Source organism: Pantoea sp. CFCC18179 (genome assembly GCF_059412405.1).
Genome location: NZ_JBNBPM010000012.1, coordinates 56,739 through 113,450, shown reverse-complemented (window position 1 = coordinate 113,450; position 56,712 = coordinate 56,739). Strand labels below are relative to the sequence as shown.

54 protein-coding genes (2 of these 54 running past the window's edge) are annotated in these 56,712 nt (G+C 54.4%); 21 read left to right on the top strand and 33 right to left on the bottom strand.

Features of this window, described 5'->3' with window-relative positions:
* Together ACPUC7_RS19540 and ACPUC7_RS19535 are read left to right on the top strand one after the other, a co-directional pair.
* A protein-coding gene (locus ACPUC7_RS19540) for an EAL domain-containing protein (protein WP_494924143.1) crosses the window boundary here: on the top strand, positions 1-1,537 show its 3' portion. The gene continues 68 nt to the left of window position 1, outside the view; the window shows 1,537 of its 1,605 coding nt (coding positions 69-1,605); its start codon lies off the left edge, out of view; its stop codon occupies positions 1,535-1,537.
* Positions 1,512-2,471: a D-2-hydroxyacid dehydrogenase family protein gene (locus tag ACPUC7_RS19535; protein WP_494924142.1), complete on the top strand. Its 960-nt coding sequence runs from the start codon at positions 1,512-1,514 to the stop codon at positions 2,469-2,471. Before ACPUC7_RS19540 ends, ACPUC7_RS19535 begins: the two co-directional genes overlap by 26 nt.
* On the opposite strand, the gene ACPUC7_RS19530 is transcribed toward ACPUC7_RS19535, so the two are convergent.
* From ACPUC7_RS19530 to ACPUC7_RS19520, 3 genes are all read right to left on the bottom strand, one after another.
* On the bottom strand, positions 2,460-2,942 hold the full coding sequence (locus tag ACPUC7_RS19530; protein ID WP_494924141.1) for a hypothetical protein: 483 nt from the start codon (positions 2,940-2,942) through the stop codon (positions 2,460-2,462). The two genes, ACPUC7_RS19535 and ACPUC7_RS19530, sit on opposite strands and share 12 nt — an antisense overlap.
* Before the next feature lie 111 nt (positions 2,943-3,053).
* A complete protein-coding gene (locus ACPUC7_RS19525) occupies positions 3,054-3,515 on the bottom strand; it encodes a hypothetical protein (protein ID WP_494924140.1) in 462 nt (153 codons plus the stop codon).
* A gap of 1 nt (position 3,516) precedes the next feature.
* Positions 3,517-4,335 (bottom strand): hypothetical protein, encoded by an 819-nt coding sequence (locus tag ACPUC7_RS19520; protein WP_494924139.1) that lies wholly within the window; start codon positions 4,333-4,335, stop codon positions 3,517-3,519.
* A gap of 358 nt (positions 4,336-4,693) precedes the next feature.
* On the opposite strand from ACPUC7_RS19520, the gene proP reads away from it, so the two are divergent.
* From proP to ACPUC7_RS19505, 3 genes are all read left to right on the top strand, one after another.
* Positions 4,694-6,199, top strand: coding sequence for a glycine betaine/L-proline transporter ProP (proP, locus tag ACPUC7_RS19515; protein WP_494924138.1), 1,506 nt, complete (start codon positions 4,694-4,696; stop codon positions 6,197-6,199).
* Positions 6,200-6,315: 116 nt separating this feature from the next.
* Positions 6,316-7,293, top strand: a complete 978-nt coding sequence (hemB, locus tag ACPUC7_RS19510; protein WP_494924137.1) for a porphobilinogen synthase — start codon at positions 6,316-6,318, stop codon at positions 7,291-7,293.
* Positions 7,294-7,403: 110 nt separating this feature from the next.
* Positions 7,404-8,375 (top strand): GGDEF domain-containing protein, encoded by a 972-nt coding sequence (locus ACPUC7_RS19505; protein ID WP_494924136.1) that lies wholly within the window; start codon positions 7,404-7,406, stop codon positions 8,373-8,375.
* 32 nt (positions 8,376-8,407) lie between these two features.
* Here ACPUC7_RS19505 and ACPUC7_RS19500 read toward each other — a convergent pair whose 3' ends face one another.
* Complete coding sequence (locus ACPUC7_RS19500; protein WP_494924135.1) at positions 8,408-9,430, bottom strand: alpha/beta fold hydrolase; 1,023 nt, start codon at positions 9,428-9,430, stop codon at positions 8,408-8,410.
* A 319-nt stretch (positions 9,431-9,749) separates the two neighbouring features.
* Here ACPUC7_RS19500 and ACPUC7_RS19495 point away from each other — a divergent pair, with 319 nt between their 5' ends.
* Positions 9,750-10,241: a helix-turn-helix domain-containing protein gene (locus tag ACPUC7_RS19495; RefSeq protein WP_494924134.1), complete on the top strand. Its 492-nt coding sequence runs from the start codon at positions 9,750-9,752 to the stop codon at positions 10,239-10,241.
* Between the two features lie 114 nt (positions 10,242-10,355).
* Here ACPUC7_RS19495 and yfaU read toward each other — a convergent pair whose 3' ends face one another.
* The 5 genes from yfaU to ACPUC7_RS19470 form a co-directional block, all read right to left on the bottom strand.
* The gene (gene yfaU, locus ACPUC7_RS19490) at positions 10,356-11,156 is read right to left on the bottom strand and encodes a 2-keto-3-deoxy-L-rhamnonate aldolase (protein ID WP_494924133.1); all 801 of its coding nucleotides are present in this window, start codon (positions 11,154-11,156) and stop codon (positions 10,356-10,358) included.
* A 13-nt stretch (positions 11,157-11,169) separates the two neighbouring features.
* Positions 11,170-12,456, bottom strand: coding sequence for an MFS transporter (locus ACPUC7_RS19485; protein WP_494924132.1), 1,287 nt, complete (start codon positions 12,454-12,456; stop codon positions 11,170-11,172).
* 49 nt (positions 12,457-12,505) lie between these two features.
* Positions 12,506-13,708, bottom strand: a complete 1,203-nt coding sequence (gene rhmD, locus ACPUC7_RS19480; RefSeq protein ID WP_494924131.1) for an L-rhamnonate dehydratase — start codon at positions 13,706-13,708, stop codon at positions 12,506-12,508.
* A gap of 12 nt (positions 13,709-13,720) precedes the next feature.
* On the bottom strand, positions 13,721-14,503 hold the full coding sequence (locus ACPUC7_RS19475) for an IclR family transcriptional regulator (RefSeq protein WP_494924130.1): 783 nt from the start codon (positions 14,501-14,503) through the stop codon (positions 13,721-13,723).
* Positions 14,504-14,698: 195 nt separating this feature from the next.
* On the bottom strand, positions 14,699-15,700 hold the full coding sequence (locus ACPUC7_RS19470; protein ID WP_494924129.1) for a GlxA family transcriptional regulator: 1,002 nt from the start codon (positions 15,698-15,700) through the stop codon (positions 14,699-14,701).
* A 99-nt stretch (positions 15,701-15,799) separates the two neighbouring features.
* On the opposite strand from ACPUC7_RS19470, the gene ACPUC7_RS19465 reads away from it, so the two are divergent.
* On the top strand, positions 15,800-16,432 hold the full coding sequence (locus tag ACPUC7_RS19465; RefSeq protein WP_494924128.1) for a cysteine hydrolase family protein: 633 nt from the start codon (positions 15,800-15,802) through the stop codon (positions 16,430-16,432).
* Here the strand turns inward: ACPUC7_RS19465 and ACPUC7_RS19460 are convergent, their stop codons facing one another.
* Entirely contained in the window at positions 16,433-16,780 is a 348-nt protein-coding gene (locus ACPUC7_RS19460; RefSeq protein ID WP_494924127.1) for a hypothetical protein, read from the bottom strand.
* 238 nt (positions 16,781-17,018) lie between these two features.
* Between ACPUC7_RS19460 and ACPUC7_RS19455 the strand changes: the two genes are divergently transcribed.
* Positions 17,019-18,341 (top strand): autotransporter outer membrane beta-barrel domain-containing protein, encoded by a 1,323-nt coding sequence (locus ACPUC7_RS19455; RefSeq protein WP_494924126.1) that lies wholly within the window; start codon positions 17,019-17,021, stop codon positions 18,339-18,341.
* A 13-nt stretch (positions 18,342-18,354) separates the two neighbouring features.
* On the opposite strand, the gene ACPUC7_RS19450 is transcribed toward ACPUC7_RS19455, so the two are convergent.
* Entirely contained in the window at positions 18,355-19,539 is a 1,185-nt protein-coding gene (locus ACPUC7_RS19450) for a BaiN/RdsA family NAD(P)/FAD-dependent oxidoreductase (protein ID WP_494924125.1), read from the bottom strand.
* 242 nt (positions 19,540-19,781) lie between these two features.
* Between ACPUC7_RS19450 and pitA the strand changes: the two genes are divergently transcribed.
* Positions 19,782-21,281, top strand: coding sequence for an inorganic phosphate transporter PitA (gene pitA, locus ACPUC7_RS19445; RefSeq protein ID WP_343551743.1), 1,500 nt, complete (start codon positions 19,782-19,784; stop codon positions 21,279-21,281).
* Positions 21,282-21,326: 45 nt separating this feature from the next.
* On the opposite strand, the gene uspB is transcribed toward pitA, so the two are convergent.
* The gene (gene uspB, locus ACPUC7_RS19440; RefSeq protein WP_343551650.1) at positions 21,327-21,662 is read right to left on the bottom strand and encodes a universal stress protein UspB; all 336 of its coding nucleotides are present in this window, start codon (positions 21,660-21,662) and stop codon (positions 21,327-21,329) included.
* A 419-nt stretch (positions 21,663-22,081) separates the two neighbouring features.
* On the opposite strand from uspB, the gene uspA reads away from it, so the two are divergent.
* On the top strand, positions 22,082-22,519 hold the full coding sequence (gene uspA, locus ACPUC7_RS19435; protein WP_343551652.1) for a universal stress protein UspA: 438 nt from the start codon (positions 22,082-22,084) through the stop codon (positions 22,517-22,519).
* A gap of 55 nt (positions 22,520-22,574) precedes the next feature.
* On the opposite strand, the gene rsmJ is transcribed toward uspA, so the two are convergent.
* From rsmJ to ACPUC7_RS19415, 4 genes are all read right to left on the bottom strand, one after another.
* The gene (gene rsmJ, locus ACPUC7_RS19430) at positions 22,575-23,324 is read right to left on the bottom strand and encodes a 16S rRNA (guanine(1516)-N(2))-methyltransferase RsmJ (RefSeq protein ID WP_494924124.1); all 750 of its coding nucleotides are present in this window, start codon (positions 23,322-23,324) and stop codon (positions 22,575-22,577) included.
* Between the two features lie 7 nt (positions 23,325-23,331).
* Complete coding sequence (prlC, locus tag ACPUC7_RS19425; protein WP_494924123.1) at positions 23,332-25,374, bottom strand: oligopeptidase A; 2,043 nt, start codon at positions 25,372-25,374, stop codon at positions 23,332-23,334.
* Between the two features lie 231 nt (positions 25,375-25,605).
* Positions 25,606-27,048, bottom strand: a complete 1,443-nt coding sequence (locus tag ACPUC7_RS19420) for a hypothetical protein (protein ID WP_494924122.1) — start codon at positions 27,046-27,048, stop codon at positions 25,606-25,608.
* A 124-nt stretch (positions 27,049-27,172) separates the two neighbouring features.
* Positions 27,173-27,622, bottom strand: coding sequence for a YuaE family lipoprotein (locus ACPUC7_RS19415; RefSeq protein ID WP_494924121.1), 450 nt, complete (start codon positions 27,620-27,622; stop codon positions 27,173-27,175).
* A gap of 333 nt (positions 27,623-27,955) precedes the next feature.
* Here ACPUC7_RS19415 and ACPUC7_RS19410 point away from each other — a divergent pair, with 333 nt between their 5' ends.
* Entirely contained in the window at positions 27,956-28,798 is an 843-nt protein-coding gene (locus ACPUC7_RS19410) for a 23S rRNA (adenine(2030)-N(6))-methyltransferase RlmJ (RefSeq protein ID WP_343551657.1), read from the top strand.
* A 39-nt stretch (positions 28,799-28,837) separates the two neighbouring features.
* A complete protein-coding gene (locus ACPUC7_RS19405) occupies positions 28,838-29,650 on the top strand; it encodes a CPBP family intramembrane glutamic endopeptidase (RefSeq protein ID WP_494924120.1) in 813 nt (270 codons plus the stop codon).
* Here ACPUC7_RS19405 and rnz read toward each other — a convergent pair.
* Positions 29,647-30,558 carry a ribonuclease Z gene (gene rnz / locus ACPUC7_RS19400; RefSeq protein ID WP_343551659.1) on the bottom strand — a complete coding sequence of 304 codons (912 nt, stop codon included), beginning with the start codon at positions 30,556-30,558 and terminating at the stop codon, positions 29,647-29,649. The genes ACPUC7_RS19405 and rnz overlap by 4 nt on opposite strands.
* A gap of 127 nt (positions 30,559-30,685) precedes the next feature.
* On the opposite strand from rnz, the gene gorA reads away from it, so the two are divergent.
* Entirely contained in the window at positions 30,686-32,038 is a 1,353-nt protein-coding gene (gene gorA / locus ACPUC7_RS19395; RefSeq protein WP_494924119.1) for a glutathione-disulfide reductase, read from the top strand.
* Between the two features lie 274 nt (positions 32,039-32,312).
* Positions 32,313-33,245, top strand: a complete 933-nt coding sequence (locus ACPUC7_RS19390) for a nucleoside recognition domain-containing protein (RefSeq protein WP_494924118.1) — start codon at positions 32,313-32,315, stop codon at positions 33,243-33,245.
* An 88-nt stretch (positions 33,246-33,333) separates the two neighbouring features.
* Here ACPUC7_RS19390 and ACPUC7_RS19385 read toward each other — a convergent pair whose 3' ends face one another.
* Positions 33,334-34,155 carry an SDR family oxidoreductase gene (locus tag ACPUC7_RS19385; RefSeq protein WP_494924117.1) on the bottom strand — a complete coding sequence of 274 codons (822 nt, stop codon included), beginning with the start codon at positions 34,153-34,155 and terminating at the stop codon, positions 33,334-33,336.
* Between the two features lie 95 nt (positions 34,156-34,250).
* Here ACPUC7_RS19385 and ACPUC7_RS19380 point away from each other — a divergent pair, with 95 nt between their 5' ends.
* Complete coding sequence (locus tag ACPUC7_RS19380; protein WP_494924116.1) at positions 34,251-35,153, top strand: LysR family transcriptional regulator; 903 nt, start codon at positions 34,251-34,253, stop codon at positions 35,151-35,153.
* A gap of 1 nt (position 35,154) precedes the next feature.
* Here the strand turns inward: ACPUC7_RS19380 and ACPUC7_RS19375 are convergent, their stop codons facing one another.
* Positions 35,155-35,796 carry a hydrolase gene (locus ACPUC7_RS19375; RefSeq protein WP_494924115.1) on the bottom strand — a complete coding sequence of 214 codons (642 nt, stop codon included), beginning with the start codon at positions 35,794-35,796 and terminating at the stop codon, positions 35,155-35,157.
* A gap of 252 nt (positions 35,797-36,048) precedes the next feature.
* Here ACPUC7_RS19375 and ACPUC7_RS19370 point away from each other — a divergent pair, with 252 nt between their 5' ends.
* Positions 36,049-36,966, top strand: a complete 918-nt coding sequence (locus tag ACPUC7_RS19370) for a bestrophin family protein (protein WP_494924114.1) — start codon at positions 36,049-36,051, stop codon at positions 36,964-36,966.
* Positions 36,967-37,037: 71 nt separating this feature from the next.
* Here ACPUC7_RS19370 and ACPUC7_RS19365 read toward each other — a convergent pair whose 3' ends face one another.
* The 4 genes from ACPUC7_RS19365 to ACPUC7_RS19350 all read right to left on the bottom strand — a co-directional run bounded on the left by ACPUC7_RS19365 (position 37,038) and on the right by ACPUC7_RS19350 (position 41,068).
* Positions 37,038-37,934: an alpha/beta hydrolase gene (locus ACPUC7_RS19365; RefSeq protein ID WP_494924113.1), complete on the bottom strand. Its 897-nt coding sequence runs from the start codon at positions 37,932-37,934 to the stop codon at positions 37,038-37,040.
* A 160-nt stretch (positions 37,935-38,094) separates the two neighbouring features.
* Complete coding sequence (locus ACPUC7_RS19360; RefSeq protein ID WP_494924112.1) at positions 38,095-38,442, bottom strand: hypothetical protein; 348 nt, start codon at positions 38,440-38,442, stop codon at positions 38,095-38,097.
* Positions 38,443-38,468: 26 nt separating this feature from the next.
* On the bottom strand, positions 38,469-39,809 hold the full coding sequence (locus ACPUC7_RS19355) for a cation:proton antiporter (RefSeq protein WP_494924111.1): 1,341 nt from the start codon (positions 39,807-39,809) through the stop codon (positions 38,469-38,471).
* Positions 39,810-39,862: 53 nt separating this feature from the next.
* A complete protein-coding gene (locus ACPUC7_RS19350; RefSeq protein ID WP_494924110.1) occupies positions 39,863-41,068 on the bottom strand; it encodes an MFS transporter in 1,206 nt (401 codons plus the stop codon).
* Between the two features lie 93 nt (positions 41,069-41,161).
* On the opposite strand from ACPUC7_RS19350, the gene ACPUC7_RS19345 reads away from it, so the two are divergent.
* Positions 41,162-42,094, top strand: coding sequence for a LysR family transcriptional regulator (locus ACPUC7_RS19345; RefSeq protein WP_494924109.1), 933 nt, complete (start codon positions 41,162-41,164; stop codon positions 42,092-42,094).
* 79 nt (positions 42,095-42,173) lie between these two features.
* Here ACPUC7_RS19345 and ACPUC7_RS19340 read toward each other — a convergent pair whose 3' ends face one another.
* From ACPUC7_RS19340 to ACPUC7_RS19310, 7 genes are all read right to left on the bottom strand, one after another.
* Complete coding sequence (locus ACPUC7_RS19340; protein ID WP_494924108.1) at positions 42,174-42,683, bottom strand: TIGR00645 family protein; 510 nt, start codon at positions 42,681-42,683, stop codon at positions 42,174-42,176.
* 54 nt (positions 42,684-42,737) lie between these two features.
* On the bottom strand, positions 42,738-45,410 hold the full coding sequence (kdpD, locus tag ACPUC7_RS19335; protein WP_494924107.1) for a two-component system sensor histidine kinase KdpD: 2,673 nt from the start codon (positions 45,408-45,410) through the stop codon (positions 42,738-42,740).
* 45 nt (positions 45,411-45,455) lie between these two features.
* Entirely contained in the window at positions 45,456-46,025 is a 570-nt protein-coding gene (gene kdpC, locus ACPUC7_RS19330; protein WP_494924106.1) for a potassium-transporting ATPase subunit KdpC, read from the bottom strand.
* 10 nt (positions 46,026-46,035) lie between these two features.
* Entirely contained in the window at positions 46,036-48,084 is a 2,049-nt protein-coding gene (gene kdpB / locus ACPUC7_RS19325) for a potassium-transporting ATPase subunit KdpB (protein ID WP_343551678.1), read from the bottom strand.
* A 7-nt stretch (positions 48,085-48,091) separates the two neighbouring features.
* Positions 48,092-49,771, bottom strand: a complete 1,680-nt coding sequence (kdpA, locus tag ACPUC7_RS19320) for a potassium-transporting ATPase subunit KdpA (protein ID WP_494924105.1) — start codon at positions 49,769-49,771, stop codon at positions 48,092-48,094.
* Positions 49,771-49,860, bottom strand: coding sequence for a K(+)-transporting ATPase subunit F (kdpF, locus tag ACPUC7_RS19315; RefSeq protein WP_100701897.1), 90 nt, complete (start codon positions 49,858-49,860; stop codon positions 49,771-49,773). Before kdpF ends, kdpA begins: the two co-directional genes overlap by 1 nt.
* A 108-nt stretch (positions 49,861-49,968) precedes the next feature.
* Positions 49,969-51,132 (bottom strand): HD-GYP domain-containing protein, encoded by a 1,164-nt coding sequence (locus ACPUC7_RS19310; RefSeq protein WP_494924104.1) that lies wholly within the window; start codon positions 51,130-51,132, stop codon positions 49,969-49,971.
* A 246-nt stretch (positions 51,133-51,378) separates the two neighbouring features.
* Between ACPUC7_RS19310 and ACPUC7_RS19305 the strand changes: the two genes are divergently transcribed.
* On the top strand, positions 51,379-51,687 hold the full coding sequence (locus tag ACPUC7_RS19305) for a type II toxin-antitoxin system RelE/ParE family toxin (RefSeq protein ID WP_494924103.1): 309 nt from the start codon (positions 51,379-51,381) through the stop codon (positions 51,685-51,687).
* A 30-nt stretch (positions 51,688-51,717) separates the two neighbouring features.
* Positions 51,718-52,050: a HigA family addiction module antitoxin gene (locus tag ACPUC7_RS19300; RefSeq protein ID WP_343551681.1), complete on the top strand. Its 333-nt coding sequence runs from the start codon at positions 51,718-51,720 to the stop codon at positions 52,048-52,050.
* A gap of 55 nt (positions 52,051-52,105) precedes the next feature.
* Here ACPUC7_RS19300 and ACPUC7_RS19295 read toward each other — a convergent pair whose 3' ends face one another.
* Together ACPUC7_RS19295 and ACPUC7_RS19290 are read right to left on the bottom strand one after the other, a co-directional pair.
* Entirely contained in the window at positions 52,106-53,065 is a 960-nt protein-coding gene (locus ACPUC7_RS19295) for a 2-hydroxyacid dehydrogenase (protein ID WP_494924102.1), read from the bottom strand.
* Positions 53,046-54,440 (bottom strand): MFS transporter, encoded by a 1,395-nt coding sequence (locus tag ACPUC7_RS19290; protein WP_494924101.1) that lies wholly within the window; start codon positions 54,438-54,440, stop codon positions 53,046-53,048. The genes ACPUC7_RS19295 and ACPUC7_RS19290 overlap by 20 nt, the downstream gene beginning before the upstream one ends.
* Before the next feature lie 419 nt (positions 54,441-54,859).
* On the opposite strand from ACPUC7_RS19290, the gene ACPUC7_RS19285 reads away from it, so the two are divergent.
* Positions 54,860-55,774, top strand: coding sequence for a sugar ABC transporter substrate-binding protein (locus tag ACPUC7_RS19285; protein ID WP_494924100.1), 915 nt, complete (start codon positions 54,860-54,862; stop codon positions 55,772-55,774).
* A gap of 122 nt (positions 55,775-55,896) precedes the next feature.
* Here the strand turns inward: ACPUC7_RS19285 and ACPUC7_RS19280 are convergent, their stop codons facing one another.
* Positions 55,897-56,391: a GNAT family N-acetyltransferase gene (locus tag ACPUC7_RS19280; protein ID WP_494924099.1), complete on the bottom strand. Its 495-nt coding sequence runs from the start codon at positions 56,389-56,391 to the stop codon at positions 55,897-55,899.
* A gap of 64 nt (positions 56,392-56,455) precedes the next feature.
* Here ACPUC7_RS19280 and ACPUC7_RS19275 point away from each other — a divergent pair, with 64 nt between their 5' ends.
* A protein-coding gene (locus ACPUC7_RS19275) for an ABC transporter ATP-binding protein (RefSeq protein ID WP_494924098.1) crosses the window boundary here: on the top strand, positions 56,456-56,712 show its start. It continues 1,576 nt past the right edge of the window; the window shows 257 of its 1,833 coding nt (coding positions 1-257); the start codon lies at positions 56,456-56,458; its stop codon lies off the right edge, out of view.

Below are 56,712 nucleotides of genomic sequence, written 5' to 3'. Positions count from 1 at the left end.
GGTACTCGGCATCCTTTGTACGGCTATTGAGGCGCGCCACACGGTGAGCCAACAGCAGATTTCCACCGCCAATACCTTGCTGACCCAGGCAGAAAAGATGAGTGATAACGCCTGGGATATGATCACCCAGCTGCGCCAATATCATTATCAGCCGTGCGCGCAGATTGAAGACCAGCTGCAACGCGCCGGTACGCTTAATCCCTATTTTCGCTCGATTGGCCTGCTGAAAGGCGAAGACATTAACTGCTCTTCGGCATTTGGCCTGACGCACGGCACCTTGAGCCAAATGATGATGCAGCCACCGCCCATCACAGGCAAAGCCTGGTGGAGCATTTCAGTGCGCGGCACCTACGGCGTACCGAACCGTCCGGCGGTGGTTTTTGTGCGCCAATTGCCAGATACCAGCGGTTTTTGGGCGGTGATTGACGGCCAATATTTGATGGACTTCATGAACGCGATTGGCGGATCACGCGGTTATCGCATGAGCCTACAATTTAGCGGCGGCGCGTTGATTGCCAGCGGCCCGGACGATATGCGCCCCAAGCTGTACATGAAAAGCGAATCTTATAAAGCGCAATCCAGCCGCTATCCGATTAGCGTTGATGTCACTGTTCCCTCTTCTGAGTTGCTCAAAGCGTGGCGTCAGGCGCTGTTTATCTTCCTGCCGATGGCGGCGATTTTCTCCATTCTGTTGATGGTGCTCACGGCGAATTGGTTGCGTCGCCGCATTTCCTGGCACGATGAAATTGCACGCGCCATTCGTAATCGTCAGTTCTCGGTGCATTATCAGCCGGTTTACAGCACCGAATTGCAAGCTTGTGCCGGCGCCGAAGCCTTGCTGCGCTGGACACGACCGAATGGTGAAATGATCCGCCCGGATATTTTTATCAGCGCGGCCGAAGCCGAAGGCATGATCGTGCCATTAACCCAACATTTGCTGGAGCTGATGGCGGAAGATATTCAAAGCTGGCAAGTGCAGCCGGGCTTCCATATCGGCTTGAATCTGGCGGCGGAACATCTGCAACATGCCGACTTTGTGCCGGATATTGAGCAGTTCGCAGCACGCATTAAAGACAAGCAAATGAGCATCACGCTGGAGCTGACCGAGCGCAGCCTGATTGATGATGGCGAAATGGTGGCTAGCAAGCTGCGTCATTTGCAGGCGCAAGGCATGAAAGTGGCGATTGATGATTTCGGCACCGGCCACTGTTCGCTCACTTATCTGCTGACCTTCCCGCTGGATTACCTGAAAATCGACCGTGGATTTATCAACGCGATTGAAGGGTTAGAGATTGAAACGCCGGTGCTGGATGCGATCATCAACCTTAGCCACAAGCTGAAGCTGAATGTGTTGGGCGAAGGCGTGGAAACCGCGCTGCAATTTGAGTATCTGCGTCAGCGTGGCGTGATCTTCATTCAGGGCTATTATTATGCCCGTCCGATGGATAATGACCAGTTGCAAACCTGGCTTAGCGAGCAGGGGCAGCAACCGCTTCTCGTTGAGGAACCTCATGAGCCTGAATTGCATCATTCTTGATGATTATCAGAACGTCGCCCTGTCGCTTGCCGATTGGGCGTCGCTCGAACCGCTGGTCCACACCACTTCCCTCACTGAACATCTCGCCGATCAGGATCAACTGGTCAAACACATCGCCCATGCCGACATTCTGGTGGTAATGCGCGAACGCACGCCGCTCAGTGCCGAACTGATTGGCCGCCTGCCGAATCTGAAAATGGTGGTGACTTCCGGCATGCGCAATGCCTCGATTGACTTGGACGCCTGCGCCGAGCGCTACATTGCGGTGTGTGGCACCGCCAGCGGCAGCGCGGCACCGATGGAACTGAGCTGGGGATTATTGCTGGGTTTAGCGCGCCATATCGTGCCGGAGAATCAGGCACTGCGCAGTAACGGACCGTGGCAGCACAGCTTGGGCATGAGTTTGCAGGGTAAAACGTTGGGATTGTTGGGATTGGGGAAAATTGGCGGTGAAATGGCGAAAGTGGCGCAGGCGTTTGGCATGCGCGTTTGCGCGTGGAGCCAGAATCTCAGCGTTGAACGTGCTGTGGCCTGCGGCGTTGAACATATGCCGACGCTCAACGCGCTGCTAAACATCAGCGATGTGTTGTCGATTCATTTGGTACTGAGCGAGCGCACACGCCATTTGATTGATGCCACCGCGCTGACGCAGATGAAACCCGGCGCGCTGCTGATTAACACTTCACGCGCGGGGATTGTCGACCAATCGGCGATGATTGCTGCCCTGCAATCGGGACAATTAGCCGGAGCCGGTTTGGATGTGTTTGAACAGGAGCCGCTGCCCGCCGATCATCCGCTGCGTCAGTTACCTAACGTGCTAGCGACGCCGCATCTTGGCTATGTGGCAGATACCAATTACCGCACCTACTTCATGCAGGCGGTGGAAGATATTCAGGGATGGTTGACAGGTGCGCCGCTGCGCTCACTGCTCTGAGCGTTCGGCGCGACGCTTTTCAGCGATGCGCAGCGCCACTTCGAGACTGTCTTCCGCTACGGCGCTGGCGGGCAGATCGCGCTGGGCATTCATACGCTGGGTGATGCGTTCCAGCGTGGGGGTTAATTGCCCCATTAATCGCTGATATTCATCAAGTTGGGTGATGGGTTGATTGCGCGCGATGCTGGTTTCCGCCAAACGTTGCAACTGACGAAAACTGTCTAACGCCTGGCTGGTGAGCAATCCGGCCTGACGCCAACTTTTCAGGCGCTGCATGAGTTCATCGGGTTGTTGCGCCAGCAGCGCCAGTTGCGCATCCGCGCGTTCACCACAATTGACCCAGGCAACGGATTCAGCCTCAACGGCAGCAGGACGCCGAGTATCAGGCACAAGATTGATAAGATTCCTTTCTACACTATCGATCATCGACAGCCATGGATTCTCAAAAAACGGCGCATTTTTCCTCGACATGCATACTCCAGCTCAGCAAGGCGGCAGAGTATTACTGAATGTCATACAGCTGGCAAGTAGAGCTTACCGCCTCGCTTAATGTTAAGTTTTCCTTATTTATTTGCGCAACAATCAGTGATGGCAATAAAGCCGCGGCATGCCAGAATAATTGATTATTTGATCACCATTCGACAGACGATACATCTGATAATAATCATTTTTTTCTTCACGAGATGAAGTGAAAAGAATTTGCTGCGCCAGCTTCGCAGGCAAGGTGTCATTGGGCATGATTTCCACTTTATGGGTATTTATCAGCATGAAATCACCTTGACGATACCAAGTCATATCAGAAACCCGGTGTAACTGATAATGCGCATTATTAAAGGTCACGGTGCCCATCAATATTGAACTGCCAACGCCACCATTTTTAAAATGATTGCGCACCGTGGCATCAATGATGCCTGCGGGTTGGCTCTCATTCTCAATTTGGTAGGGAACGAAGCACCATTCCGGTACCGGCTCGGCGGGTCGCACCAGCAGCACCCATGCCCAAGGCGTCATAAACGCAATAATGAACGCCAATGCCCACCACAACTTATTCATTAGGTGATTCCTGCTGAGATACCATCCACGCCATGCAATCATTTTGCCGTTGCAGGAATGGCTGAGCGCAAAGGAACGTACTGGTAAATACGCGGGTGCGGGTTCGATTGATATACATTAACGGCGGTATTGAGCCATCTTTCATATGCGGTTTCAATGCACGGAAACGTTGCAATGCGTCTATTACAACGAACGAATCAGCTGATAAACCTTCAGCCATGAAAACCTGGGTCTGCCCTTCCTGACGTAGAAAGGTGTAATTGGTACCTTGATGTTTAACCGGCGTAAATTCATTGCTCACTAACCATGCCGCGCCAATATTCAGCAATAAAACCGCCGCAACCACACCACGCAACCACCAGGATCTCTTTTTCACCACCGTAGCCTTCATTTCGGCAGAAGTGACGTGCGAGAGGGTTGAGGCACTGACTTCGGGTTCCACGTTCGTAGCCGCCGTTGGCTCAACATCGTTGCAGGTTTCAACATCCACTTGCTCAGCCAGTACACAACCAATCAGTGGAACCTGATGAATCAACGCGCTTAACGCACCTGCGGAGAGCGCTAAACGATTGATGTCGGAAATAGTGCTGGTTAAGCGATCGGCAAACGGAATCTCAGAACTTTCACGTTGAAACAGCAGGTGTAATGCCTGATTGCGCACCAACTTTCCCTGAGCAGTGAGCACTCGGCGCAGCACAGCACTCTGCAGTGCATTGAGCGCTACAGATTGTGCAGGGAAATTTACCGGATAAAACTTCTGCTGGTCGGCATCAAAACAGAGGCTTTTGGCAAATAAAACGAATCGCGCCATGCGAATCCTAATTAACAAATATTTAACTGGCGCAAGTATATGGAGTTTCGCCTTACAGCGCACTGTTACTGATAAATGTTATGAGAATCGGCTGTTTTTATTGATGCGTTTTGAGTCGCTTGCAGCCACAGCTTTAGCTAAAAAATAGACAGTTAATGGCGGAAACATGACAAATATCACACTAAATCGGTATACTCTGTCGCGGGATGCAACCATTACCTCCCTAATAATTGCTGTGGCGGGCCGGGGAGAAGTGCTTTTTAGCGCTATGCTTTAATTTTCTCAACGCCGCGGACTGTTCGCGTTATCGAGTCCGCAGCGTTGAGGATTTTTCGAAATTCCAATACAGGGTAACTTCATGAAACTACGTAGGAAGCGTGTAAAACCTATCGGGCTGGATGACGTCACGATTATCGACGATGCCCGTTTACGTAAAGCCATCACCGCAGCTTCACTGGGCAATGCGATGGAATGGTTTGATTTTGGTGTTTATGGCTTTGTGGCTTACGCACTGGGTAAAGTGTTCTTCCCCGATGCTTCGCCAAGTGTGCAGATGATCGCGGCACTGGGTACATTCTCGGTTCCGTTCCTGATTCGTCCGTTAGGTGGTTTGTTCTTCGGTATGTTGGGCGACAAATATGGTCGTCAAAAAATCCTCTCTATCACCATCGTCATCATGTCGATCAGTACTTTCTGTATCGGCTTGATACCCTCTTATGCCTCGATCGGTATCTGGGCACCGATTTTGCTGCTGTTAGCAAAAATGGCGCAGGGCTTCTCCGTCGGCGGTGAATACACCGGTGCATCGATCTTCGTTGCCGAATACTCGCCAGACCGTAAGCGCGGCTTCATGGGCAGTTGGCTCGACTTCGGCTCCATCGCCGGTTTCGTGCTTGGCGCGGGCGTGGTGGTGTTAATTTCCACCGTTATCGGCGAAGCGAAGTTCCTCGAATGGGGCTGGCGTATCCCGTTCTTTATCGCGCTGCCGCTGGGCATTATTGGTTTGTATCTGCGTCATGCATTGGAAGAAACGCCAGCCTTCCAGCAGCACGTTGAGAAACTGGAGCAAGGCGACCGTGAAGGTCTACGCGATGGCCCAAAAGTGTCGTTCAAAGAGATCGCTACCAAGCACTGGAAAAGCCTGCTGGCCTGTATCGGTCTGGTGATTGCCACCAACGTCACCTACTACATGCTGCTGACCTACATGCCGAGTTACCTGTCGCATAACCTGCACTACTCGGAAGATCACGGTGTGTTGATCATCATCGCCATCATGATGGGTATGCTGTTTGTGCAGCCAGTGATGGGCATGCTGAGTGACCGCTTTGGTCGTCGTCCATTCATCATCATTGGTTCTATCGCGCTGTTTGTCTTCTCGATCCCGTCGTTCATGCTGATCAATAGCGGCGTGTTAGGGCTGATTTTTGCTGGCCTGCTGCTGATGGCGGTGATTCTGAACGCCTTTACCGGCGTGATGGCATCTTCGCTGCCAGCGATGTTCCCGACGCATATCCGTTACAGTGCGTTGGCAAGTGCCTTTAACATCTCAGTGCTGATTGCCGGTTTAACGCCAACGATCGCCGCGTATCTGGTTGAAGCCACTAACAATCTGTATATGCCAGCTTACTATCTGATGGTGGTGGCAGTGATTGGTTTGATTACCGGTATCTACATGAAAGAGACCGCCAACAGACCCCTTCGTGGTGCCACGCCAGCGGCTTCGGATCTGGATGAAGCACGTGAAATCCTGCAAGAACATCACGACAACATTGAGCAGAAAATCGAAGACATCGATGATGAAATCGCCAAACTTGAGGCGAAACGTAAAAACCTGGTGCAGCAGCATCCGGACATCAACGAGTAATCTTCCCCACTCCCGCCGCCCGGCGGGAGTTTTCGTTTCCGCACACAATCCTTCATCCTATGGCGCGAAAAGGGGTAAACTACTGCCACTTTTTTAACCTGCATAAGTTGTAGAGCATGTCTGAATTTAATCTTATCCAGCGTCCAAGAAGACTGCGCAAAAGCGCGTCGATGCGCGCAATGTTCCAGGAATCCAACCTCAGCATCAACGATCTGGCGCTGCCCATCTTCGTTGAAGAAGGCGTGGATGGTTACGTGCCAATCAACGCCATGCCGGGCGTGGTGCGCATTCCTGAGAAACGTTTGGCGTATGAGATCGAACGTATTGCCAAAGCCGGCATCCGCTCAGTCATGACCTTCGGCATTTCCCACCATACCGATGCCACTGGCAGCGATGCGTGGAATGAAAACGGCCTGGTGGCGCGTATGTCGCGTATCTGCAAAGACACCGTGCCGGAAATGATTGTCATGTCCGATACCTGCTTCTGTGAATACACCAGCCACGGCCATTGCGGCGTATTGTGCGATCACGGCGTGGATAACGACCAAACCTTGATTAACCTCGGCAAGCAAGCGGTGGTGGCGGCGCAAGCCGGTGCCGATTTTATCGCGCCGTCTGCGGCGATGGATGGCCAGGTTAAAGCCATTCGCCAGGCGCTGGATGCCGCCGGATTCACCGATACCGCCATCATGTCTTACTCCACCAAGTTCGCGTCGTCGTTCTACGGCCCGTTCCGTGAAGCGGCCGGCACCGCGTTAAAAGGCGATCGTAAAACTTATCAGATGAATCCGATGAACCGCCGTGAAGCGATCCGTGAGTCGCTGATTGATGAAGCGGAAGGCGCGGATTCACTGATGGTAAAACCAGCAGGTGCGTACCTTGACATTCTGCGTGATATCCGCGAACGCACTACGCTGCCGCTGGCTGCGTACCAGGTGAGTGGTGAATACGCGATGATAAAATTCGCCGCCCAAGCCGGTGCGATTGACGAACGAAATGTGGTTCTGGAAAGCCTTGGCGCAATTAAACGTGCTGGAGCGGATCTCATTTTCAGCTATTTTGCCCTTGATCTCGCCGAGCAAAAAGTGCTCTGATCCTCGTTACGCTTGGCAACGATTATCGCAGCCGTTGCCAAGCGCTTTCTGCCTTTGTGGCACCTAAACACCAGTGTTGTCGTCATTCCATAATTAATAAGAGTAACGCGATGAAAGCACCTGCACTGCCTGCGGACGAGTTACATCGTCTGGCCCAGTTACGTGCGCTCAACATTCTGCACACGCCTGCAGAAGAGCGTTTTGACCGTTTAACCCGCCTTGCCCGTCGTTTATTTGGCGTGCCGGTCGCGCTTGTCAGCCTGTTAGAAGAGGACCATCAATGGTTCAAATCTGCGGCGGGATACGCTGCCCAAACCGCCCCGCGTAATACCTCATTTTGCGGCCACGCTATTTTGCAAGATGATGTGATGGTGGTGGAAAACGCCCTCGATGATGAACGATTCCACGATAACCCGCTGGTCAGCAATGAAACCAGCCCGGTGCGTTTCTACGCTGGCTGCCCGCTGCGTACGCCAGCCGGAGCCAAAATCGGTACGCTGTGCATTATCGATCACCATGCACGTGAGTTTAATGCCGACGATATCCATACATTGCGAGATTTGGCGGCGATGGCAGAAGCCGAATTAGTGGCGTTTCAGACCGCTACCTCCGACGAACTGACGCAAATCACCAACCGTCGCGGCTTTATGACGCTCGGCCAATTAGCGCTGAATGAGTGCCAGGTAAAACAATTACCGGCCAGCTTAACCTTCCTCGATCTTGATCGCTTTAAAGCCATCAACGATACGCTTGGCCATCGCGAAGGCGACCGCGCATTGATGGATTTTGCCGATGCGATGAAGGTGAGTTTCCGTCACGCGGATATCTTTGCCCGTTTGGGCGGCGATGAGTTTGTGGTGCTGTTCAATGGCTTGCAGCAATCGGATGCGGAAGGCGTGCTGGCGCGTTTTGATCAGTTCCTGCAACAGCAAACGCAGAGTCTGGATCGCCGTTATTCGCTGCACTTCTCGTCGGGCATCGTTGAGTTTGATCCTGACCATCCGCAATCGCTGGAGCAATTGCTGGAAGGCAGCGACGAACGGATGTATGCCGCGAAAAACGGTAAAAAACAGCGTTCATGATTGATCGGTCGCCATCAGTGGCGACCTTCTGTTCATTGGCGAGCTAAATCGTCGATCAAGGTCTGATTAAACTTCTGCGGCTCTTCCATTTGCGGCGCGTGTCCCATGCCGGGGAATTCAATCAAGCGTGCGCCCGGAATCATCTGCGCCACCTGCTTACCCAGCACATTGTAATGACCTAATTGCGCCTTCACTGCCGGTGGCGCGATATCGCTGCCAATCGCGGTGGTATCGGCGGTGCCAATCATCAAAGTGGTTGGCACCTTGAGATCTTTGAACTCATAAAATACCGGCTGGGTGAAAATCATGTCGTAGATTAACGCCGAATTCCACGCCACTTTCTTGTGCCCCGGCCCGCTATTCAAGCCCGCCAGCATATCGACCCATTTGTCATATTCCGGCTTCCACTGTCCGCTGTAATAGGTGTTCTGCTCGTACTTCTTGATGCCAGCCGCATCCAGCTTCAATTCACGCTGATACCACTGATCCACCGAGCGCCACGGCGCGCCTTTGGCTTTCCAATCCTCCAGGCCGATCGGATTAACTAACACCAGCTTCTGCGTTTGCTGTGGATACATCAGCGCATAGCGCGTTGCCAACATGCCACCGGTGGAGTGCCCTACAATCACCGCTTTCTCTACACCCAGCTGTTGCAATAATTGATGGGTGTTTTGCGCCAACTGCTGGAAAGTGTATTGATAATTGGCGGGTTTGGTTGAACTGCAAAAACCAATCTGATCCGGCGCAATCACGCGATAACCGCTTGCCACCAGCGCTTTGATGGTGTCATCCCAGGTTGCACCACAGAAATTCTTGCCGTGCATCAACACCACAGTTTGGCCATTGGCCTGCTGCGTGGGTTTGACATCCATGTAGCCCATGCTTAGCGTTTGCTGCTGCGAAGCGAAGTTAAAATGCTGCAGCGGATACGGATATTTGAATCCTTCCAACTGCTCGCCATAGACATTCGCGGCGAAGGCCGATGCGCTGGTACACAACGTCAGCGATGCCAGCATAACGGCAAGTGATTGTTTTGGCTTGAAACGAAAACCCATAACGCCCTTCCTCAACGGTGAAAAACCTTCAGTCTGGCACGTAAATAGCGTTTACGTATTGATGGCGTGTGCCGCGAAAAATATTCACCTTTTACTGTTAAGCGCGGCAAAGCGATGAAAAATTTGAGTTAATAATAACTTCCGTTATTACGATGAATATATTACATCATCACAACATGCAATCGTTTAAATTCACGAAAAACGAGACCGGTCTTGATGACAAATAATAAATATGCCGAATAATCAGAAAACTTTACATTAATTGCAGATTGGAAAGATTAATTAAATTACACTCTACTTGTGTTTAAGGAGGACTAAGATGACACAAACAAAATACAACGAAGGGGTTATTGATTCGGTAACTGAATGGATTATGGCTAATCTGGATCAACGTTTGAGTATTGATGATATTGCACTGAAGTCTGGCTATTCCAAATGGTATTTACAGAAACTTTTCGCTCGTTATCACAATGAAACATTGGCACGTTTTATTCGTAAAAAGAAATTGATGCACTGCATTACTGACCTGAAAAACAGCAAGGCACCGATTATCAGTCTGGCAGTGAAATACCATTTCGAAAGCCAGCAATCCTTCACCCGCTCATTCAAACATGTTTTAGGTTGTACACCGCTTTTTTGCCGTAAGCGCCAGCTTGAGGCTGATGTGCAGCAATCGCTGCGAGAAAGTGACGACCCTTGCAGTATTTGTCGTCAGGCAGGATTTGATGCAACAGAACGTAATAAAGAAATTATCACTCCGGTAGTGCGTAACGATAAATTTCACCCACGTCTCAGTTGTGTAATGCGTTAATTTTTTATTTGAATTTTATTAGCGCTTTTTAAACTCTTTTTTGACACTGACTTATGTCAATATTACGGCACATTCATCAATTGAAAGCGGATGGCATCCCATCCGCTTTTGCATTTAGTAACTCGACTTATTATTTTCAATCACGGTATTTTTGAAATGGGCTAAACGATTATCCAGTGCGCTGGTGTAAAGCATCGTATCAACGCCAACCGCGACAAAATTCGCACCCCATGCAATTGCACGTTCCGCCATCGCAGTATTCACTGCCAAAAATCCGGCGGCTTTTCCTGCCCGGCGAATACGTTTAATACTCTGTTCAATTATCCGTTGCACGTCAGGATGATCGGCATTATCGGGATAGCCCAATGAGGCAGAAAGATCCGCTGGACCGATAAATATGCCATCCACGCCCTCCACTTCCAGCAACGCATCCAGATTATCAATCGCCGTTTTGCTTTCGGCCTGAATCAGCAAACACAGCTCGTCATTGGCGCGCGCCATGTAATTTTCCACGCGCCCCCAACGTGCCGCGCGCGCGACGGCGGCACCGACACCACGCGTGCCGTAAGGGGGATAGCGCGTCGCCTGCACCAATGCTTGCGCCTGCTCGGCGGTATCGATCATCGGCACCAGCAAGGTACGCGCGCCGATATCCAGCACTTGTTTGATTAACGCTGTTTGGTACTCCACCGGACGAATCACCGGTTGGCTACGATACGGCGCAATCGCCTGCAACTGGTGATAGAGATCCTGCACGGTGTTTGGTGCATGTTCACCATCGATCAACAACCAGTCGTAGCCGCTGGTGGCGGCAATCTCGGCCATATACGACGATGTGCTGCTGAGCCACAAACCAATCTGCGTTTCACCTTGTGCCAATCCGGCCTTGAAGGGATTTTTTAACGGATCTTGCATACATGCTCCTTGTTTAGTGGCTGGCCTGCTGTGATTGTGGCAACGGGCGATCCACTTTCAGGCTAAGAATAATCAGCGAGCCAACGGCGGCGATCAGCGCCAACGCCAGTAATCCCGCGCTGCTGCTATTAAATTGCATCTCGGCATTAACGCGAATCAGCGGCGCCAGGAAGCCGCCCACAGCGCCAAACAAATTGACGAAGCCAATGCCCGCCGCCAGCGCAGTGCCGGAAAGCAGTTGCGTCGGCATGGTCCAGAACACCGGCTGCACGGCAATAAAACCTACAGCGGCAACGCTCAATGCGATGATGGCAAACAGCGGCGCGACTAAACCGGAAAGGCCAATGCCCACTGCCGCCGCCAGCAAGGTGAAGGCTGCCACCCGACGTCGCTCACCCGTGCGATCGGAATAGCGCGGAATCAGCCAGGTGCCAAACAGCGCAGCCACCCACGGTATCGCCGCCACCAGCGAAGCGAGAAAACCCACTTTGGTGCCGAGCAGCGCCGCGACTTGCGAAGGCAGGAAGAAAATCAGGCCGTAGACCGCAATCTGAATGGTCATGTAGATGATGGCGAGCTGCCAGACCCGGCTGTTGCGCAGTGCATCACGCAAATGCGCAGTAGGTTTTTGCTGCTCTTCACTTTCCAGCTGACGTTGCAGCGCCTGCTTCTCCTCTGGGCTGAGGAAACGCGCTTTGGCTGGCGTATCGTCGATGTAGCTGAAAGTGAAAACACCCGCCGCCACCGCTAACAATCCTTCAATGATAAACATCCAGAACCAGCCAGGATGTCCCAGCACACCATGCATTTCCAGCAACGCGCCAGAAAGTGGCGAACCCAGCGTCAATGCCAGCGGCGCGCCCATATAAAACAGCCCCATGACGCTGGCGCGCTGCTGTTGCGGGAACCACAGCGAGGTCAAATAGATCATGCCCGGAAAGAAACCCGCTTCAGCCGCACCGAGCAAGGTGCGCACCAGCAGAAATTTGGCTTCGGTGTCGGCAAACGCCATCGCTGCCGAGAGAAAACCCCACAATAATGTGGTGCCGCCAATCCAACTGCGCGCACCGAAACGCCGCATTAGCAAATTAGCCGGCACGCCCAGCAACGCGTACACCACAAAGAAAATCCCGGCTCCCAGCGCATAGGCTTCATTACTCAAGCCGGTATCCAGTTGATAGGCTTCTTTGGCAAAACCAATGTTGGCGCGGTCGAGAAACGCCAACACGTAGAGCATCAACATGAAGGGAATAAGACGTGCGCGGTTCTTTTTTACTGCACTTAGCACCAGTGTATTCATCGGAACAGCCCTCACAATGGGCTGCGACGCAACGCCGCAGCCGAGGCGATTAGTGTTGATACGGACGTTTCAAGCCTTCGCGATTCAATTCCACGCCGAAGCCCGGTTTATCCAGCACCGATTTGTGCATGCGGCCGTTTACTGGCACCGGCTCATTAATCAGCAGCGGATCAAACTGCGGACGCAGCGTGCTGCAATCCGGACTGGTCATCAGGAATTCGCTGAATGGCGTGTTGGTGAAAGTGATCACCGCATGATGCGAATACACCGACGATCCGTGCGGCACCACCAATTGACCGCGCGATTTCGCCAGCGCCGCCACCTCAACCAAGGTGGTTAAGCCGCCGCACCAACCGACATCCGGCTGCAAAATATCGATGCCGGTTTCCGCCAGCGTGCGGAACGATTGCAGCGTGCCGTGGTGCTCACCGCTGGTGATCAACATGCCTTGCGGCGCCTGGCGTTTCAGTTGTGCATAGCCTTCAAATTGCTGCGGCGGCAAGCACTCTTCCAGCCATTTGACGTTATACGGTGCGCAAGCGTGCGCCAGTTTGGTGGCAAAGTTCACGTCCTGGCTCATCCAGCAATCCAGCATCAGCCAGAAATCCGGGCCGCAGGTTTCGCGATAATGCGCGATGCGCGCCACCTCTTTACGGATACCTTCATCGCCGTCGTGCGGTCCCCACTGCACCGCCATTTTTCCGCCGATAAAGCCCATTTTCTGTGCCAGATCGGGCCGCGCGCCGGTAGCGTAAAACTGCAATTCATCGCGCACCGCGCCACCTAAAAGTTTGTACACCGGCAAATTGGTAACCTTGCCGAACAGATCCCATAGCGCGAGATCGACGCACGAAATGGTGTTCATCACCAAGCCGCCGGAACCGGCGTAATACATGGTGGCGTTAATCATCTGGTCGTGAATCAGTTTGATATCGCTAACGCAGCGACCTTCAAGAAAACGATTCAGGTGTTTTTCGACAATAAAGCAGCCCATTTCGCCGCCGGTAGTGATGGCGAAGCCGGTTTGACCGTTATCGGCCTCCACTTCAACAATCAACGTACCTAACACGTTGATGCCAAAGGATTGACGGGACTGTTCGTATTGTTTGTATTTGCTCATTGGCGTGGCGACATGATCGTCAATCCAGTGGTTATCACCTTGATCGTGATAATCGCCGCCTGCCGCCGCTTTATAGGCGGTGGCACCACCAGCAAAGTAGGCGCGGACTGTTTTAATTTTTGGTAGGGACATGGTCTTCTCCTGTTACGAGGCCTGTTTTTCTGCCGGGCTACGCCAGCCCAGCAGTCGGGAAATGTCGCGGGCGCAGGCAATCGCCTGGCCTGCAAGGTAATCGCGTTTGTCGTCATCAATTTCGAGCCGCGTGCCCACCAGCGAAATTGCCGCAACCAACTGCTCACGCGCATTGAAAATCGGCGCCGCCACGCAGCGCACATCGGGATAATCTTCGCCGTTATCAAAGCTCCAGCCCTGACGGCGAATGCGCGCCAGCTCAGTGCGCAACGCATCGGCACTGGTTAGCGAGGTGGGCGTTACCGCGACAAAACGCATCTCTTTGATGATGCGCTCCTGCTCTTCCGGACGTTGCCAGGCGAGCAGGCATTTACCAATGCCTGAGCGATACAGCGAAAGGCTTTTGCCTTCGTGCGAGCGCACGCTGATAGTGGCGGCAGATTCGAGTTTGAGGATGTAGCAGGCATGGCCACCATCCAAAATGCCAAGATGGCACAGCAAATTGGTTTGCTGCATTAAACGGGTCAGGCGCGGACGGGCGATATCGCGTATATCCATGTGCTGCAACGCATGGCCGGCAAATTCCACCAGCCGCGTCCACAGGCAGTAATTGTTATTGCGATCAATGGTGATTAGGCGCTGCTTCTTCAGCTCAGCGAACAGCAGATAAGCACTGCTTTTCGGCAACGCCAGCGCTTCAATGATTTCGGCCGGGCTGCACGGCCCTTGCTGCGCAATAAACTCGAGAATCGCGATGGCACGCGTCAGTGCGGGAACAGGCGTAACTTCCAACATGCTGGACTCCAGTCTGATGATCTGGAGGGCAGTGTTGGTGTTTTAGTCGTTGATAAGTGTGCGCCGCATCAAATTACGCACGCTCGCAGCGGTTTGCAGGCGGTGCGTGTGCGGGAATGTGAATCGCGCCGCGCGCCAGGTACAGCCGATTGTACTCAGCACACATGACGGTTTTTTCAGGAGAAGATTTATTCGCTAGGTTCGACCACGAAAGGTTTTGCGATATTGCAGCGGGGAGGTGTTGAGCTGCTTCTTGAAATGGCGGCGCAGCATCAAGGGAGAGGAGAATCCGGCTTTCTCGGCAATCAACTCCACCGGCTGATCGGTTTTCTCCAGAAAACGCTGCGCTAACGCCAGTCGCTGATTCACCAACCAGTCGCTGAAACAGCTGCCGGTGGTCTGATTGAAGCGACGGGTGAAACTGCGGCGGCTCATGAGCGCTTTATCCGCCAACTGTTCCAGCGTTAGCGCGTGCTGTAAATTCTCTGTCGCCCAGCTTAATGCCGACATAAAGCGATCGTTACCGGCAGATTGATAAACCGGCTGCTCAATATATTGCGCCTGTCCGCCCTGACGGTGCGGCGGTACCACCAGCATGCGCGCCACGCTATTGGCAACATCCACGCCACACTGTTCGCGCACTAAATGCAGGCAGCAATCAATACTCGCTGCGGTGCCCGCCGAGGTGACAATCTGTCCTTCATCGATATACAGCACATCGCGGTCAATCGCCACGTCGGGATAAAGTCGTTCGAAATCCGCCATCCAGCGCCAGTGGGTGGTCGCGCGTCGCTGGCTGAGCAATCCCGCAGCGCCCAATACAAAAGCACCGAGACACAGGCCAACCACTTGCGCGCCGCGTTGTACCGCCTGCTGCAAAGCGAGCAGCAATTCCGCCGGTGGCTGTAAGTCTGGATCGCTCCAGCTTGGAACCACCACCATATCCACTTCCGCCAACTGCATCAGGCTATGTTCGGCAACAATTGAAAAACCACTGTTGGTTTTTAACGGTCCGGGATGGGTGGCACAGATAAACAGCTGATAGCACAGCAATCCATCATCGTGCGCCGCTTTTTCAAATACCGCACAAGGCACCGAAAGATGGAACGGGATGATGTCGTCAAACACCACAACGCCCACTTTAATCGGCGCAGCAGTGTGCGACGCTTTTGGCGCAAATTGAACGTTATTTGTCATCCGCTGTACTCCTTCACTCACGACGAAATCACCATAATGCACCACATCGGAGGCAAGTCAGGCCTCTCAAGCCAAACACTCATTTAAGGATTATTAGTTATGAACAACATTTTAACCTCAAGCGCGCCAACCATTCGCACCATGAGCGGCGCGACGGCTACCCAAACACTGACGGCTAAAGAAACTGCGGTCATCGTGATTGATATTCAGAACGAATATTTTGCTGACGGAAAAATGCCGATTCCCGATGGCATGAAAGCGTTGAACAATAGCAAACGCATCGTCGAATTCGCTCACCAACACAACATGCCCGTTTTCTTTGTGCAGCATTTAGGTGATGCCGATGGCCCATTGTTTGCCAAAGGCAGCCGTTTTGCTGAATTCCATCAAGACATGCAACCTGGCAGCAACGACCGCGTGATCAGCAAAGCAACACCGAGTTCGTTTGTTGGCACTAACCTACAACAGCAGTTGGATGCGCAGGGCATTAAGCAACTGATCGTCACCGGCTTGATGACCCATATGTGTGTGTCATCTACCACACGCGATGCGGTGCCATTAGGCTATGCGGTGATCGTCCCGGAAGATGCCACTGCCACACGCGATCTCGCTACCTGGGACAACAACGTGGTTGATCACAATGTGTTGCAGCAAGCGGCGCTGGCGGCAATGGCAGATGTGTTTGCCGAAATTAAAACCACCAACGACGTATTGGCATTACCGGTTCGCTAATTATTGAACCGGTTTGCCCGGCAACAATTTCTCTGACATCACACGGCGGCAGGCCAAACTTTCCTCACGGGCCTGCTGCTGCTGTTCCGGTGATAAATCCTGCCACACCGTTTGCAAATGATCGGCTAAACCGCTTTGAAAATGGATTTTCTGCAATGCGTAATCGGAATTGCTGCCTTCAATGATCTGCTGCATATCGTGCGATGTGTTACCGCGTCCATCGTGCGTCAGCGTGCAGAACATCGCGATGTAATAGCCTTTGTCCTCATCGCTGTAATGCGGCATCAGCCACCACACAACGGCACTGGCAACAATCAGCAATGGCAGGAGAAATTTGATTTTTAACATACGTCGATTCACCAACTGGAAAGTAAAAGCGTGGCGATAGTAGCAGATTGGGCGCGCGTGACACATTCGGCATCAGTGATCCAGAATTAAACGATGACCTTACATAAATGCCTAATTCGTTGTGAGCGAATGCAAAAATTTGATATTTAGCCGTAAAAACAAGACGAGTCTTGAAAGTCGCGTTAGGTACACCGCTATAAGTTGCTCATTCCGCAGCCACCTAATCCGACGAGAGACTATGAAACCGACTCCGCTGGCGCTGGTTTTTGGCGCACTGTGTAGTGAGCCCGTGTATGCCAAACAAGCTCAGTCTACTTCTGACATCCCTTACCCACCTTCCAGCCTGTTACTGCAACCCCCTGACGATCCCCTTAGCGCCGCTTTGCAGGGAAATACACACGACCATTCGCTAATGCAAACCGTAAGACAAGCCGCCGCCAACGGCATTAAAAACCTCGGTAAATCACTGGCACGTAGCGAGTGGTATGACGATTTCAATCCTGCCGCCCAGCGATCGCCGTTGTTATTGGCGGATCGACGGCCTCACCTTTTCTGGTATTACCGGCTGCAAAACTCAATGATCGCCAGTCTGCCTGATGATGAGCTTGATCCTGCCTTAGATGGAGGTTTACCGGCGGAGCCACCGCAACCGAAGAAACCACAAATTGCCAGTTATGCTGCGCTGCCGGGCACGCTGTTTAGTGTCAGTGACAATTTGCAGGCAAGTTTCATCCAGCATGCCCAACTGGCTGGCAAAGATGGCCGGCCGAATTTGTTTATTTCGGGTTATCAGGTGCAGGAACACTATCAAGGCAAAACTCCACGCGAGAACAGTGAAAGTCGCTATCGAGGCTGGCAGATAGGCGCGCGCTGGACGCTGGCAGGCAATGAACAGCGCCAATTGGCTCTCAGTTTGGGGATCAATAAAGGCCAGTTAACGCTGGTGCCGAAAACGGAAGATGGCCGCAGCAGCAGTCGCTTCGACACGCAAGGCGTCAATGCCATGCTGAGCTGGCAACAACCCACCGGTTTGCAATTGTCTGTGCCGTTCGGCGTGAACCACTATCGTGGTCGCATCAGCACCGACAAGTCAGGCGAAGTGGCGCAGATGCAAGCCATTGGCGGCAATATCGGGCTAGACGGCGGTTGGCGCTGGTCGCACGGCGCACATGCCTTTACGCCAGTAGCCGGCGTAATGGCGCAATGGCTGAATATCGACGATATCCGCGATCAGGATGGCCTGCATGCTCGTTATCAACAGCAAACACAGCGGCAACTCTCCGGCGGCTTCAAATATGACTTTACGCCAACCGATACGCTGGCATTAGGAATGGAGGTGCGTTACATCGAGCGCGCTAACAGCGCGGGCAGCGTCAACGTGGGGAATGAAGGTGAATTCAGTACCGCTCGCAGCGGAAATAGCCTGCGTTACAGCGGTTATATCGATTGGCAACTGACAGAAAATCTGTCGCTAAATTCCCAGCTTAAAAAGCAGCAGCGGTTGGGACACGAAGGCGTCAGCAATTGGCAGGCACAACTTGGGGTACAGATCGCCTTCTGATTGCGGTGAAAGCTTACAGCGCCTGCGCACACGCCCAGGCGGAACTCCACGCCCATTGGAAGTTGTAGCCGCCCAACCAACCGGTGACATCCACCACTTCGCCGATGAAGAATAAGCCCGGCACATCGCGCGCTTCCATAGTTTTTGAGGACAGCTGGGTGGTATCGACGCCGCCCAGCGTCACTTCGGCGGTACGATAGCCTTCGGTGCCATTTGGCTGCACGCGCCATTGATGGAGTGTGTTGACCAGTTCGTTTTGCTGCTTACTGTTCAATTGCTTAAGCGTCACATCCGGAATCTGCTTCAGCTCCTGCAATACTTCCACCAAACGCTTCGGCAGAATCTTCGCCAGGCTGTTTTTCAGGCTGAGATTCGGATGCGCATCACGCTGCACATTAATAAAGTCATCCAGCGAAGTGGCTGGAGACAAATCAATGGTGACGAATTCACCCGGCTGCCAATAGCTGGAGATTTGCAGCACCGCTGGGCCAGATAAGCCGCGATGGGTAAATAGCATCGCTTCTTTAAATATGGTGCCGTCCTGCGCGGTAATGGTGGTGGGCAGCGCCACGCCAGACAACGTATTGAGCTGCTCCAGCAGCGGTTTGTGCAGCGTGAACGGCACTAACGCCGCGCGCGTCGGGAACACCTTCAGGCCGAACTGCTCCGCCACTTTGTAGCCGAACGGCGTAGCACCGAGTCCCGGCATCGAAAGTCCGCCACTGGCGATCACCAGTTTTTCCGCCTGCACGGACGTGCCATTAAGCTGCAAAGTGTAGCCGCTGTCATCACGCTCAACGCTCAGCACTTCACTGCGCAAGCGCATGCTGACCTGCCCGGCTTCGCACTCTTTCAGCAGCAAATCGACAATCTGCTGCGCTGAGTCATCACAGAACAGTTGTCCGAGGGTTTTCTCGTGGTAAGCGATGCCGTGGCGATTAACCAGATCGATGAAATCCCACTGGGTGTAACGCGCCAGCGCGGATTTACAGAAATGCGGATTGTGCGACAGATAGGTCGCAGGTTCGGTATGCATATTGGTGAAATTGCAGCGGCCGCCGCCTGACATCAATATCTTGCGTCCGGCCTTTTTGCCGTTATCCAGCAGCAATACGCGACGGCCCAATTGCCCTGCCTGCGCCGCGCAGAACATGCCGGCCGCGCCTGCACCAATAATGATAACGTCAAACTTTTCCACTGCGATAACCCAACTTGCCCGAAAGGCGCTGATTGTAGAGATCTGCGGCATTTAACGCTAGCGTCAAAAAAATGCCGCAAATATGTCATATTGTAACTACCTAATTTATAGGGGTTTTAAGGGTAATCCTCTGTGTTAATTACAATTTTAAGTCAAGTTGCAGCTATATTTTCCTTTCACATCGCGCACGTTGTCGCAGATAATGCGCCGCGTTCATGTCCTCCAAAAATGGCGTAACGTTTATGCTACATCTGTTTGCTGGTCTCGACCTCAGTACCAGCCTGTTACTGATTCTTGCTCTGCTGTTTGTATTGTTTTATGAAGCAATCAACGGTTTCCACGACACTGCTAACGCGGTCGCTACTGTCATTTATACCCGTGCGATGCGGGCGCAACTGGCGGTTGTCATGGCGGGTGTTTTCAATTTCTTAGGTGTTTTGCTAGGTGGATTGAGCGTGGCGTACGCCATCGTTCACATGCTTCCGACCGATTTGCTATTAAATGTCGGTTCGGCCCACGGTTTAGCGATGGTGTTCTCCATGCTGCTGGCCGCGATAATCTGGAACCTCGGTACCTGGTATTTAGGCTTGCCGGCCTCCAGTTCTCACACATTGATTGGTGCAATCATCGGTATTGGTCTGACCAACGCCCTGATGAGCGGCACCTCGGTGGTTGACGCGCTCAACTTGCCGAAAGTCATCAATATCTTTATGTCATTGATTCTTTCGCCGATTGTTGGTCTGGTGATTGCGGGCGGGTTGATTTTTATCCTGCGTCGCTACTGGAGCGGAACCACTAAACGTTCACGCATCCACATGACGCCAGCCGATCGCGAAAAGATTGATGGTAAGAAAAAACCACCATTCTGGACACGCATCGCCCTGATCGTTTCCGCGATTGGCGTGAGCTATTCACACGGCGCTAATGATGGTCAGAAAGGCATTGGCCTGATTATGCTGGTGTTGATTGGCGTAGCGCCGGCGGGGTTTGTGGTTAACCTGAGTGCCTCTGGTTATGACATCACCCGCACGCGCGACGCGGTGAACCATCTGGAGCAGTATTACCAGCAGCATAACGAGTCGCTGACGCACATGATGCAACTCGCACCGCCGGTGGTGCCAACGCCGGAAGAATCGGTCGGTGGCCCGCATGAGTTCCATTGCGATAGCGGTCGCGCATTGCAAGCCATCGATCGTGCGCAACTGCTGCTGAACAATCTGCAAAGCTACGATCAGCTAACCGTTGATCAACGCAGCCAGATGCGTCGCTTGCTGCTGTGCGTCTCCGATACCGTGGATAAAGTGGCTAAGCTGCCGGAAACCAGCGCGGAAGATAAGCGCTTCCTCAACAAGCTGAAGACGGATTTGCTGGGTACCGTTGAATACGCACCAATCTGGATTATCGTGGCTGTCGCGCTGGCGCTGGGCATCGGTACCATGATTGGCTGGCGTCGTGTCGCTACCACTATCGGTGAGAAGATCGGTAAGAAAGGCATGACCTATGCGCAAGGTATGTCCGCGCAAGTCACCGCTGCGGTATCAATTGGTATCGCTAGCTACACCGGCATGCCGGTTTCCACCACGCACATTCTGTCTTCATCCGTCGCCGGTACCATGCTGGTTGATGGCGGTGGATTGCAGAGCCGCACCATCAAAAATATCGCCATGGCGTGGGTGTTCACCCTGCCGGTGTGTATTTTGCTGTCGGGTTCGCTGTACTGGATTGCATTGAAACTGATTTAATCCAGCCGAAGAAAATAAAGAGGGCGACAGCGATGTCGCCCTTTTTTATTGCCAGATTGCCATCGCAATCAAACTCACCACCACCAAAAAGCACAGCCCGCTGGTCAGCACAAACTGCCCGCGCACCCGTTCGCAGCGGCGAATGAACTCTTCGTCATGATGATCCTGATAACGCTTATCCCAAATATAACGTACCAGCCGTACCTGTTTGCTCGGCTGCCCGTGCGAGGTGAAGAAACCCGCGCCATCAACATATTGATATAACAGTGGATCGCAACCGCGCAAAACGGCCAAAAGTGAGCGCAGAGAAGAGAAGTAGCGCGCCATATTCACCAGACAAACCACACACAGAGCCCAAAAAAGCGCGATAGTGCTGATCATGTTCCCCTCCCGGCTGGAACCGCAACGACGTCAAACGCAGCGGGGAATTGCTGTAGACGCCGGACGGCAAATAAACCAGCCACTGAATGTTTTCGATTGCATTGTTGTTATGCGAACCTGAGTGCGCGACTCATACGGCAGTGGCACTTATTTTCAGTGTAGGAGATCTGTTCAATTTTTTTCCAGCGATGATTTTCGTTCACCGCGAGTGAAAAAGCCGATAACGCTTGATCTTCCTCACATGCGAACTTCTGCTTGCAGCATTTGTTAACAACTCTGGCTATACTCAGGACATAACAATAGCCACCTGCACGGCTGAAAACAGGGTTGGTGGCGCTTCATCGCCGTTACGCGCAAAGGACAACGCCGACCAAGAAAGCAGGAAGGTTGCCCCCGAATCTTGAGAAAGGAGTTTTATCATGGCTTATAAACACATCCTGATTGCAGTAGACCTTTCCCCGGAAAGTCAGTTATTGGTTGATAAAGCCGTTTCGCTGGCACGTCCATACGACGCTAAAATCTCGCTGATCCACGTTGATGTGAACTATTCAGACCTCTACACCGGGCTGATTGACGTCAATTTGGGGGATATGCAGAAGCGCATTTCTGAAGAGACGCACACCGCGCTGAAAGAGCTCTCCGTCAATGCCGGTTATCCAATCAGTGAAACCCTGAGCGGCAGCGGCGATCTCGGCCAGGTGCTGGTGGATGCGATTAAGAAATATGATGTGGATTTGGTGGTGTGCGGCCACCATCAGGATTTCTGGAGCAAGCTGATGTCTTCAGCACGTCAGTTGATCAACACCGTGCATATCGACATGTTGATCGTGCCACTGCGCGATGAAGATGACGAATAAGTCATCTTGAACGTAAGGTCGCCATTCATGGCGACCTTGTTCATTTCGGCACGATCTACGCCAACGGCGGATAAATATCAAACCGGTGGCTTTTGGTCACCACCGCATCGGGTGTCGCAATACCCGCTAACGGCGGCGCGTAATCCGGACGCTTCACCACAATGCGCTTTTTCGCCAGCCGACGCGCCGGTTCCAGCAATGCATCAGCATCCTCATCCGGCCCCACCAGCGACTGAAACACCCGCATCTCCTTCTTCACCATTGCGCTTTTTTGCCGGTGCGGATACATCGGATCGAGATACACCACATCCGGCGCGGGGGTGATATCGCTTAGTGCTTGCTGACTCACCACGTGCAATAACGTTAAGCGATCGCGCAGCCAGCCGCCGATTTCGACATCCTCATAACCACGACGCAAACCGTCTTCCAGCAGCGCCGCGACCACCGGATGACGCTCCAGCATGCGCACACGACAACCCAACGCCGCCAGCACAAACGCATCACGGCCCAAACCGGCGGTGGCATCGATCACATCCGGCAGATAACCGCCTTTGATGCCCACGGCTTTTGCCACCGCTTCGCCGCGACCGCCACCAAATTTGCGCCGATGCGCCATTGCGCCAGACACGAAATCGACAAAAATGCCGCCCAGTTTTGGTTCATCCAGCTTGCGCAATTCGAGATGTTGCGGCGTGAGCACCAGCGCCATCGTCGCCTCAGCGTCCGTTTCTAAACCCCAGCGCTGTGCCAAATGTAATAAGGCGCCGTCTCCGGCGCCTGTTTCGTCAACTAAACCGATTTTCACTACAGGCTTATCCCTGAATTCCGTAATGTTCCAGCATCGCATCGAGCTGCGGTTCACGGCCTCGGAAGCGTTTGAACAGCTCCATGGGCTCTTCAGAACCGCCGCGCGTCAGGATGTTATCGAGGAACGATTGACCAGTTTGACGATTGAAAATGCCCTCTTCTTCGAAACGCGAATAGGCATCCGCCGCCAGCACATCGGCCCACAGATAGCTGTAATAACCTGCGGCGTAACCGCCAGCAAACACGTGGCTGAAGGCGTGCGGGAAGCGGCCCCATTCCGGGCTTGGCACCACGGCAACCTGCTTCTTCACTTCGCGCAGGGTTTCGAGGATTTGCGCGCCTTTAGCGGGATCGAATTCAGTATGCATACGGAAATCGAACAGGCCGAACTCCAGCTGACGCAGAATAAACAGCGCCGCCTGATAGTTTTTCGCCGCCAGCATTTTATCCAGCAGATCCTTCGGCAACGGCTCGCCCGTTTCGAAATGTCCGGAGATGAACGCCAGCGCTTCCGGCTCCCAGCACCAGTTTTCCATAAACTGGCTTGGCAGTTCGACCGCATCCCACGGCACACCGCTGATGCCCGACACGCCCGGCGTTTCGATGCGCGTCAGCATATGATGCAAACCGTGGCCGAATTCGTGGAACAGGGTGATCACTTCATCGTGAGTAAACAGCGCCGGTTTGCCTTGCAGCGGACGGTTAAAGTTACAGGTGAGATACGCCACCGGCTTCTGCAAACTGCCGTCAGCTTTACGCATCTGGCCAACGCAATCATCCATCCACGCGCCGCCGCGTTTGTGTTCACGCGCATACAGGTCGAGATAGAAGCTGCCGCGCAGTTCGCCACTTTCGTCGAACAGGTCGAAGAAACGCACGTCAGGATGATAAACATCGACGTCTTTGCGCTCTTTAGCCGTGATGCCGTAAATACGTTTCACCACTTCAAACAAACCACTCACCGCACGCGCTTCCGGGAAGTACGGACGCAGTTGCTCGTCGCTGATGGTGTAAAGATGCTGCTTCTGTTTTTCGCCGTAGTAAGTCAGATCCCACGGATTCATCTCGTCAACGCCGTGCTCTTTTTTGGCGAAGGCACGCAGTTGCGCCAGCTCTTTTTCGCCTTGCGGACGGGCGCGTTTCGCCAGATCGGTCAGGAAGTCGATCACCTGCGCCGGGTTTTCCGCCATTTTGGTCGCCAGCGATTTATCGGCGTAGGAATCAAAGCCTAACAGCTGAGCGAATTCGTGGCGCAGCGCGAGCTCTTCCGCCATTACCGGGCCGTTATCCCACTTACCGGCATTCGGGCCTTGATCGGACGCGCGCGTTGAATAGGCGCGATACAGTTCTTCACGCAGCGCGGCGTTGTCGCAGTAGGTCATTACCGGCAGATAGCTCGGAATATCCAGCGTCAGCAGCCAGCCTTGTTGCTCTTTAGCTTCGGCCTGTGCTTTTGCTGCGGCCATTGCGCTTTCCGGCATGCCCGCCAATTCTGCTTCATCGGTAATCAGCTTGCTCCAGCCCATGGTGGCGTCGAGCACGTTGTTGCTGTAGGTCGAACCGAGTTCAGACAAGCGCGCGGCGATTTCGCCATAACGCTTCTGTTTCTCTTTATCGAGGCCGATACCGGACAACTCGAAATCACGCAGGCTGTTATCCACCGCTTTCTTCTGTGCGGTATCCAGTTTGGCGTAGCTGTCGCCCTGTTTCAGATTGCGATAAGCCTGATACAACCCTTCGTGCTGGCCTACCCAGGTGCTGTATTCGGACAGCAGCGGCAGCGTTTGCTCGTAAGCTTCACGTAGTTCAGGGCTGTTTTTCACCGAGTTCAGATGGCTGACCGGTGAGAACAGACGGCCTAAACGATCGTCAACTTCGGCCAGCGGCTGCACCAGATTTTCCCATGTGTAAGGCGCGCCTTGCGCCACCGCCTGTTCAACCGCCGCGCGGCAATCGTTCAGCGCTTCGGTAACCGCAGGCACCACGTGTTCAGGTTTGATGGAAGAAAACGGCGGAAGCGAAAAAGGCGTGAGTAACGGATTGGTCATAAGCGCAGTCCTTTCTTTATGGATGGGGCGCGAGCTTTCGCGCGACGCAATTTTACTAACATGCGGCTTGAAGGCATGAAAATCAATGCTCGCACATTCCGTAGCGGCGCAATTTATTGCGCAATGCCGGAGAGGGGCAAGATGTCCAGGGTGAATAAATGCATAAGAGCGCGATGAATCGCGCCGCTACGGATGGTGCGTGAAGTCGGATTGAAGCTTAATGTGGAAAGATTACTTAACCGCCAGCTGATAATGAATCACATCATAAGGCGCCACCCACGGTGGCAGCGGCTCGCGCTCGACAATATCTTTCGCCAGCGCCCAGCCTTCTACCGCACCACCTTGTCCGGTGAGCGACATGCCATCGTGCAGCAGCGGCGGCAGATTATCATCAAACGGCACTTTGTCATCGGCAAAATCGTTGATCACTTTGCCGCCCAGCGTGCTGATTTTCACGCTCACTTCTACCTGCTGATCCGGAATCAACCTGGCTTTCACCGGTTTGACTGCAAACCAGCGCATACCGTTTTCAGCGCGCAACGTTTTACGTTTCTCAACCTGCTTATCCAATTGCGCATAGCCTTGCTCGATCAGCTTACCCATGCCTTGGTTCATCGAGGCCTGCATCTTCGCGTAGCGCTGTGACATCTCTTCACTGTCGATAGCAGAAGTGCCGGTTTTCAATTGGGTTGTCATTCCGGCGATTAACTGATCCAGGCTAATGTTGAGGCCCACATCTTTCACCATCTGCAACTGCACCACCGCATTAGTGGCGATCGATTGGCCTAACGTATAGCCATCACGTTCAGCATCAGTTTTCGGGGATGCCAGCGGCGTCATGCTGGCCGGCTGCTTTTTTGCCTGATTCAACTCATTGGTCAACGCAGAAATATTTTGCATCTGCTTGAGTTTCAAAGCTTCCTCACGGCGTTTGGCCGCATCATGCGCATCACGCAATTGCTGATTTAACTTTTCAAAATCTGCCGCGTGCTGAAGTTTCAGCTTCTCTTCATTGCGTTTAACTGCTTCCTGCGCCTGACTCAACTGTTCACTGAGTTGCGCTGCGTGTTGTGCTTGCTGCTGTTTTTCTGCGTTCAGCGATGCCAGTTTTTTATCGCTTTCACTTTGTTTCGCTTGCAGTAAATCAGCTGTCTTTTGCGACTCGCTCAACTTTTGATTTTGCTGCTCAGCCGCTTGCAACGCCTGCGTTAGCTGGTCCACTTCTTGTTCCAGCCGTTTTTTCTCTGCTTGCAGTGCCGCGAGTTGCTCATCATGATCGGCAGGCTTCACCGCCACGACATCTTTGACTTTTTGCTGTGCGACTTTCAGCTCTTGCGCCATTGTATTCAGGTGCTGCGTTTGTTGATGATTCTCTGCTTCTAATGCCGTTAGCTTTTTCTTGCTCTCTTTCAGCGATTCCTGCGACGAACCACGATTTGCCTCGGCCTGGTGTTTTTCTAACTGTTTGACGCGTGCGCGCAAGCGTTCAAGTTCGGCTTGTTCGGCAGATTTTTTGGCAGGTTGAGGTTTAGCCACTTCCGCGGGAATAAAAGGTTTGGCGCTCGATGCCTCACCGAATGCGCGCAGCATCGCATCGTCAGATGCCGCCTGTGCCAAAACCGGCATGAGCGCTACAGTGATAAAAAGAATCCGTGGCAGATAACGTAATGTCACCTTAGCCTCCCGGTGCGGCATCAAGAAAACACAAGGCTTCATCATTATCTTCAAGATAAAGATGAAGCCCAACCACAGCGCAAGGTAATTGCGCTGTTAATACTTTTAATTGGTATTACGCGAGTTAACCGGCTTGACGAATAATCAGCTGGGAAAGGCGAGTTTTAATGCGGAAGCACAGTTCGCGAATCTGGAACTGATAACGCGGCATCACCAAATCGTTAATATCCGCGCCAATTGAATCTTTGATTTGCAGATATTTATTGGTCTGCGCACCAATTTTCTGGAATTCAGCCTGATAGCTATCGAATGATGCCTGACTATACAAACGCATCGCATCCAACTCTTTACGACACTGCTGAATATTGCTGGCACGATCTTCACCGAATGAAGGTGAAGACGATTGCTCAGGCGCTGAAGCGACAAACGGTGAGCTTTGTTGCTCTGGCGCTTGCTGCGCAACTGGCTGTGGCTCAGGCGCTTGCTCAGTGACAAGGCTGTGAACAGGCTGTTGTTTCGCGCAACCGCTCAGTACCAGCAGGCTTGCCACCGCGATACCCGTCATTTTTTTCATTATTTTCACCAGGAGTTGTTAGAGATGCTTTAAGCAAAAAATTATACGGTCTTAACCGGAAAGTTTCCTGCCAGAATCTCCTGGCATTGAGCTTGAGACCGCTTGGTTTAGCGAAGACTAACTTACTTAATCTGCGGATGTAATCCGAGAAAAGAATTCTGCCGCGGAAATCTTCGCTGATAACCAGACAAGTCGCAACCCGCTAAAGCGACGAAAAGAGATGAAACTTAACTCGCTCCGCCAAAACGTCAGCAATTTTTAGCCGACGCGGCTATAATCGCGCCACATACACAGTTTTATCTCCTTTGATCCAACCGCGGACCCCCTTTCTTTATGCTGAGTTATCGCCACAGTTTTCATGCCGGCAACCATGCCGACGTGCTCAAACACACCGTTGAAAGCCTGATCCTCACCGCTTTGATGGAGAAGGAAAAACCTTTCCTTTATCTGGATACGCACGCCGGTGCTGGACGTTATCTGCTGAGCGGTGAGCACGCCGAGCGTACCGGAGAATATCTGGAAGGCATCGGCCGCATTTGGCAGCAGCCAGATGTGCCAGAGCTGCTCAAGCCGTATCTCTCGGCGGTGCGTAACCTCAATCCGCACGGCACGCTGAAGTATTATCCTGGCTCGCCGCTGATCGCGCGTTTCCTGTTGCGTGAAGACGACAAGATGGAAATGACCGAGCTGCACTCCAGCGATTACCCGCTGCTGCGCACCGAGTTCAGCAAAGACGATCGCGCACGCGTGTCGCGTGGTGATGGCTACCAGCAATTGAAAGCGAAGTTGCCGCCGCTGAGCCGTCGCGGCCTGATTCTGATCGATCCGCCGTATGAGATGAAAAGCGATTATCAGGATGTGGTGAAAGGCATCAAAGAAGGTCACAAACGTTTTGGTACCGGCGTATTCGCGCTGTGGTATCCAGTGGTGATGCGCCAGCAGATCAAGCATATGATTAAAGATCTGCAAGCCACCAACATCCGCAACATTCTGCAAATCGAGCTGGCGGTACGTCCAGACAGCGATCAGCGTGGCATGACGGCATCCGGTATGATCGTGATTAACCCGCCGTGGAAACTGAAAGCGCAGATGGAAGAGTTGCTGCCGTGGCTGCATAAAAAGCTGGTGCCAGCCGGAACCGGTCACTTCAGCGTTACCCAGATCGTGCCTGAATAAGTTCGCTCTGCGCGCTGCCAGCCAAATAGGACAATTATCATGTGGATCATTCTGGCTGGCGCGCTAACTGCGCTGTCGCCGGCCAAACGTCTCTCCGTTTTACTGCTTACGCTCGCCACCATTCTCGGTTTATTTGAGGATGTGGTGAACTGGCCAGCGATGACGCTGCTGGGCGTGATCGCCGTTATCGCCTGGGTGCGCGTCGAAAATCCAGCCCGCTGGATGCAGATCATCACCGAAGTGGCGCTGGTCGCCATCGCTATCGGTCTGTTCCTGCATTTCTTCCCCGGTTTCAACAACCCGCGTCAGGTGCAAGATGTACAAGCCGGGCCGCTCAGCACGCCGTTTAGCTTCTCGTACAATTTCGATAAAGCACTGATTCCGTTTGTGTTGCTCATCTGCTTGCCGACGCTATTCCGTGCTCGCGCCGCGCCGCCGCGCTACAAGATTCTGTGGTTAGCCTTGCTGGCGGCGATCCCGCTGCTGCTGACTATCGCGGTGCAATTGGGTGGTTTGGCGGTTGAGCTGCATTGGCCAGAATGGCTGGGCAGTTTTATGTTGGCGAATCTGTTCTTTGTGTCGCTGGCGGAAGAAGCGTTCTTTCGGGGTTATCTGCAACAGCGCCTGCGCCAGAAAGGCGGCGTGGTGGCGGCGCTGCTGCTGACATCGTTACTGTTTGGCGTGTCGCATTTTCCCGGCGGTCCAATGCTGATGGTGTTCGCCACCTTGGCCGGATTGATTTACGGTTTGGCATGGCAGTGGAGCGGCCGCTTGTGGGTCGCTACCGGCATGCATTTCCTGTTCAACATGACGCATCTGCTGTTCTTCACCTATCCGGCGCTCCAGCACTAAATCTCGAACACCGCAAAATCGTGTGCCAGTTCGGTAGCCGCAAACACCGACTGGCACTCTGCCAGCAATCTTTCCCGATCGTGCGACACATAACGCGAGCTGAAATGCGTGGCAATCATGCGTTTCGCGCCTGACTTTTTGGCCACTTCGGCCGCCTGAATCGTGGTTGAATGACCCCGTCCATTCGCTTTCTCCACCAGCGCCGCTTCCAGCGTGGTTTCGTGCACCATCACATCGGCATTGGCCGCCAGTTGCAGCGCTACCTCGGTTGGCGCGGTATCGCCAAAAATCGCCAACACTTTGCCTTTGGTGGCCGGGCCGAGATAATCCGCGCCATTAATTTCACGACCATCTTCGAGCCGCACGCGTTTGCCGGCTTTCAAATCCTGATACCACGGACCACGCGGCACACCTTCAGCTTTCAAACGCGGCGCATCAAGGAAGCCCGGTTTGTCATGCTGCTCAATGCGATAGCCGTAACACTCGATCATGTGGTTCAACGGCCACGCTGTGACGCGGAATTCGCCGTCATCCAGCACCAAACCGGCTTCAATCTCGACAATCTCCAGCGGATAGCTGGTGTACGAGCCACTTAAACTCAGCGCGGTTTCGATAAACTGGCGAATGCCTTTGGGGCCAAATACCGTCAGCGGCTCCAGCAAACCGGCCATTGAGCGGCTGGTGAGCAATCCTGGCAGCCCAAAGATGTGGTCGCCGTGCAGATGGGTGATGAAGATTTTCTCCAGCTTGCTCGGTTTGAGCGCCGAACGCATGTATTGGTGTTGCGTCGCTTCGCCGCAATCGAACAGCCAGGTTTCGCCGCGTTTCGATCGCGTGAACGCAATGGCGGTAACGTTACGTTGCAGGCTGGGCGCACCGCCGCCGGTGCCAAGAAAAGTCAGATGCATAATATTCATCCCTGTAAACGGAACCTGAATTTGACCCTATCATAAACATAGGCGCAATCTTTGCGTGCCTCGCGCTGCTAGCGTTAAACTCTATGCCAATTTTCCTCCCACAGATGGAACATAACGGATGACCAGACATTATGACTACCTCGCCATCGGCGGCGGCAGCGGCGGAATCGCCTCGATTAACCGTGCGGCGATGCACGGTCAGAAGTGCGCGTTAATTGAAGCCAAAGAGCTGGGCGGCACCTGCGTCAACGTTGGCTGCGTACCGAAAAAGGTGATGTGGCATGCGGCGCAAATCGCCGAAGCCATTCATCTTTATGGCCCGGATTATGGCTTCGACACCACGGTAAACCACTTTGATTGGTCGATTCTGGTGAAAAACCGCAGCGCCTACATCGACCGTATTCACACCTCGTACGACAACGTGCTGGGCAAGAACAAGGTTGATGTGATCAAAGGCTTCGCGCGTTTTGTCGATGCCAACACCGTGGAAGTGAACGGTGAAACCATCACCGCCGACCACATCCTGATCGCCACCGGCGGCCGTCCAAGCCATCCAAAGGTGCCGGGCGCAGAATACGGCATCGACTCCGACGGTTTCTTCGAGCTGGATACGCTGCCAAAACGTGTGGCGGTGGTTGGCGCGGGTTATATCGCGGTTGAACTGGCTGGCGTGGTCAATGCGCTGGGCGCGGAAACGCACCTGTTTGTGCGTAAACATGCGCCGTTGCGCAGCTTCGATCCGCTGATCGTCGAAACATTAGTGGAAGTGATGCAGGCAGAAGGTCCAACGCTGCATACCGAATCGATTCCAAAAGCTGTGATTAAAAACGCCGACGGCAGTCTGACGCTGCAACTGGAAAGTGGTCACGAGCAAACCGTGGATTGCCTGGTGTGGGCGATTGGCCGTGAACCAGCGACCGACAATCTCAATCTGGCGGCCAGCGGCGTGGCGTTGAACGAGAAAGGGTATATCAACGTCGATAAGTTCCAGAACACCAGCGTCAAAGGCATTTACGCGGTCGGCGATAACACTGGCGCGGTAGAATTAACGCCGGTTGCCGTGGCGGCAGGTCGTCGTCTCTCCGAGCGTCTGTTCAACAACAAACCCGACGAGCATCTGGATTACAGCAACGTGCCCACCGTGGTGTTCAGCCATCCGCCGATTGGCACCGTTGGCCTCACCGAACCGCAGGCGCGCGAACAGTACGGCGACGATCAGGTGAAAGTTTACAAATCGTCCTTCACAGCGATGTACACCGCCGTGACGCAACATCGCCAGCCATGCCGCATGAAGTTGGTGTGTGTTGGAGCGGAAGAGAAGATTGTCGGCATTCACGGCATCGGCAATGGCATGGACGAGATGCTGCAAGGCTTCGCGGTGGCGCTGAAAATGGGTGCGACCAAAAAAGACTTTGATAATACCGTGGCGATTCACCCAACGGCTTCGGAAGAGTTCGTTACTATGCGTTAATATTTCCTAATGGAAATTAAAAACCAGCCATTTATTTATCTGGCTGGTTTTTTTATGTCTGCAATTTATATCCCGCTTTCTTCACTACTCAATAATTCGCGCACAGGATAAGATTTATTTCTTTGCAGCTCAGAGCTAATAGGTCGCCAAAAATGACGCCCCTACAAAACCGAGTCGAACAATCGTAGGGTCGCCATTTTTGGCGACTTTGTGGCATATGCGTGCAGTTTTATTTTTTCGGGGAGAACGGTGTGAACAGAGGTCGCAAGCGGGCATGAATATCATCAATATTATTATGTCCGCAGGGAAATCATCGGTAGATGTCGCGTTATATACGTTAATTCCAATTATGGTGGTGATGTTATTCATCATGAAATATTTGGAAGTGAAAGGCGTATTAGATTTTGTGGTTCGGCATACCACACCGTTATTAAAACCATTTGGTATTACTGGATTGGCATTTTTCGCCATGATTCAGCTTAATTTCGTCAGTTTCGCCGCCCCGCTGGCGGCGCTAGCAATCATGGAAAAGCGTGGCACCTCCGATCGTCATATGGCGGCGACGCTAGCGATGCTGTTTGCCATGGGCCAGGCGAGCACCTTTTATCCGCTGATTCCGGCGGGATTGCACTGGAGCACCGCACTGATTATTTCCGTATGCGGCGGCGTGATGGCGGCGGCAGCCACCTACCACCTGTTTGGCCGCAAACTCTCCGACAAAGCGTTGCTCAACGAAGATGAAGCCGTCACCACCAACGAAAGCAAAATGGGGCTGATTGGTATTATTAATAGCGCCGGTTCCGATGCGATTCGTTTGGCGATGGGTTCGCTGCCGATGCTAATCATCTCGCTGTCGGTGGTTGGCATTTTGAAGGAAGCAGGCGGCATTGAAATGTTAACGCGCCTGGTTTCGCCGCTGCTGGATAAACTCAATATATCCGAAGTCTATATCCTTCCAGCGCTGACCAAATGTCTGGCGGGCGGCACCGCCTATTACGGCGTGGTGGCAGGATTGGTGGAGAAAGGTTTGTACAGCGCCCACAACATCAATGCATCAGCGGGATTACTGATTCAGACCTTCGATCTGCCCGGCATTGGTATTTACCTTGGTTTGTCGAGCCGCTTCCCGCGTCTGTTCCGCTTTGCCGTGCCCGGCATTTTAGTCGGCATCGCACTTCGCGCTGCGGTGCATAGTTTGTTGTATTGAATCTGGCAGAGAGAGGTCACCATAAATGGCGACCCTACAACGGTGCCGTGTATTTTCGTAGGGTGCGCATTTATGCGCACCGTAAAAATTACACATCTGTGCCAAATGCCACATCGCGCTGTGCCCGCAACTCCGCCAAACGTTGCTCCAGCGCGGCTTCAATATGATTATACGCGGTGCTGCCCAGCGCCAGACGCAGCGGCATCGCGGCTTGATCCAGCGTAGTAATCATCGCTGTCACGCACTTCCCAGCATCACCGGCAATGGTGAAATCGCCGGATAAAATCGCACGACGCAACTGGCCTGCGGCATTGTCCTGATACTCCGCCAGCGCCGGCGCCACATCCAAACTCGCGCCGAAATTGGTGGCAGTTGGGCCTGGCTCAACTAACAGGAAATCAATGCCGAAACTGGCGACTTCCTGGCGCACCGCTTCGACAAAGCCTTCAATGCCCCATTTGCTGGCGTGGTACAGACTAAAGTTGGGATACGCTACCTGCCCGCCTTCCGAAGAAATCTGCGCGATGCGCCCGCCGCCCTGCTGACGCAGCAACGGAATCACCGCACGAATCAACTGAATCGAACCAGTCAGATTGGTGGCGATCTGGCGATCAATCTGCGCATCGCTCAACTCTTCCGCCGCGCCAAATAAGCCATACGCGGCATTGCTCACTACCACATCAATGCGATCAACCGTGGCAAAGGCTTGCGCAATGGTCGGCGCGATATTGGCGGTTTGCGCCAGATCCAGCATGATGACCTGCAACTGCCCGCCATAAGTCTGCTGCAAATCGGCCATCGCTTGTTCACGGCGTACCGTTGCCACTACACGATCACCGCGTGCCAGTAAACGTTCACTCATCAAACGGCCCAGCCCGCTGCTGGCTCCGGTAATTAACCAGGTTTTCATCTTAAGTTCCTCATGTTGAAAACCTGATGGTAGATCGCTTTACTGGTGGTGATAATCTACGCAATCACGCATGACCTGGTGAGGAAAAACCACCAATGAAACGCCCTTCCTGGCACGAACTGCAAGCCATCAAAACGCTGGGCGAGCAGCGCAGCTTTCGTCGCGCCGCTGAACTGCTTGGCTTAAAGCGTTCATCGCTGAGTCATTTAGTCAAAACGCTGGAGCACAATCTCGGCGTGCAACTGTTCCAGCGCACCACACGTAGCGTGTCGCTGACCGAGGCCGGACAGCAACTGCTGGATCGGCTGTCGCCCTTGCTCAATCAGATGGACGATGTGCTGCACGACATCTCCGCCAGCCGCCATCAGCATTACGGCACGCTGCGTATTAGCGCCAGCGATGCGGTGATTGGTGTGTTGCTGGATAAGGTGGTGGCGGAGTTCAGCGCGCGCTATCCGGATATTCAACTCGATTTCGCTGCGCAAGGTGCGTTGGTGGATATCACCGCCACCGGATTTGATGCAGGCATTCGGCTGATTGAAGATGTGCCGCAGGATATGGTGGCGATTGCATTGGGCGGCCCGCTGACTTTTGTCACCGTGGCATCACCCGCTTATCTGGCGCAACATCCAGCGGTGAACCATCCGCACGATTTACTGCAACAGCAGTGCATTCGCCATCGTTTACCCAGTGGCAAACGCTATCAATGGGAATATGCGCAGGCAGCGCAAAGCTATGAAATTGACGTACCGGGCATCATCACGTTGGATAATAACGCGCTGATGGCACAAGCAGCGAGCACCGGTTTGGGCATTGCTTATGTGCCGTCGCTGTATGTCGAGCAGGCGTTGAGCAGCGGCCAGCTGGTAGAATTGCTGGCCGATTGGCGGGTGCAATCGGCGGGGATTGCCTTGTGGTTCCCGCCAAATCGCCATCAATCAGTGGCGCTGCGGCTGTTTATCGAAGCGTTGAAAACCAGCCTGCCGCGCCCTGGATGAATTAGGCCTTACGCTGTGGCGCTTTGTGCACCAGCGTGTAAGCGTAATCGACGCCCATGCCGTAAGCACCGCTGTGTTCACGCACCAAATCCATCACCGCATCGTAGGTCTCTTTGCGTGCCCAATCGCGTTGATATTCGAGCAGCACTTGCTGCCAGGTGACCGGAATCGCACCGGCCTGCACCATGCGCTGCACTGAACGTTCATGCGCATCCACGCTGGTGCCGCCCGACGTATCGGTGACCACATACACTTCGTAGCCCTCTTTCATCGCCATTAACGCCGGGAAGGTCAGGCACACTTCGGTCCACAACGCGGAGATAATCAGCTTTTTACGGCCGGTTTTCTCCACCGCTTCAACGAATTTCGCATCTTCCCACGAGTTCATTGAGGTGCGCTCAATCGGCATCACATCCGGATGCACCGCCAACAATTCCGGCCAGATGTAGCCGCTGAAGCTTTCAGTTTCCACCGAGGTATAAATCACCGGCACGTCGAAAATTTTGCCCGCTTTCGCCAGGGCGACGGTGTTATTTTTGAGCTGCTGGCGATCAATATTCGCCACACCAAAAGACATCTGCGGCTGGTGGTCGATGAAGATCAGAGTAGAGTTCTGTGGGTCAAGCAGGTCGAATTTAGACATCATCTATTCCTCTAAAGTGGTTTTAAATTTGTGTGTTGTGCTGCTGGAATGAACTTTAGAGAAAGTGGATGTTAAGAGATAACGCAAAGAATTTTACAACTTGTTCAAAGCATTGATAGAAGATTGATTTACAACGATTAAAAAGCATATTGATGGCAATATTCACCTTAAAATGCCTAAGAAATGGCGTTGATCCCGCTGCACCTACCGGCGTAACCTGTCGCCACAAAATCTAAAAAACCACCTGCAAAAATGATCGTACGTCCTCATCAACACTGGTTTATCCGGTTGTTTGACTGGCATGGATCGGTGCTCAGTAACATCGTGTTCCGCCTGTCGCTCAACCTGCTCATGTCACTGATCGCCGTCTTCGGCTTTCCCTGGTATTCCACTTTCGGCATTCATCTCACCACCGCGCCGTTCAGTTTGATTGGGGTGTCGATCGCCATCTTCCTCGGCTTTCGCAACAACGCCAGCTATGCGCGATTCATCGAAGCACGGACGTTGTGGGGCAGCTTGCACATCACCCAGCGCTCGCTACTGCGGCAGATCAAAAGCATTCGCGGCGTGAGTGAAGAACAACAGCGAGAATTTAGCGGATTGCTGCTGGCGTTCTGCTGGAGCCTGAAACATCGCTTGCGTAAGACGGATGAACAAGCCGATTTGCAGCGCTTGTTGCCCGCCAACTGGCATCATGCGGTGCTTGATAAGCCGATGCCGACGTCGCAGATTTTATTGTGCTTGAACGCATGGCTGGCGCAGCGCCGCGATAGTGGATTGATGTCGGATATGGTCTGGCACAGCGTGGATGAAAATCTCAATCAGCTGTCGGGGATTTTGGGCGGTTGCGATCGCATTGCCAGCACGCCAATTCCGTTTGCCTATAGCCTGATTCTGCATCGCACGGTTTATCTGTTCTGTACCTTGTTGCCGTTTGCGCTGGTGGCAGATTTGCACCTAATGACGCCGCTGGTTTCGATGTTTATCTCCTACACCTTTTTGTCGCTGGAGTCGTTGGCTGAGGAGCTGGAACATCCGTTTGGCAGCGCGCCGAATAATCTGCCGCTGGATGCATTGTGCGTGAATATTGAACGTGAGTTGAAAGCGATGAATGGCGATCTGTCGTTGCCGGAACCGTTACAGCCGGATGCGCATTTTAATTTAACGTAATTCGATATGGTCACCATAAATGGCGACCTTACGACGATTTTGTAGGGTCGCCATTTATGGTGACCTCGAACTCAACTCAAATGATCCAACCAACGCGCGTAAGCCTGATCCCACAACGCGGACGGCGTCCCCGCTTTACCCAAACCAAACCCGTGCCCGCCACTGCTAAGTTCAATCAGTTCAACCGGCACGCGCATACGGCGGCAGGCATCGCGCATCATTTCGGTGTTGTGCGGATTGGAGGTGTGATCGTCTTCCGCCTGTGCGAGGAAGGTCGGCGGATATTCGTGGGTCACGTAGTTTTGCACCGACCAGTTAGCTTCCTGCGTCGGCGTAGCGTGATCGCCCACCATCATCAAATGGGTTTTGGTATTTTGATACGGCGCTTCCAGGGTGATTACCGGATAGATCAGGCCAACGCTATCGGCTTTCGGCACGATCTGATCGAGTGGATCTTGTGCCGGATACGAATCGAACGTGGGCCGCGCTGCCGCCATGCCGAGCAGATGTCCACCGGCGGAGAAGCCCAGCAGATGCACTTTGCGCTCCATCGAACGCACCAGACGAATCGCGCGCTGCGCATCCTGCAACGGCGCCAGATTGCCCGCCTGCCACTTCTCGCCCGGCAAGCGATAACTCAACACATATACGGTGTAGCCGCTGCCGTTCAACCAACGCGCCACCGGCCAGGCTTCGCGGCCCATACCGATAAAGCGATAACCGCCGCCCGCCGCCACAATCACCGCTTCACCGTTGGGATTTTCCGGACGAAAACGCTGGATCGCTGGCGAGACAATATTGGTCCACGAGCCGTGAGTATCGACTTTCAGCAAACCCGAAGGGCCGCCGCCGCCCGGAGGATCATCCGGCCACAATGGGATAATGTCATCACGCGCAAACAGTTTGCCCGTGGTCATTGCGAGGACGGTTGCTCCGCCAGCCAGTAAAAAGTGACGCCGTGTAATCATCTTGCCCAGTAGCCAATATTGAAAAGGTGTCAGCTTTTACAGCTGAATCTCATTATGTGACGCATGTCTGATTTCAATTCGGCGATTATGTATGCAAAACGTACAAAAGATCCATAAAAAAACGCGCCAAAAAAAGCGCGTATTCTTTCGATAAATAGAACTAATCCTGCTGTTGGAATTGTGTCATCACGGTTTGTTCGCATTGCGACTGATCGTGACGCAGTTTGCCGCGTTCATCCTCACCCAATTCCAGCCATGCGCTAATCACTTCCTGCGCGATTTCTTCATTAAATTCAGGCTTCTCGACCGCTGACGAAGACTGGCTGGCCGCGAGTTGCGACTTCATCTTCTCGGTGTAACCATCCAAATCGCTGGTCTTCTTTTCCGTGCTCACCAAATGACACAATTGGCTGGCGTAGACATTCTCTTCCTGATTATTATCGCCATCAGCGGCAAGCGCAGCGGCTGACAAAGACAGCCCAACGAGGGCGAGTAATAACGCTTTCATAATAGGCTCCAATAAATTCCAATAAGTCAGTTTTTATTGCGCGCGGCCTGACGCGCAGCGCGCCAATTTAACAACGGCGTCACCGTCACGCCATGCAACACAATGCTGCACACCACCAACGTCAACGCCATATCCACCATCTGTTCCGCTTGCGGGCCACGCATGCCGTGCACCCACGCATAGGCAATATAATTGATACTGCCGATGCCGCGAATACCCAACCAACCAATCAATAAGCGCCGCATTAACGGAATATCGCAGCGCCAGGTAGTGATCCACACCGCCAGCGGGCGCACCACCACAAACAATAATAGCGCCAGGCCAATGCCGGTAAGGTTCCAGTGCTGCGCCAGCGTGATGCCCAGCACCACCATCATGCCTGCCGCCAGCAAGCGCTCGATAGTATCACCAAACGACAGCGCATCGCCGATCACCAAGCCCACCGATTTCACCATGCCGCTGCTGCCCTGCGCCAGACGCTGGCCGGTATTCACGCGCGCTTCTGCGGGTAAGTAACGTTCCTCTTCGGAGGTCTCATCTTGCGGATAGTGCTTCACCACGCGCAACTCAGCGCGGCGTAAACCGACGCCCGCTGCAAAGGTGGCGAGGAAGCCGGAAGCATCCACCGATTGTGCCGCTGCGTAGCTCAGCGCAATCAATGATAGCGCGAACAGATCGTTGGGGGCCACGTCATGATGCGCGGTGCGTAAATGCGTTGCGAGCTGACCAATCAGCCAACCTAAGGCGTAACCGATGCCCAATCCGCCGCCAATCGCCCACACCGCATCTTTCGCCAGCCACTCACCCAACGCCGCACCGCTTAACGCGCCAGGCTGCAACAGCAGTAAAGCCAGCATCAACAGTGGCAACGCCGAACCGTCATTCATGCCCGCTTCGCTGGAGAGCGCCACACGCAGTGCATCATCATCGCGCGCGTCATTGACTGAAATCAGGCTGGCGAGCACCGGATCGGTCGGCGCGACAATTGCGCCAAACGCCAGCGACAGCGCCCAATCAAAGCCGGTAATCCAGTGCACCAGCAGTGTCATGCCGCCCACGGTGAGCAACATGGCGGGAAACGCCAACCGCACGCCAATCCGCCACGCATGCGCTTTGAGCGGCAAACGCAGTTTCAGCCCAGTGATAAACAATGAGGCAGCCATGGCGATTTCGGTGAGGTGGGCGGCAAGATTGGCGTGGCCGATAATATCGACCTGCAACAAGTTGAACATCCACGGGCCGCACAAGATGCCCGCGAACAGGTAGAGACCAAATGAGGTCACAGGCCCACGGTGAATCCAACCGGAAGCCAGTGACATGAGGAGTAGTAGACCGCCGGTCGCAGCGGTCCAGGCCAGGAAATTCATAACGCTCCGTTTTTAAAAAACAATCTCCCTTAAGCCTGGCACACGAAAAGCGATCAGTTTTGCAGATGGCGACTGGCAAGGCGAATCATCAGTGCCAGCGCAGCGGCCAACGTCGAGAGCGCCACCACGCCGGTCCAGCCCCAATGCGCCAGCGCCAAACTGCCGAGCGCCGCGCCGGTCGCCATGCCGATAAACACCACGGTAAACATCAAGGCATTCAAACGGCTACGCGCTTCCGGCGCCAGGCTGTAAACCAAGGTTTGATGCGCCACCAGCGTCGCCTGCACACCCAGATCAAAACCAATGGTGCTGAGGATAATCAAACCGATCTGCGCGGGAACTGGCAACAACGGCAGCAGGAACATCAGCGCAAACGACACCATCACCAGCGTTGCGCCGTATTGCGTGACGCGCGCCGGGCCGATGCGGTCGGCGATGCTACCGGCTAACGGCGCGGCTAGCGCACCGGCTGCGCCCGCCAGACCGAAGGCACCGGCGATTGCGCTATCAAGATGAAAACGTTGGCTCAACATTAATGCCAGCGTTGACCAAAACGCACTGAAGCCCACCGACAATAAACCTTGCGCCAATGCCGCACGACGCAGTGTTTGATGGTGCTGCCATAAATGCGCCAGCGACAGCAGCAAACGCGGGTAGCTCACCGAGGTGCCCGGCGTAAAGCGCGGCAACACACGCCATAGCGCCAGACTAATCAGCAATACCGCCACCGCCGCCACCATATACATGGTGCGCCAGCCAAAATACTCCGCCACCACGCCGCTCACCACGCGCGACAGCAGAATGCCCACCAGCAAGCCGGTCATCACCGTGCCGACGGTTTTACCGCGACTGCGCTCCGGCGCTAATGCCGCTGAAGCAGGCACGATATCCTGCGCCACGGTGGCGGTTAAGCCGGTGACAAAGCTGGCGATCAGCAGCGCATTCAAGCCGCCGGAAAAACCACACAACAGCAGTGCAGCAACCAGCAGCAAGCCTTTAATCAGGATAATGGTGCGACGATCGTGCCGGTCGCCGAGCGGAGCCAGCAACAAAATGCCGAGCGCGTAACCGGCCTGCGTCAGCATCGGCACCATGCCCACGCTGCCGACACCGACGTTAAATTGTTTGCTGATGATATCCAGCATCGGCTGACTGTAGTAAATCGATGCAACACTCAGTCCTGCACCGGCCGCGAGCGTAAACACCAGCGGCGCGGGCAGTTTTTCCGCCGCGACGGCTGAAGACGAAATGGCTGACATAATGGTTTTCCCCCGTGAAAGTGCGCTTATTAAAGCGCGTCTCCACCATACGCGGTAGACTGCTCAAACACAGAACTGTTATGCGTGGTGCGTATGAATACTCCTTCCAGCCTTGACCGCATCGAACTGATGCAGACCTTTATCCGCATCGTGGAAAGTGGATCGCTTTCTGCCGCCGCATCGCAGCTTGGCACGACGCAACCCACCATTAGCCGCCGCCTGCAAGCGCTGGAGCAGCGGCTCGGCCTGAAATTGATTATGCGCACCACGCATGCGCTCAAACTCACTGACGACGGCGAACGCTGTTATGCGCAGGCGCGGCAATTGGTGGCGACCTGGCATGCGCTGGAAGATGAGTTAACCGGTGCCAGCGACGATCCGATTGGCACCTTGCGCGTGCGTGCGCCGCATGCGTTTGGTCAAGACCAGTTGATTGAACCGCTGATTGATTACCTGCATCGCTATCCACGTTTAACCGTAGAGTGGATGTTGAATGACCGCACGCCGGATTTCATCAGCGAGAACGTCGATTGTGCGATTCAGGTCGGCGCGCCGAGCGATCCGTCGATTGTGGCGGTGCTGCTGGCCGAAGTGCCGCGCTTTGTGGTGGCGGCGCCCTCGCTGCTGGCAAAGCATGCGCCGGTTGAGGACGTTGCGCAGTTGACCGATTTGCCGTGGCTGGCGCTGACCAGTTTTTATCGTAATGAAATTGCCCTCAAGCGCATCAGCGATGGCCAGCCGTTGAATCTGGCGATTGCGCCACGTCTCGCCAGCGACAGTTTGTACGCAATACGCAAAGCCGCCCTCGCCGGGATGGGCGCCGCGGTGGTGTCATCGTGGGTGGTGCAGGAGGATTTGGCGAACGGCGATTTGATTCAGTTGGTGCCAGAGTGGCAAGCCCCGCCGCTGCCGGTATGGCTGACTTATCCGTGGGCCAGTTATTATCCGGCGCGTTTACGCCAGTTTTTCGCCATGATCCGCGAAGTGATGCCACAATTGGCGGGAACGCAGCCGGCGAGTCGTTAAAGAAATGAAGCGGTCACCCTAAATGGCGACCCTACGGGAATGGTGTTGTAGGGTCGCCATTTAGGGTGACCTGGATTCATCACATATTTGCCGCTTTCTTATCATTCTTAGACATATTATCCAGCCAGCCCATCACAAAGGCCGACAGCACAAACGTCAGGTGGATAATCACGTACCACATCAATTTATCGTTTTCGATGTTGCGCGCATCCATGAAGATGCGCAGCAGATGAATTGACGAAATCGCCACAATCGAGGCCGCGACTTTATTCTTCAGCGAGCCGGAATCCATCTTGCCCAGCCAGCTCAGCTTCTCGCGGTGCTCATCAATATCCAGCTTAGAGACAAAGTTCTCATAACCGGAAAACATCACCATCACCAATAAGCCGCCAACCAGCGACATGTCCACCAGCGACAGCAGCAGCAGAATCAGATCGTTCTCCGCGATGGTGAAAATATTCGGCAACAGGTGAAAAATTTCCTGAAAGAATTTGATGGTCAGCGCCAACAGTCCCAGCGAAAGTCCGAAGTAAACCGGGGCCAACAACCAGCGCGATGAATACATCAGGTTTTCGATAAAACGTTCCATAAGTTCCCATTAATCAACAGACAAGTGGCCGAGTATAACTGAACTTATGTGAAGTTATTTCAGGCCATCTTCAGAAATTTCTGGCGCGGCTGGCAGCGGCAAAGACAAACGAAACACCGCGCCACCTTCCGGCCGATTCTCTGCCCAAATGCGTCCACGATGCGATTCGATAATGGTTTTGCCGATCGCCAAACCCAAGCCAACGCCCGGCACCGCCGACTCCTTATCGCCGCGCGCAAACTTGTCGAAAATGCGTGTCAGATTTTCAGGTGCGATGCCCGGTCCGCTGTCCCACACGGCAATTTCCAGCCGATCCTGTGCGCGCCAGGCACGAATGCCGTGCTGCGCGGCGTTACCGGCATATTTCAGGCTGTTTTCAATCAGATTGGTAAACACCCGTTCCAGCATCGCGCTGTCGCCTTTGATCAGCACCATGTCGGGTAAATCGAGCGTAAAATCATGGCCTTTCAGCGATGGCCCCATGCTGCTTAACGCGCCGCCGATCACTTCATCCAGCGCCACCCATTCGTCGCGCAGATTCAGCCCGCCAGACTGAATGCGCGCCATATCCAGCATGTTGCTCACCAGCCGAATGGTGCTCAACGTTTGTTCGCGGATTTGATTGGCCTGATCGACATATTTCGATTGTTCGCTGGCGAGATCGAGCATCAGCATTTCCGCCTGACCAAACAGCACCGTCAGCGGCGTACGCAGGTCGTGTGATAGCGCCGACAGCAGCGCATTGCGCAGTTGCTCGCGTTCCGCCGCCAGCCGTGACGCCGCTTCGCTGTGCGACAGCGCCATGCGTTCCAGCGCGTTGGCGATCAGTACGGTGAAGGTTTCCAGTAAGCGCTGGTGCTCAGGAATCATCAGTTGGCGCAGATTCTCCGGCTCCACCACCAGCAAGCCGCGACAGTGATTGCCACTTTTCAGCGGCAAAATCTGGTACGGCACGGCGGGAAGTGTATCGGTGCCCGCGCCCGCCGGTTGGCCTTTGCTGTAACTCCATTTGGCGATGGCCAGATCCGGCGGCGTACCAATCGAGGTATCGCCAAGGGTTTGTAGTTCACCGTGTTCGTCTGGCAACAGCAGCAAGCTGCGCGCCTGAAGTGTGACGTCAATAATGCGCTGGCTGGTGGCGGCGATATCCTGCGGCGTTAAGTCGCTGCCGAGCGCTTTCGCCATCTCATACAAATGGCGCGCGCGCTGTTCACGATAACGCGCCACCTTGGCTTGATAACGCACGCCTGCGGTTAGGTTCCCGACAATCACGCCGACCGCCAGCATCACCGCAAAGGTCACCAGATACTGTAAATCCGATACCGCCACGGTGCCGGTTGGCGCAACGAAATAGAGATCGAAGGCGAGGATGTTGATCACCGTGGCGAACACCGACGGCCAGCGACCATAACGCAGCGCCACCAGCACCACCGCCAGCAGATAAATCATCACGCTGTTGGCGGGATCAAATTCGATCAGCAGCGATTGCCCAACGCAGGTGACCACAATGCACAGCAGCAGCGCCATCACGCAGCCACGCAGTTGCAGCCGCCATTTTTCCGCGCTGGCGCGTTGGCCGCTGAGCGCATGCGGTGCATCGCGTACCGGTTCATCCAGCGCCACCACGATTAAATCGAGATCCGGGCCAAGTTCGCCGAGACGCTGAGCAAAGCTGTCGCGCCGCCAGCGCCGCTGCGGCTGGCGTCCGGTGACGATTTTGCCGAGATTGTGCTCGCGCGCGTAACGCAGCACCGCGCGCGCTTCATCGGGATCGGACAGCGTAGCGGTTTCCGCGCCCAACTCCTGCGCCAGTTGCAGCGTGCGTAAAATCGCGCGACGCCGCGCTTCCGGCAGACGATTGAGGCGCGGCGTCTCCACATACACCGCATGCCACTCGCTGCCGAGGCGAGCCGCCAGTCGCGCGGCAGTGCGCACCAGCTTTTCGCTGCCAGTGTCATCGCCAATGCACAACAGAATGGCATCACGCGTGTGCCACACTTTGTCGCGACCTTGCTGATCGCGCCAGGCACGCATCTGGTCATCGACGCGGTCAGCGGTGCGGCGTAAAGCCAGTTCACGCAGCGCGAACAGATTGCCTTTGCGGAAGAAGTTTTCGATGGCGCGCTCGGCGCGGTCGCCCACGTAGACTTTGCCCTCTTTCAGCCGCTGACGCAGATCGTCCGGCGGCAAATCCACCAGCACCACTTCATCGGCGCTGTCGAAGAACGGATCGGGCACGGTTTCGCGCACCTGAATGCCGGTCACGCCGCCGACCACATCATTCAGGCTTTCCAGATGCTGCACGTTGACCGTGGTGATGACATCAATACCCGCTTCCAGCAGCTCCTCAATGTCCTGCCAGCGTTTCGGATGGCGCGAACCTTGCACGTTGGTGTGCGCCAGTTCGTCCATCAGAATCACCGCCGGATGGCGCGCCAGTGCGGCGTCGAGATCAAATTCGGCATGGCGTGAACGCCCGGTGGCGCGGCGTGGCAACAGCGCCAAACCGTTGAGCAGCGCGGCGGTTTCCTGGCGATCGTGGGTTTCAACCACGCCAGCTAATACGTCGAGACCTTGCGCGCGCAGCCGCTGCGCCTCTTGCAGCATGGCGAAGGTTTTCCCCACGCCCGCGCAGGCACCGAAGTAGATTTTTAATTTGCCGCGATGGCTGTCGCGCTGATTGAGCAGCAGCGCGTCAGGATCGGGGCGGGAGATTTCGTCGTTCATCAATCATCCATTGAGAAGGTCACCATGAATGGCGACCCTACGGGTTTACTGCAAATCATCTAATGCCAGATTCAAACGCAGCACGTTAACCGTCTCTTCACCGATAAACGGCAGCAACGGGCGCTCGGTTTGGCGGGCAATCAGCGCTTGCACCTCCTGCAACGACATATGGCGCGCGGCGGCGATGCGCGGAGCTTGCCACATCGCGGCTTCTGGCGAAATATCGGGATCTAGTCCACTCGCCGACGCGGTGACCAACTCCACTGGCACCGCAGCAGGTGCCTGAGGATTTGCCTGGCGCAGCGCGGCAACCCGGTCCGCCACCGCTTTATCCAGCGCCGGATTACTGCCCGCCAGGTTGCTACCGCTGGAGGCCAGCGCGTTGTAGGGCGTATCACCGGTAGCGGAAGGTCGCCCCCAAAAATGCCCCGCCTGATTGAATACTTGCCCAATCTGCTCCGAACCGCGCACCGCGCCATCCTGCTCAATCAACGAACCGTTGGCCTGCGATGGAAACCACCATTGCGCCAAACCGGTGGTGAGCAGCGGATACAGCGCGCCGGTAAGCAGCGTAAGCACCATTAACAATATAATAGCCGGACGTAACTGACTCATTTTTCTCTCCTTACGCCAGACCCAGCAGCGTTAACAGCAGGTCGATGGCTTTAATACCGATAAACGGCACCACTAATCCGCCCGCACCGTAAATCCACAGATTGCGGCGCAGCAGCGCAGCGGCACTCAGCGGACGGTAACTTACGCCTTTCAGCGCCAGCGGAATCAGGAACACAATCACCAGCGCATTGAAAATCACCGCCGACAGAATCGCCGAGTTTGGCGAATGCAGCGCCATCACGTTCAGCATGTTGAGCTGCGGATAGGTGGCGGCGAACGCGGCGGGAATGATGGCGAAATACTTCGCTACGTCGTTGGCGATACTAAACGTGGTGAGCGAACCGCGCGTCATCAGCATCTGTTTGCCGATGTGCACCACTTCCAGCAATTTGGTCGGGTTGGAGTCGAGATCGACCATGTTGCCGGCCTCTTTCGCCGCCTGGGTACCGGAGTTCATCGCCACCGCCACATCGGCCTGCGCCAATGCGGGGGCATCGTTGGTGCCGTCGCCGGTCATCGCCACTAAACGCCCTTCGGCTTGATATTGGCGAATCAATGCCAGTTTGGCTTCCGGCGTGGCCTCCGAAAGAAAATCATCGACGCCCGCTTCCGCCGCAATCGCCGCTGCGGTTAACGGGTTATCGCCGGTGATCATCACGGTTTTGATGCCCATTTTGCGCAGTTCGGCAAAGCGTTCTTTGATACCGCCTTTCACGATATCTTTCAGCGCCACTACGCCGAGCACCTGCGCACCTTCTGATACCACCAACGGCGTGCCACCGGCGCGCGCCACCTCTTCTACGGCGCTATTCACTTCTGCCGGGAAGCGACCGTGATTGGCTTCGATATGGCGACGCACCGCATCCACTGCGCCTTTGCGGATCAGGCGATCCTGCACGTTGACGCCGCTCATGCGCGTTTGCGCTGAAAACGGAATAAAGCTGGCGCCCATGCTGCTTAAATCGCGTTCGCGCAGGTTAAATTTCTGCTTCGCCAGCACCACAATGCTGCGTCCTTCAGGCGTTTCATCGGCCAATGAAGCCAACTGCGCCGCATCGGCCAGTTGCTGTTCAGTAATGCCCGGCGCGGGCAGAAACTGCGTTGCCTGCCGATTACCCAGCGTGATGGTGCCAGTTTTATCCAGCATCAACACATCGACATCACCCGCCGCTTCGACCGCACGGCCGCTGGTAGCAATCACATTCGCTCCCAGCATGCGGCTCATGCCCGCCACGCCAATCGCGGATAACAAGCCGCCGATGGTGGTGGGAATCAGGCACACCAGCAAGGCAACCAGCACCGTGATGCTGACTGGCGTGCCGCCATACGCCGAGAACGGCCACAAGGTGGCGGTTGCCAGCAGGAACACAATGGTCAGCGACACCAGCAAAATGGTCAGCGCGATTTCGTTCGGCGTTTTGCGACGTTTCGCCCCTTCCACCATCGCGATCATGCGATCGAGGAAGGTTTCACCCGGATTGACGCTGCACTGAATCACCAGCCAATCCGAAAGAATGCGTGTGCCGCCGGTAACTGAGGAGAAATCGCCGCCCGATTCACGAATCACCGGCGCGGATTCGCCGGTAATCGCGCTCTCATCCACCGACGCGCCACCTTCCAGCACTTCGCCATCGCACGGAATAATGTCACCGGCTTCCACCAGCACCACATCGCCTTTGCGCAGCGTATCGGCGGCAACGTTATGCCAGCTGGCGCCATAGCGTGCTTCCGCCAGTTTTTTCGCATCGCTGGTTTTACTGATGCCTTTCAGGCTGTTGGCCTGCGCCTTGCTGCGTCCTTCTGCCAGTGCTTCGGCGAAATTGGCGAACAGCACCGTGAACCACAGCCAGATAGCGACGCCCGCAGTAAAACCGGCGCTGCCGTTTAACGTGCCGATAGCCATGCCGATCGCAAGGATCGACGTCAGCACGCTGCCGATCCACACCAGGAACATCACCGGGTTGCGAAACTGCACGCGCGGATCGAGTTTTTTCAGCGCATCCAGCATGGCAACGCGGGTTAGCGCCGCATCAAACAGCGCCAATTGTTGACGACTCATGATTCCGTTATCCCTGAATAAGTTGCAGATGTTCCGCCACCGGGCCAAGGGCCAGCGCGGGGATGAACGTTAATGCACCGACCAACACCACGGTGCCAATCAGCAGTCCAATAAACAGCGGACCGTGCGTGGGCAGCGTGCCGTTGCCGACTGGCTGGATTTTCTTCGCTGCCAGCGAACCGGCAATCGCCAGCACCGGAATGATGATGCCGAAGCGACCAACCAACATGCAGAAGCCGAGCAACAGGTTCCAGAACGGTGTGTTGGCGCTCAAACCAGCAAAGGCGCTGCCGTTGTTATTCGCCGCTGACGACACGGCGTACAGCACTTCGCTAAAGCCGTGAATGCCGGGATTGGCCATGCCCGCGCGTCCGGCGTCGGTCATCATCGCCAGCGCCGTACCCAGCAGCACCAGCGTTGGCGTCACCAGAATCGCCAGCGCGGTCATCTTCATCTCCCACACGTCGATCTTTTTGCCCATGTATTCCGGCGTGCGACCGATCATCAAGCCAGCGATAAACACGCCGAGCAGCACAAACAGCAGCATGCCGTACAAACCCGCACCGACGCCGCCGAACACCACTTCGCCCAACTGCATCAACCACATCGGCACCATGCCGCCAAGTGCGGTGAACGAGTCATGCATGGCGTTAACCGCACCGCACGACGCCGCCGTGGTGATGACGGCAAACAAGCTGGAATTGAGGATGCCGAAGCGTGTCTCTTTACCTTCCATGTTGCTGGCGCTGTCAGCACCGAGCGCGAGGAAATGGGGATTGCCGCGCACTTCCGCCCACATCACAGTGATCACCGCCAGCACGAACATGATGGTCATCGCCCACAGCAGCATATGGCCTTGACGGCGATCGCCCAGATGCTGACCAAAGGTGAAACACAGCGCGGCCGGAATCAGGAAGATGCTGAGCATCTGCACGAAGTTGGTCAGCGCCGTTGGGTTCTCAAACGGATGCGCCGAGTTGACGTTAAAGAAACCGCCGCCGTTGGTACCGAGCATTTTGATCGCTTCCTGCGAAGCCACCGGACCGAGCGGCAGCGTTTGCTGTGCGCCTTCCAGCGTGGTCAACGCGTGATACGGCTCGAAGGTTTGAATGCTGCCCTGACTGACAAAGAACAGCGCCATCAGCAGGCTGATCGGCAGCAGCACATAAACGGTGATGCGCGTCAGATCGCGCCATGCGTTGCCGAGCGTATCCAGTGAACGGTTAGCAAAGCCGCGAATCAGCGCAAACGCCACCGCAATGCCGGTCGCCGCCGACAGGAAGTTTTGTACCGTGAGCCCAGCCATCTGACTGAAATAGCTCAGCGTGCTTTCACCGGCGTAAGCTTGCCAGTTGGTGTTGGTGACGAAGCTGATGGCGGTATTCAGCGCCAGATCCCAGCTCAGATTGGGCAGATGTTGCGGATTAAGCGGCAGCGAGGCTTGCGTCATCAACATCAGCAGCAACAGCGCAAAACCCAGCGCGTTGAACAGCAGAATCGCCAGCAGATACTGCGGCCAGCGCATGGCGCTACCGTCCGCACCTGCCAGACGCCACAGCGCGCGTTCTGTGCGCGGCAGCAGCGGCTTGTCCGCCACCAACACGCCAAGAAAACGGCCCAGCGGATGTGCCAGCAACATCAACACCAGCAGGAATCCGGCGATCAGCAAAAATGCATTCGCAGCCATCAGAACGCCTCCGCATTTAGCAGGGCATAAATCAGGTAGCCCAGAAGAATAAATACCAGCACGATGCCGGCTATCACGCCCACGCTCACAGCAACCTCCAATCGATTGGTTAGTGCTGCAAGCATGCGCGGCGCGGCATAAAGAAGAGGTAAAAAGGCGGGAATCTGGCGTAAATAAAGTATAAAAATGGCGCGAAATTAAGCGGTTTCCAGCGCCCAGATGCGGTTGAGATCGATGTTCTGCCACAATCCGCTGTCTTCCGCGCCGGTAATGCTGTCGGTGCAGAAGCTATCGCCAAGATCGAGTTCTTCCGGTTTTACTTCACGCTGAGCGTGCAGCGACCAGAACACATGTACTTTTGGCTTGAGCAGCGATTTTTCACCGGCTTTCACCACCAGCGCCACGCGTCCGGACGCCAGACGCACCAGCGATCCCACCGGATAAATGCCGATGGTGCGCACAAAGGCGTGCAGCAGCGTGTTATCGAAATGTCCACGCCAGCTCAACATGTTGTGCATCGCTTCGGCGGGCGTCCAACCTTTGCGATACGGGCGATTCGAGGTCACCGCATCGTAGACGTCGCACACCGCCGCCATGCGCGAATAGAGTGAGATTTCCTCACCTTGCAGGCCATGCGGATAACCTTTGCCGTCATATTTTTCATGGTGATGCAGTGCGATATCCAGTAAATCTTCACCGGCATCGGCTTCCATCAGCATCTGCGCACCGACAATCGGATGCTGGCGCATCACGGTGAATTCTTCATCGGTCAGCTTGCCGGGTTTATTAAGAATCTCCAGCGGCACCGCCGCTTTGCCAACATCGTGCAGCAAGCCGCCCATGCCAACGCGGCGCAACTGATGCTCATCCAGCCCCATTTTTTTACCGAGCGAGATCATCAAGCCGCACACCGCCATCGAATGCAGATAGGTGTAATCGTCGTGATTTTTCAGCCGCGCCACGCTGAGCAGTGCCGTGGGTTCGCGGGTGATCGAACCGGCGATCTGATCCACCAGATCAAGGGTGTAATCGAGATCGAGACCTTGCCCCATGCGCGCTTCATTGAACATCGCCAGCACTTGCGGCTTGCCCTGATTGAAGATGCTTTGCGCCTGATCCATCTCCTGGAAGAAGGCGGTTTTGGGAATATCTTTTTTCGGTGCGGGCGCCACCGGAGCCTGCACCGACTTATCCAGATCGATCCACAGCTGCATGATCCCTTCATTGCGGATCATCGCGATCTGACGTTTATCAGTGATCAGCATTTGGTTGCGAATGCGCTTATCTTTGACCCACCAAACTTCAAGTTTGTGGATAAACATTCCCTGCCGCAGTTCGTCAACGTTAATCAGCTTTATCACGATATCGCTCCTTAATATCAGTGGGTGGTAAGGAGGTATCGGCAGCTGAGCAAAAAATCTTCAGGAGGGATTTGTGCGATCGGTGAGGTTTGTGAGGTGGGTGCGCACTGCAATGTAATTGCATGCAACTGAACAGATTGTTTGGAGTACGGCTCTGGGATCAACTACAATGTTAAAAAATGCACTGTATCACGGTGCATTTATGCAATAGGTTGCTGCCCTGTTTACGGCAAAGTAGAGCAACCCATGAAGGGATCGATTGAGAATTTTAGGGATGATTGGCTGGAATCGTTTTTTGTCTATGCAACACCGCACAAATATATTCCAGCCGCGATTGAATCTGCCTTAGCGCGCAAGCTCGATATCATCCACGCGGCGGCATCTCATCACGATTTGCGTTCACCTCCGGGCAATCGCTTTGAGGTATTGAAGCCGCCGCTGCTGGGATATTTCTCCATTCGAATCAATGAGCAATATCGGCTCATTTTTCGATGGAATAATGGCAAAGCCACCGATCTCTATTTGGATCCTCACAGCTACCGTAAACACCGCTAGCGTCCACCAGCGAGTATAAGAGAAGCCACTATGAAACAAGCGATGCGTAAACCCACCAGCGTGGGTGATGTACTGCAATATGAGTTCCTTGAGCCGCTGAATCTCAAAGTGAATGATTTGGCGGAAATGCTGAATGTGCACCGCAACACCGTGAGTGCACTGGTGAATAATAACCGTAAATTAACCACTGAAATGGCCTATCGGCTGGCGACCGTTTTCGATACGTCTGTTGATTTGTGGCTCAATCTGCAACGTCATCTGGATCTGTGGGAAGTCGAAAACGATGCCAGAACGCAGGAAGAACTGAGTCGCGTTACGCCGTTAGTCATTTTCATGGCGCAACGCGCAGCAGCGGTGGCATAAAAGCCCGCCATCAGAACCGGTGTTGTAGGGTCGCCATTGATGGTGACCTGGATAATCACACCACTCTGGTCAACACCTCTTCGCCCTGCGAAAACGCCAGCAGATTCTCAAATACCAAATCGGCCATTGCCGCCACGGTCTCTACGGTGCTGCTGGCGAGATGTGGCGTGATCACCACATCATCACGACCGCGCAGCGCTTCGGGCACCGCCGGTTCCTGTTCGAACACATCCAAACCGGCACCGGCAATTTCGCCCGCCTGCAATGCGGCGATCAGCGCCTGTTCATCGACTACGCTGCCGCGCGCGATATTGATCAAAAAGCCTTGCGGCCCCAAGGCGCGCAGCACTTCCGCGTTGACCAGATGATGAGTTGCAGCCCCGCCCGGCAGCGTTAGCACCAGAAAATCGGCCTGCTGCGCCAGCGACAACAGCGAATTATGACGGGTGTAAGGTACATCTGGACGCGAACGCGGATTGTAAAAATGGATATCCATATCAAACGCCTGCGCGCGTTTCGCCAGCTCTTTGCCGATGCCGCCCAATCCAACAATGCCGCAGACTTTGCCACCGATTTTAGTGGTCAGCGGATAACGTCCTTGCGTCTGCCAGTTGCCGGCGCGCACATAGCGATCTGAGGCGCTAATACGACGCGCCACATCCAGCAACAGCGCCATGCCGGTATCCGCCACGCAAGCGTTGAGCACCCCCGGCGTGTTGGTTACCACAATGCCACGCGCCTGCGCCGCGGCGGTATCAATCGCGTCATAGCCAACGCCGTTGCTGCATATCACTTTCAGATTGGGCAATTGCGCGATGAGCTCGGCGCTGGCACCCATCAACGCGTTGCCGCTGGTGACCAGCGCATCAATGCTGGCGCCATGTTGCGCCAACCACGCCGCCTGATCCTCCTGCTGCCACAGGCGAAACGTGGTGAAATGCGCGTCGAGATTGTCCTGTAAGCGCGCCGGTAACAGCGGCCCTTTCAGCAATACCTTATACGGCGTTGATGCCATCTTTTTTCCCCTGTTTATGATATGACGTCGCGGCGGCATCTTGCTCTTCGCCGACGCGTTCAATCGGCCCCATCACCAGCAAGAACAACAGCGCTGCCACCACGCAGTGTGCGCCAACAAACACCAATCCAATGCTGTAACTGCCGGTTAAGCCAACAATGATGCCGAACAGCAGCGGCGTGATGAAACCGGCCATATTGCCGATGCCGTTAAAGATCGATCCCGCCAGGCCAACCGCTTCTTTCGGCGCGGTATCGCTGACAATCGTCCAGGTTCCCGCGCCCGCCGCCACGCCTTTGCCAAAGAAGGCGAACGACATAATGGCGATAATGCCGACGTTGCTGGGGATCACCGCCGCCAGAATCAACGTGGCCGCCATCAGCATGCCAACGATGTACGGCGTTTTGCGCGCCCACGACAAACTCCAGCCGTTGGCCAGCAATTTATCCGAGATATAGCCGCCGCTGATGCCGCCGAGGAAGCCAAACACTGCCGGTGCGATAGTGGCAAAACCGGCATCAAGGATGTTCATGCCGCGCGCCTGCACCAGATAGATCGGGAACCAGGTAATGAAGAAGTAGCTGAGCGCGATGATGCAATACTGGCCGATGTAGGCGCACCATAACATGCGGTTGGTCAGCAGCTTTTTGAACATCGCTTTGCTGAGTGGCGGACGCGCTTTAAGCGTCTGTTCGGAATCGATATCCACCAGCGCACCGTTCTGCTCAATGAAACGCAACTCGCTTTCCGAGACCTGTGGATGCTGGCGCGGGCTGCGCATGTAGCCGAACCAGATAAACACCGCCAGCACGCCGATGCCGCCCAAGACAAAGAACGGCCATTCCCAACCGAAGCGTGATACCAGCCAGCCGGAAAGCGGTGAGAAAATGGCGACCGCAAAGTATTGCGCCGACGCAAATAACGACGACGCGCGGCCACGTTCAGCGCTGGGGAACCACATGATCACCGCACGCGCATTGGCGGGGAAACTTGGCGCTTCTATCAGTCCGAGGGCGAAACGCAGCGCAAACATCAAGGTCAGCGCCATGGTCATGCCGCTAGAGAATTCGCCGACAAACCCCATCAACAAGGTCGAAACCGACCACAGAGCCAGCGTTACGCCATACACTTTTTTGGTGCCGAAGCGGTCGAGGAACAGGCCGCCGGGGATCTGGCCGATCACGTATGCCCAGCTAAAGGCCGACAGGATCAAGCCAAGCTGGATCGCTGATAATCCAAATTCATCTTTGATCGCCGATCCGGAGATCGACAGGATCGAACGGTCGGCATATGCCACCACCGAAAGAAACAGGATCAGACACAAGATCCACACGCGGACGTGGCTATTTTGCGGGCGGTTATTCGCTGTTTGCATAAGCTGAGTTCCTCAAAAGGAGAGCGCGATGGGGCGGAATACCGCGTTATTTCCACTCTTCAGCAACTATAGAGAGCCGCATGCGCGCTGGTCATTGTGCGATTGGAGGAATCGGCGGGGGAAAATCGCGTCAGATTTGGCATCTGCCACAAAGCGAGGTGCGGCGCTGCACAAAACCCTAAATATTTGCGCTCGATTGCGCTGAAATGTGCGCCAGGCGGAAGAAAAATCTTCGCATCAAAACTATGAGCAGACGAAGAAACGCCGGGCTGCAAACAAACTGTGCGCCTCGCTGCAAAATCCATGCATGTTAATTGTCAGCAGTGTAGGTGACTCGTAGGCTGAAAATGATTTCATTGAGCCATTTTTATTATCAATGAAACATTCATTCTAATAATCAGCTTACTCTGGAGTCTGCGATGAAAACCCTCAAAGCGATTGTGCTGCTTGGCCTGCTTTCAACTTCCGCCTCAGCGCTGGCCGAAAAAATCGGCGTGTCGATGGCTTACTTTGATCAAAACTTTCTCACCATTATTCGCCAATCAATAGATAAAGAAGCCAAAGCGCGCGGGCTTGATGTGCAGTTTGAGGATGCTCGTGGTGACGTCGGCCGCCAGACCGATCAGGTACAAAGTTTTATCGGTGCCGGTGTGGACGCCATCATCGTTGATCCGGTGGATTCCGCCAGCACGCCGCAGCTGACCAAACTGGCGCAGCAGGCAAAGATCCCACTGGTGTACGTCAACCGCACGCCTGGCGATAAAACGCTACCGGCGGGTGTGGTGTTTGTCGGCTCCGACGAACGCGAATCCGGCACCTTGCAGATGGAAGCGCTCGCGAAAATGGCTAACTACAAAGGCAACGTGGCGATCATGATCGGCAATTTGACCGATGCGGGCGCGCTGCAACGCACCAAAGATGTTGAGCAAGTGGTGGCGAAATATCCCGGCATGAAAGTGGTGCAGAAACAGCCCGCCAATTATGCGCGTAACGAAGGCATGGATTTAATGAATAACTGGCTGGGTAACGGCGAAGCGATTGATATCGTCGCTGCGAATAATGATGAAATGGCGATTGGCGCAGCGATGGCGCTGGCGAAGAGTAATAAAAAGGTGCTGGTCGGCGGCATTGATGCCACGCCAGATGGCTTGAAAGCGATGTCGCAAGACAAAATCCAGGTCACGGTGTTCCAGGATGCCATCGGCCAGGGCAAAGCCTCGGTGGATGTGGCGCAGAAGCTGATTAAAGGCGAGAAAGTCGATTCCCATGTGTGGATTCCGTTTGAGTTGGTCACCAAAGAGAACATGCAGAAGTACGTGGAAAAGAGCCAGTAACCCACACCAAATCCGCCTTCGTAGGGTCGCCATTTATGGTGACCGAAATGCGAAGTTTGGTGCGGTTATCAAGACGGTCGCCATAAATGGCGACCCTACGACGCGGCGGGGCAATACGGGATTCAATCGCGCAGTTGCGCCATCACCACAATGTCATGCAGCTCGCCGTCGCGCAGGCAGGCTTTACGTTTGAGGCCTTCGCGCTCGAATCCCAGTTTGTGATACAGACCCAGCGCGCGTTCGTTATCGTGGAACACTTCCAGTTCTATACGCACCACGCCGAGCCAGTTAAAGGCGTAATCAATGGCGTTGCGAATCAGCTGCTCACCAATGCCGCGTCCGCCAAAAGCGGGATCAACGCTGATACCGAAACTGATGTTGTGGCGCGTGCGCGGACGCTGTTCGACAAACAGCGTCAATTCGCCGACCATCGCGCCATCAATCTCAGCGACAAAGCCGATGTAGCCTAGCTCATCCATCTTCTCGAATTTTTTCTGCCAGGTTGCCACGCTCGGACACGGTAACTGCGTGGTCCAGCGGTAAACCTCAGGATGGCTGTATAAACGTTGATAGGCGGCGGCATCGCCCGGCTCGCGACCGCGAATAATTAAATCCATGTCGGTGTTCCCTTTTCTCATGCACTAAGCTGTTAACTCTCACCAATTCGGGAAGAGTGACTCTATGTTGTATCGTCGTTTTGAACGTTTTATCAATATTTTCCAGGATGCGCCAACCGATTCCCCGCCCACCAGCATGTGGCCGTTTTACTTCTACTACCTGCGTCAGGTGTGGCCGAGTTTTGTCGCGCTGCTGATTGTTGGGCTGGCCCAGGCGCTAATTGAAGTGGCGCTGTTTAGCTATCTCAGCCGCATTATCGACCTGGTCAATAAATCCACGCCCGCCACGCTGTTCAGCGATAACTGGCAAATCTTATTGTG

What these genes read in the sequence shown, in the direction of transcription:
- ACPUC7_RS19380 (WP_494924116.1), top strand. Translation starts at nt 34,251, where the DNA reads ATGAAACGCCCTTCCTGGCACGAACTGCAAGCCATCAAAACGCTGGGC.
- ACPUC7_RS19415 (WP_494924121.1), bottom strand. Translation starts at nt 27,622, where the DNA reads ATGAAAAAAATGACGGGTATCGCGGTGGCAAGCCTGCTGGTACTGAGC.
- rhmD (WP_494924131.1), bottom strand. Translation starts at nt 13,708, where the DNA reads ATGTCCCTACCAAAAATTAAAACAGTCCGCGCCTACTTTGCTGGTGGT.
- ACPUC7_RS19390 (WP_494924118.1), top strand. Translation starts at nt 32,313, where the DNA reads ATGAATATCATCAATATTATTATGTCCGCAGGGAAATCATCGGTAGAT.
- ACPUC7_RS19360 (WP_494924112.1), bottom strand. Translation starts at nt 38,442, where the DNA reads ATGAAAGCGTTATTACTCGCCCTCGTTGGGCTGTCTTTGTCAGCCGCT.
- ACPUC7_RS19350 (WP_494924110.1), bottom strand. Translation starts at nt 41,068, where the DNA reads ATGTCAGCCATTTCGTCTTCAGCCGTCGCGGCGGAAAAACTGCCCGCG.
- ACPUC7_RS19520 (WP_494924139.1), bottom strand. Translation starts at nt 4,335, where the DNA reads ATGGCGCGATTCGTTTTATTTGCCAAAAGCCTCTGTTTTGATGCCGAC.
- ACPUC7_RS19485 (WP_494924132.1), bottom strand. Translation starts at nt 12,456, where the DNA reads ATGAATACACTGGTGCTAAGTGCAGTAAAAAAGAACCGCGCACGTCTT.
- gorA (WP_494924119.1), top strand. Translation starts at nt 30,686, where the DNA reads ATGACCAGACATTATGACTACCTCGCCATCGGCGGCGGCAGCGGCGGA.
- kdpB (WP_343551678.1), bottom strand. Translation starts at nt 48,084, where the DNA reads ATGAGTCGTCAACAATTGGCGCTGTTTGATGCGGCGCTAACCCGCGTT.
- ACPUC7_RS19290 (WP_494924101.1), bottom strand. Translation starts at nt 54,440, where the DNA reads ATGCAAACAGCGAATAACCGCCCGCAAAATAGCCACGTCCGCGTGTGG.
- ACPUC7_RS19470 (WP_494924129.1), bottom strand. Translation starts at nt 15,700, where the DNA reads ATGACAAATAACGTTCAATTTGCGCCAAAAGCGTCGCACACTGCTGCG.
- ACPUC7_RS19385 (WP_494924117.1), bottom strand. Translation starts at nt 34,155, where the DNA reads ATGAAAACCTGGTTAATTACCGGAGCCAGCAGCGGGCTGGGCCGTTTG.
- ACPUC7_RS19465 (WP_494924128.1), top strand. Translation starts at nt 15,800, where the DNA reads ATGAACAACATTTTAACCTCAAGCGCGCCAACCATTCGCACCATGAGC.
- ACPUC7_RS19305 (WP_494924103.1), top strand. Translation starts at nt 51,379, where the DNA reads ATGAAGGGATCGATTGAGAATTTTAGGGATGATTGGCTGGAATCGTTT.
- ACPUC7_RS19410 (WP_343551657.1), top strand. Translation starts at nt 27,956, where the DNA reads ATGCTGAGTTATCGCCACAGTTTTCATGCCGGCAACCATGCCGACGTG.
- ACPUC7_RS19495 (WP_494924134.1), top strand. Translation starts at nt 9,750, where the DNA reads ATGACACAAACAAAATACAACGAAGGGGTTATTGATTCGGTAACTGAA.
- ACPUC7_RS19280 (WP_494924099.1), bottom strand. Translation starts at nt 56,391, where the DNA reads ATGGATTTAATTATTCGCGGTCGCGAGCCGGGCGATGCCGCCGCCTAT.
- ACPUC7_RS19340 (WP_494924108.1), bottom strand. Translation starts at nt 42,683, where the DNA reads ATGGAACGTTTTATCGAAAACCTGATGTATTCATCGCGCTGGTTGTTG.
- ACPUC7_RS19355 (WP_494924111.1), bottom strand. Translation starts at nt 39,809, where the DNA reads ATGAATTTCCTGGCCTGGACCGCTGCGACCGGCGGTCTACTACTCCTC.
- ACPUC7_RS19345 (WP_494924109.1), top strand. Translation starts at nt 41,162, where the DNA reads ATGAATACTCCTTCCAGCCTTGACCGCATCGAACTGATGCAGACCTTT.
- ACPUC7_RS19460 (WP_494924127.1), bottom strand. Translation starts at nt 16,780, where the DNA reads ATGTTAAAAATCAAATTTCTCCTGCCATTGCTGATTGTTGCCAGTGCC.
- yfaU (WP_494924133.1), bottom strand. Translation starts at nt 11,156, where the DNA reads ATGCAAGATCCGTTAAAAAATCCCTTCAAGGCCGGATTGGCACAAGGT.
- ACPUC7_RS19505 (WP_494924136.1), top strand. Translation starts at nt 7,404, where the DNA reads ATGAAAGCACCTGCACTGCCTGCGGACGAGTTACATCGTCTGGCCCAG.
- ACPUC7_RS19285 (WP_494924100.1), top strand. Translation starts at nt 54,860, where the DNA reads ATGAAAACCCTCAAAGCGATTGTGCTGCTTGGCCTGCTTTCAACTTCC.
- uspB (WP_343551650.1), bottom strand. Translation starts at nt 21,662, where the DNA reads ATGATCAGCACTATCGCGCTTTTTTGGGCTCTGTGTGTGGTTTGTCTG.
- kdpD (WP_494924107.1), bottom strand. Translation starts at nt 45,410, where the DNA reads ATGAACGACGAAATCTCCCGCCCCGATCCTGACGCGCTGCTGCTCAAT.
- ACPUC7_RS19530 (WP_494924141.1), bottom strand. Translation starts at nt 2,942, where the DNA reads ATGTCGAGGAAAAATGCGCCGTTTTTTGAGAATCCATGGCTGTCGATG.
- ACPUC7_RS19455 (WP_494924126.1), top strand. Translation starts at nt 17,019, where the DNA reads ATGAAACCGACTCCGCTGGCGCTGGTTTTTGGCGCACTGTGTAGTGAG.
- ACPUC7_RS19475 (WP_494924130.1), bottom strand. Translation starts at nt 14,503, where the DNA reads ATGTTGGAAGTTACGCCTGTTCCCGCACTGACGCGTGCCATCGCGATT.
- kdpA (WP_494924105.1), bottom strand. Translation starts at nt 49,771, where the DNA reads ATGGCTGCGAATGCATTTTTGCTGATCGCCGGATTCCTGCTGGTGTTG.
- uspA (WP_343551652.1), top strand. Translation starts at nt 22,082, where the DNA reads ATGGCTTATAAACACATCCTGATTGCAGTAGACCTTTCCCCGGAAAGT.
- kdpC (WP_494924106.1), bottom strand. Translation starts at nt 46,025, where the DNA reads ATGAGTCAGTTACGTCCGGCTATTATATTGTTAATGGTGCTTACGCTG.
- pitA (WP_343551743.1), top strand. Translation starts at nt 19,782, where the DNA reads ATGCTACATCTGTTTGCTGGTCTCGACCTCAGTACCAGCCTGTTACTG.
- ACPUC7_RS19300 (WP_343551681.1), top strand. Translation starts at nt 51,718, where the DNA reads ATGAAACAAGCGATGCGTAAACCCACCAGCGTGGGTGATGTACTGCAA.
- ACPUC7_RS19375 (WP_494924115.1), bottom strand. Translation starts at nt 35,796, where the DNA reads ATGTCTAAATTCGACCTGCTTGACCCACAGAACTCTACTCTGATCTTC.
- ACPUC7_RS19370 (WP_494924114.1), top strand. Translation starts at nt 36,049, where the DNA reads ATGATCGTACGTCCTCATCAACACTGGTTTATCCGGTTGTTTGACTGG.
- prlC (WP_494924123.1), bottom strand. Translation starts at nt 25,374, where the DNA reads ATGACCAATCCGTTACTCACGCCTTTTTCGCTTCCGCCGTTTTCTTCC.
- proP (WP_494924138.1), top strand. Translation starts at nt 4,694, where the DNA reads ATGAAACTACGTAGGAAGCGTGTAAAACCTATCGGGCTGGATGACGTC.
- ACPUC7_RS19535 (WP_494924142.1), top strand. Translation starts at nt 1,512, where the DNA reads ATGAGCCTGAATTGCATCATTCTTGATGATTATCAGAACGTCGCCCTG.
- hemB (WP_494924137.1), top strand. Translation starts at nt 6,316, where the DNA reads ATGTCTGAATTTAATCTTATCCAGCGTCCAAGAAGACTGCGCAAAAGC.
- ACPUC7_RS19365 (WP_494924113.1), bottom strand. Translation starts at nt 37,934, where the DNA reads ATGATTACACGGCGTCACTTTTTACTGGCTGGCGGAGCAACCGTCCTC.
- ACPUC7_RS19405 (WP_494924120.1), top strand. Translation starts at nt 28,838, where the DNA reads ATGTGGATCATTCTGGCTGGCGCGCTAACTGCGCTGTCGCCGGCCAAA.
- ACPUC7_RS19295 (WP_494924102.1), bottom strand. Translation starts at nt 53,065, where the DNA reads ATGGCATCAACGCCGTATAAGGTATTGCTGAAAGGGCCGCTGTTACCG.
- ACPUC7_RS19500 (WP_494924135.1), bottom strand. Translation starts at nt 9,430, where the DNA reads ATGGGTTTTCGTTTCAAGCCAAAACAATCACTTGCCGTTATGCTGGCA.
- rnz (WP_343551659.1), bottom strand. Translation starts at nt 30,558, where the DNA reads ATGCATCTGACTTTTCTTGGCACCGGCGGCGGTGCGCCCAGCCTGCAA.